We start from the raw sequence: 55,458 nt of genomic DNA on the forward strand, positions 1-55,458 counted from the left end.
CTGTGGACCTTATCCCGGGGTCCCGATTGGATGCCGATCACCCCGAAAACGGGGTCCTTATTCCATGCCGAAACACACAATACGCGCCATAGCGCTTGAGGATCCGCTCTGGGATCAACGGCACGCGAGCAAGCTGCACGAAGGAATGCTCGGGCGTTGTGGGGGCCTTGTCGAACTGGGGGGATGGATCTGGATTGTTCAATGGTCTCTCTCTTCGTGTTTGAGTGCGCGGTTTGCACGAGAGAGATTCAGTCGTGCCCCCAGCGAAATTGACTGGTAGTGCGGGCCTCGAAGAGAGCTCAGGTCACATTTTAGAATGTGAGCGGCGATAGCCGCGATCGAAAACGCGAGGCGAGGGAGAGGAGGGACGGGCACCGAACGACACTTCGGATTCGGCGGAGCGTCGCTTGGGTCCGGAGAGTGCGGTGTGGGGCCCAGCACTCTCTTGCTCGTTCCTTGCCCGTTCACAGATTAGAGGGAAGGCAGGGAAGGCAGGGAAGGCAGGGAAGGCAGGGAAGGCAGGGAAGGCAGGGCAGGCAGGATGGGCGATGGGCGATATAGCCGGCCGGCCGCGAATCGCGCATTCCGCGACAATTGAGACGAATGCGTTTCCCAGAACACCTAGCAAAAATGGCCGCTCGGCAGACTGACGCTTGAGCGGAGTGCGCCGAAATCGCCAATCTGAGCGCCGCCAGTATCTTTATGATGCATGCGCCCTGGCGCGTTCACGGGCTTCTTGGCGACGCTGACGACGTTCGCGCCGCCGCTTGGCCCGTTCAGCTAGTTGCGGCAAGGGCGGCACCGGCGCGCCGACTATTTCGACCGGAGCCGTCGCCGTCCCCGAGTCTTCGCTTCGGCGCGCCTCCATGGACTCGAGCACGGCTCGCCCTTTGACGGTAATCCTCCAGCCGCCATTTTGGCGCTCAACGAGACCGTCCGAAAAAATGTCCAGCCCGGGCACGCGCGCGGCCAGCCGCTTGGTGCGCTCGGCCCACTCCGGGCCGCTGGTGGCGAGGATGGCCATGTCGCGCTTGAGGTCCGCCATCACTGCGAATCCATCCGGGTAACTCACCAGGATCTTCAAGACTGTGACTTGGAAATTCACCCCGCACCTCGCCGGATCAACGCCACATGGTCGGTGGTTGGGCGAGGGCTTTCCGACCGATCTGCCGCAGCTCGTCCGGTGTCGCTTCGCCGGTCTTTGCGGCTTCGAGGATCTTGCAGGCGACGTGGGTGCGAGCGCCGGTCTCGTCGCGGGGTAGCTTTTCGCAGACCTCGTCGAGTACCGCTCGCAATAGAGCGGTTGTCGGTTGTTCAAACATGGGTACGCCCCTGGAAAGCCTTATCATATCGTAAGTCTTTCCATTTGGGGATTCACGAATTTTAACTAACGAGCTGCCGCGCTGCACACGACGGGCGCCTGCGCCGCTCCTGAAATCTGCTCGATACTCCCCTCTCAAATCGGCAGTCCGAGTTGTGGCTCCGCCTGCGCTTCGCCGTGGAACGAAGACAAGGAGATTCCAAGGAGCCGGATCGGCTTTGGAGCGGGCATCTCGTTCTGCAGCAAGGCGATCGATAACCGTTCGAGCTCGCTGCGGTTCGAGATTGGGAAGGGTGTGGACCTGCTCCGCGTGATGATTTCGAAGTCGTTGAACTTGATCTTCAGCGTAACGGTCCTCCCCCGCGCGCCCTTGTCCTCGCAATGCCGCCAGACCTTGTCGATCAGCGGCTGCAACTCGGCCGCCATCGCGTCGAAATCTGTAAGATCACTGGAGAACGTGCTCTCTGCGCCAACCGACTTCCGGATCCGGTTGGCGCGGACCTCGCGGTCGTCGACGCCCCTCGATATCCAGTAATAATACGCGCCGGCCTTGCCGAAACTAGCCTGCAAGAACGCGAGTGACTGGTTGCGCAGGTCGAGGCCAGTGTACAGGCCGAGAGCATTCATCTTCGCGCTGGTCGCCGGACCGATGCCGTGGAATTTCCCGACCGGCAGCCCCTCGACGAACGCCGGACCCATCTCCGGCGTGATCACGTATTGGCCGTTCGGCTTGCGGTGATCAGAGGCGAGTTTTGCCAGAAACTTGTTGTAGGAGATGCCGGCCGAGGCGTTGAGGCCGGTCACCTCCTTGATCTTTGCACGGATTGCCAGAGCGACATCGCGTGCCAGCGGAATTTCTTGCAGGTTCTCCGTGACGTCGAGGTAGGCCTCGTCGAGCGAGAGCGGTTCGATGATTGGCGTGTGCTCGGCGAAGATGTCCCGGATCTGCTGCGAGACCGCTTTGTAGACCTCGAAGCGCGGCTTCACGAAAATAAGATCCGGGCACTGCCGCTTCGCCGTCACGGACGGCATGGCCGACCGGACGCCGAACTTGCGGGCTTCGTAGCTCGCGGCTGCCACGACGCCGCGCTCGCGCGACCCGCCGACCGCGACCGGCTGGCCTCGGAGGTCCGGATTGTCACGTTGCTCCACCGATGCGTAGAAAGCGTCCATGTCGACGTGGATGATCTTGCGCTGGCGGGAAGGGGACCCGGCCCGGTCGTCGGGATCGCTGGTCACGTCGCCGCCCCAGCCGGATCCTCCTTGACGCCGCGGGCGACGATCCGGAGCGATCCGTCCCGTAACGGACGCTGCAGCTTCAACGCCTCGTCCGGGGAAGCGGTCATCCAGATCTCGACCTGTTCCGGCGTCGTCAGGATCACCGGCATCGCCTTGGGGTGGATGGCGCCGACCTCGGCGTTCGGCTCCGTCGTCAGGAAGGCGTAGAGATCATTGTTGGTCTCGCCCTCCTTGACCTTCCGGACCGAAGTCCAGTTCGTCCAGATGCCGGCGAAGCAGGCGAGGGGGCGGCTTTCGTCGAGCGCGAACCAGATGTCACCACCCTCGTCCTTGTTGAACTCGCTGAATGAGTTGAACGGCACGACGCAGCGGTTCTCGACGCCAAGCCACCGCGTCCAGTGTTTGCTCTTCACATTGCGGATGTTGGTTGTGCCGCCGTCCGGCTCAATTCGAAGCAGCTCCTTAAAGTTGACCGGCTTACCCTTGGCCTCCAATTTCTTGGCGCGCTTCTTCGTCGCCTCCATAAGCGCTTGCTGCGACGATGGCATTCCCCAGCGCGCGGTCGCAAGCTCGCGGCCCTCGGCACCGGCCCGTACGATCGGCGCCTTGTAATCCGGAAACACGCCGGGCATCGGCGCGAGATTGCCGACGTAGCGGTTGACCACCCGGAACAGTTCGCTGATGGCGGCCTGGTTCGTGGTGATTGAGTAGAGATTGCACATTGGTCAGGGTTCGGTTCGAGGATGGCGCGGTTGCGCCGCCAGCTGTAGCAGAGTCGCCGCTGGTTGCCGGCCCGCCGTGGCGCATTTGCGGCAGCGCAGTCGACTGGCGAGGTCGTGGACGAACGTGGTCGGCGGGTGCTTCATCGCCGCCAGATCGACATCACTCGCCGTCTTGCATCGGGCGCAGCGGATCTCAAGCCATGCGAAACCCGCATTGACGGCCTGGTCGATCGTCGGTGACGGATCGATCGGCTCGCCGTCCGCCCACATCCGTTCGTTCCAGCTTTCGCAGAGCAATCTGTCCGCCTGCCGAATTAACGCTTCGCCCTTTGCCCTGGTCTCTGCAGACTGCGCGGCCAGGATGTTGGTCATCGCGCGCGCCTTGCCGAGTTCCTTGTTCAGAGCCTTGCGAGCGCCCCCGGACAGGGGCGTCGGGTGATGTTTCGGCGCCATGCTGGCATCCAGGTTGCAAAACAGACGGGCGTGCGGCGGCAATCAGTCGTACGCGGGCCAGCAGCCATCCTCTTCCAAACGACCGGTCCGTTGTTGGCACGTGTCGTCGAGTAAGCGCTGTCCGACCTCCTTCCAGATCGCTTCGGGACCGGCCAACCGCACCGCGTCCGCCTTCTGGATCTCCACGGTGCGGCTACAACGGCGGCATGACACCCGCAGAACATGTTGCGGAATGTCGCACAGCCGAAGCGCCCGGACGGACGGCCTCGCTGGGCGGCCCTCCGTTGCGGCCTCGTCCAGGACGGACTGCCAGTATTCGGGCGGCATGTCATCGGCGGGACTTGGTGTGCGTTCCCGGCCCGTCTCTGCCGACGGCACTAGCTGCCATCTTCTCCATCTCTTTGCGGGTCGGCATGCGCCAGCTTGCGGGTCGGTTGCTCATGGTCAATTAGAACATATAGAGAACAAACGAGTCGAGTCCCCAAAGCAGGAAAGCGGGGAAATGATCCGGGACTTGGGCGCGGGTGTCGGAACCGTGCCGCCCCGTTCGTCTTGAGTCCGTGTCCCCGTACCCTGGAGCGTTGCGTAGCCATGGCCCCTCGCGCGAACTGGAAAGGCTTCCTCCGTCTGTCCCTCGTGACCTGTCCGGTCGCGCTCTACCCGGCGACTTCGGAGAGCGAGAAGATCTCGTTCAATCAGCTGAACCGGCAGACGGGCCACCGCATCAAGTACCTCAAGGTCGACGCCGACACGGGCGAGGAGGTCGCCAACGAGGACATCGTGAAGGGCTATGAGCTCGAGAAGGGGCAGTACATCGAGGTCTCCAAGGAGGAGCTCGAGGAGATCGCGCTGGAATCGACGCGCACCATCGAGATCGACGAGTTCGTCGACAGGACCGATATCGGCCCGCGCTATCTGATCCGCCCCTATTACATCCGTCCGGACGGAAAGGTCGGGCACGACGCGTTCGCTGTGATCCGCGAGACCATCCGCGAGATGGACAAGGTCGCGATCGGCCGCGTGGTGTTGACCAACCGCGAGCACATCATCGCGCTCGAGCCGATGGAAAAGGGCCTCGTCGGCACGCTGCTGCGCTATCCGTACGAGGTACGCAGCGAGCAGGAGTATTTCGACGAGATCCAGGACGTGAAGGTCACCAAGGACATGCTGGACCTCGCCAGGCACATCGTGAACCAGAAGGCGGGGCGGTTCGATCCGGAGAAGTTCGAGGACCACTATGAGACCGCGCTGATCGAACTCATCAACCAGAAGCGCGCCGGGAAGCCGATCACGCCGAAGGAGAAGCCAGCAGCCACCAACGTGGTCAATCTCATGGAGGCGCTGCGTCGGAGCGTCGGACAGGAGGCCGCGCCGGCGAAAGCGGGCAAGGTCGCCAAGAAGCCGCGAAAGGCTGCTGCGGGCCAGAAGGAAATGCTGATGCCGATCACCGGCAAGACCACGAAGGAGGCGGGGGCGAAGAAGGCGGCCGCCAAGCCGCAGCGAAAGTCCGCCTAGGCCATCGCGCCCGGCAGGACAGGGTGTGCTTCAGATTGCATTCAGAGAAGTTCGGCAGGAGCAGCGCATGGCGACCGTATTCATCACCGGCGGCACGGACGGGCTCGGTCGCGCAGCGGCCCAGTCGCTGCTTGATGCTGGTCATCGCGAGGTGCTGCACGCCCGATCGGCTGAACGTACGGCGCGCATTGGAGAACTCGCGTCGCGTGCCGCGGGAATCGCCGTCGGCGATCTCCGCGGTGCCGCCGAGACCAGGAGCATCGCGGACCAGGTCAACGCGATCGGGCGCATGGACGCGATCATTCACAACGCAGGAGTCTACACGGAGGCCAGCCGCGGCTCGACACCGGAGGGTCACGCGGGCGTCCTCGCGGTCAACACGATTGCGCCTTACATGCTGACGGGGCTGATCCAGCGACCCGCGCGCCTGATTTACCTCAGCAGCGGCTTGCATCGCGGCGGCGAGGGTTCGCTGCGTGATCTCGACTGGATGAAGCGGACCTGGGATCCGGCAAAGGCCTATGCAGAAAGCAAGCTGCAACTGGTTGCGTTGGCCTTCGCCGTGGCGCGACGCTGGCCGGAAGTGTTGAGCAACGCGGTCGATCCCGGCTGGGTGCGTACGCGAATGGGTGGGCCGGGAGCACCGGTAGACCTCGACACCGGGCAGCGGACCCAGACTTGGCTCGCCGTAAGCGAGGATCGGGCTGCAATGGTCAGCGGTCGCTACTGGCGCCACATGCGGCAGGAGCAGCCGGCCAGCGAAGCCGCCGATCCGGGATTCCAGGACCAACTCATCGCGAAACTAGGCGAACTGACGGGCGTCGCACTCCCCGAACATTAGAACCGGCTCCAACGGTCGCGTGCCGGCTCCGGATTTTTACGGCCGCATTGAGGCGTGATCGTTTACGATCCGAGATTATAATTCCGCGCGATGGATATCGAGTACGACCCCAAGCGCGAGGCCGTGGCAGCGATGAAGCTCGCCGCCGAAAGCGATGGTGCCGAACGTCAGAAATGGATCAGCGCTGCCCTGGCGTGGCACGAACTCACGCGCCAGCGGGCGCCTGCGCCCGAGGGCAGCAAGGCGAAAGAGCTGGTTTAGTTGAACTCGGAGGCGCACTCGGGGCAGGTATCTCCGATCGAGTCCAGCACCTCCACCACCGCAGCCATAGCTTCGTCGTGCGACGCTCCCGAGGGCGGATGTTGGCGCGCGATTTCGACGGCGCGCTGGCGCGCGTGCGGATCGGCGCGGTCCTGTATCCAGCAGTGTTCGTCGCATTCGCGGATAGCGCCGGTCTCCTGCAGAACAGAGATCGCCCAGCCGCGCAGTGTGCTGATCACCGGCCGCCTTTCCTTCATCATCAGCATAGAGATCACTCCCGCCGGACGAATCCTTCCGCCCCATCGCTCGTTCCAGGCAGGTACCACAGGGCAGGGATTCGAAATCGCAGACCGTCAGGCTTTTCCACCTGTTCCATATCCGGCGTGCATTCATGAGGCGGGGCAGGCTCAGCCGCGTCGCATTAACTGCCGGGGACCAAGTCGATTAGGCGTGTGATGAGCGGCGGTGTTCGCTAAGGGACGCGCTATTTTTTTCGCTCCAGACTACAATCTTTGAGTTTTGTTCGGCTGGCTTCCTACTGTCGGTTTATCAGCATCTAACGCAACGATCAGGAGCGCATGGCGCCAATTTTCGCCGGCTGCGCAGCGAATGTGCATGTCCCCCTAAGTGGCGCTGTCCTCGCCGGTAAACTTTCTCACTGGTTTCCGGCCCACACCGTCATTCCCGGCTGGATGCGCCGCGTTCCAAGCACGCGCTGCCACTCCGCCATGAAGGCGCCCCCGACGCCGAGCGGCGTGCCCTCGGGTGATGCGAGCCTCACCGCTGGGAGCCTCTGCAAGGGGTGTCGAGGCCGATGGGACAGGTGAGCAGGACCAGACTAGCGAACCTGACCCGCACTGCCCTGCCACCCTCGGCGAAACTCGACTGCTCGAATCATCTAATAGCTTTGAGTTTAATTCGATGGTCGGCACTGTGCACATTTCCGGGACGCGTCGGCGGCCGCTGCGATCGGCTTCGGAAGATGCGGCGATGCGCTGGGCCGTCATCTGCGCAATCTGACTACGGTCCGTTGCAACCGCTGTTCGTCGCGTTCCTGCTCCGTATCTGGGTGGCGCACTGGCGCTAGGGCCGCCTCAAATCGGCGCCGATTGCTTCGGAACGAACACAACACAGCGGGGTTGGTCGCCGATAATCGGAGCGCTCCGATGCACTTGGCCCGTCAGTCAAATGGACGGAGAACGATCTCCGCCGGAACCTTCGTGATCGCAGTCTTGGTCCTGATGGTCACTGTGCATTTCGCTACGCGTTCGGTGACGTGACGTGTTCGGGCGGGCCTCGCCTGCCGCCAGCGGTATTCCGTCATGATCTTGCGAATAATCGAGATCGCGGCGGGAATCGTCCTGGTCGCGTTCGCGCTTCGCGACGTGTTCGACACCGTGGTTGTCCCGGGCGAGAGCAGGGGCGCGTTGCGCGTGGCGCGGCGGCTCCTCGCCATCATGCTTCCGATTTGGAAGTGGGCTCGCCGCGGCAAGAGCGGTGTCTCGACCAGCTTCGCGCCGGCGATCCTGATGGGCTCCTTCCTGATTTGGATGGGGCTCCTGCTGTTTGGTTTCGGCCTGATAGCGCATGCACTGGGCGAGTGGTTCTCGCCCCCGGCGGACTTCCAGCAGGCGCTCTTCATCGTCGGTAGCGCCCTGTGCACGGTGGGATTGAGCGGCGTCGAGGCCCACGGTCCTGCTCGGTGGGTTCTCGTCTGCGCAGGGCTTTCAGGCCTCTCAGTTCTCACCATGGCGGTGACGTATCTGCTCGAAGTGCAGGAGGGCATCTCCCGCCGCGACGCTGGAATCCTGAAGCTCACCACGGCTGCGGGCGAGCCGCCCTCGGCCCTCGGATTGCTGGAGCGGTATGCGGACCTCGACTCTCCTGAGGAAATCAGGCGTATCCTCTATGGCGGGCGCGATTGGTGCGCTTCCGTGCTGCAGAGCCACGCTTCTCATCCCTCGCTGATCTATTTCAGGTCCGCCGCGGTGGGCGCCGGCTGGCCCGCCACGCTCGGCGCCATGATGGATCTCGCGCTCATATTCGAATTGCTGATCGACGACCCGGCGAGCCGGGCCCCGGCGGTCCTGCTTCGAAGCGAAGGGTTGCGTCTGATGAAAGAACTGAATGGAGTGGTCGGCCTTCAGCCGGCATGCGACGAGACCACTGCTGCGGCGGTGCCGCGGGTATGCGCCCGCTTGACGGCGGCCGGGTACAAGGTGCGTTCGTCGATCGACGCTGCGGAGCGCGGATCGGCGGCGAAAGCACGCGGGTCGTGTGCGAGCCGCTGCGGAGCATCTGGGCACGCTCACCTCGCCCCTGCTTCCGTGAAACGACACGACACCCCAAGCCGGCAGGTCTGGTCTCCCCCCAGTGGCTCACTCCGAACTGGCGAGCAGTTCTGCCAAAGCCGACTGTAGTTCCCCTACCTTGAATGGTTTATGCAGCATGCGCGAGTATCCGCTGTCCTGTACCGGACTGAGTGCCGCGGTTTCCGAATAGCCACTCGCAAAGATGATCGGCAGATCGGGACGGCTCCGTCTGGCCTGCATCGCCACCTCGGCACCGGTCATGCCCGGCATGGCGAAGTCCAGAATCATGGCGTGCGGAGCAGTTCTTTCCAGGGTCTGCAGAGCCGAAACACCATCCTCCGCGATCAGCGAGGAGTAACCCAGGCTTGCCAAGGAATCCGTCAGGAAGGCCCGCACGTCCGGATCGTCATCGACGATGAGCACCGTACCGGGAGAAGTCGTCGCGCCTTCCAGGGGATGCTCCGCGGCTCGCCGCGGCTGGATTTCTGTCCTGCGCAAGTAGAGCCGGACGGCGGTTCCTGCCCCTGGGGCACTCTCTATCCTGACGGCACCTCCTGATTGATGCAGGGTGGCATACACTTGGCTGAGCCCAAGCCCGGTGCCTTTGCCGACTTGCTTCGTCGTGAAGAACGGCTCGAAGGCATGCTCGGCGACTTCTGCGCTCATGCCGGTGCCGGAATCCTTCACTAACAGCTCGACATAGTCGCCGTCCTGTAGTTCCGGATCACTGGTGAGCCGGCACGGGCGCGCCGCGATGACGAGTTCGCCGCCGCGGGGCATGGCATCACGCGCGTTCAGGGCGAGATTGAGCACGGCCATCTCGAGCTGCATCTGATCGCCCTCGACGAAGACGCTCTCGGTGTGAAGATCCAAGCGAAGCTGGATCGCCGGGCCGATACTCCTGCGGAGCATGTCCGCAAATGCTGTGAGCGCGGTCGAGATGTCGATCGAGGTGATCTCGAGCTTTTGAGTCCTGGAGAAAGCCAGAAGCTGTCCCGCCAAGCGGGCGCCGCGATCCGCAGCCTTCAGGCCCGCGTCCGCCCAGCGCCCCACGCGGCCTGCGTCGTCAGGCTTACGCCGGATCAGATCGAGGTTGCCCGTAATTCCTTGGAGAAGGTTGTTGAAGTCGTGAGCTATTCCGCCGGTCAGCCGACCGACGGCCTCCATCTTCTGCGCCTGGCGGAGGGCGGCCTGGGCGCGCTCCAGTTCGCGGCTCCGAGCCAGGATCCGCTGCTCCAGCGTCTGGTTGAGCTCGCGCAATCGAGCTTCGCTCTCCCGCAGCGCCGTCTCGGCGCGCACGCGCTCGGTGGTCTCCGAGACGATGCACAGCACGCCGCCGATCCCGCCATCCCCGTCCGGAACCGCGGAGTAGGAAACGTCGAAATAGACGGTTTCGCCGAAGCCATGCCGCTCGATGTAGAAGGGCCGATCCTTGGCCGAAAACGTTTTCCCGGTGTCCCGCACGCTACGCAGCAGCGGCTCCAGATCGTCCCAAAGCTCGCTCCAGCTCTCCTCGGCCGGCCGCCCAAGGGCGCGGGGATGCTTGTCGCCGATCGTGGGGGCGTAGGCGTCATTGTAGAGGGCGACGAACTCTGGACCCCAGAACAGGACGATCTGAGCTTGCGCCCGAAGCAGCAGGCCGAGCGAGGTCCTGAGATCGGACGACCAGTCCTGAGGTCTTCCCAGCGGCGATCCAGACCAATCGTGGTCTTCAAGCAGTTGTGCGACCTGACTGCCCGGCGGAAAGGTCGACGTCTCGGAGGAGATCCCCATGATGCCCCGGTAAGCGTGCGAGCCGTGGCTCGAAGGAACTACGTTCGAAATGCAATCCTACAAAATGCTTTGGAGGACATTTCGTTCCCGGGGCGCTGCCCCGGGGCTCCGCTGGGCCAAACCCGACGCCCTCTGGCTTCTGCTCGCTGAGTGGCGCCAAGGAGGGGCGGCCATTCGGATCGGATCCTAGGCCTCCGCACGCCCGTATCCAGCCGTGCTCCTCCTCCGATCTGGTGCAGCACCGACCGGATCGGCAGCCGTCGGTCTGACTTCAGCATTGAATTCCGCCGCCCAGCCGAATCCTTGCGCTCCGTCCGTTCCAATGACAGGGCCGAAGTTGTGACTAGCAGCTTGAGCCTAGAACGATGATTTTCATTTCCGATGAATACGGACAGGTAAGGAGGAAAGGGCCCTCAACCCCGTGCTGTCCCGGAACGCGATCTCGCCTGTGATCTCCAGCCGACCGACACGAGCGGCCAGGGCCGAAAGAACCGCTTCCGCCTCGAGACGCGCGATCATCTGTCCGACGCATCCGTGGATGCCCGACCCGAATCCGATATGTCCCGAAACTCGACGCGTAATGTCCAGCTGATCGGCCCGCTCCCATCTCTCCGCGTCCCGATTTGCCGAGGCGACGAGGAGTAGAACCTTTTCATGCTTGGCGATGAGTACTCCGGCGATCTCCGTTTGGTGCGGGGTGGTGCGGAAGACGAATGGAGCAGGTGAATCGTATCGAAGCGTCTCGTCGAAGGCAGCGCGGGCGAGCGACGGGTTCTGGGCCAGAATAGCCCATTGGTCCGGTGCATTGGCCAGACTGTGCAGTGACATGCCGATCGCGCTGATGGTGGTATCCAATCCCGCGGAGAGCAGAGACCGCACCAAGAGACCAGCTTCGTCTTCGCTGATTTCTCCAGAATCGGCCGCTTCGTAGATCTGCGCGCCGAAGCTCCCAGGCCGCAGGGACTCGCGCCGGCACTTTGCCGTGACCCAGGGCAGTACGGCGGCAGCCTTGGACATCAGATCACGGAAATAGTCGTTCTCGGGACCGAAGCCCGCGAACACCATCGCCCCATAGGTCAGAAAGTGCTCTCGCCCCTCCTCGTTGATGCCTAGCGCATCAGGAAACACGCTGGTCGGAAAGACTTCCGCGATATCGCGCACGCCGTCGAACGAGCCGGCCTCGATAAGCGGATCGATCAAGGCGGTCGCCTTGGTCTTGAAGTCGTCTGAAAGCTTGCGCATCACGCCCGGCGAGAGCACGCGGGCCAAAACGGTGCGGGTGCGGGTGTGGAGCGGTGGGTCGGCTTCCAAGATAATGCTCGGTGCCCGCCAAGGCGTTTGCTTGAAGTAGTTGGCGAGGCCGGCGCCACCGGCGCTGCTGAAATTCCTGGGATCATCGAGGATCGATTTGACCTCTGCGAAGCGCGGGACGGCCCAAACGTCGTATTTTGTGAGTCGGACGGCCGGACCGGTGGCCCGCAGCCTTTCGTAGATCTCATATGGATTGCGCCTCGTTTCCGAGGAGAACGGATCAAAATCACTCGATGGGGCTGTGCGAGCGGTGCTCGGCATGATGCTGTCTCCCTTGTCCTTTGTTCTATTGATCTGACTGAACCTGCCCGTACCCTGCGGCCAGCCGGAAAGGCCGGCGAGCCGCAGGGCTGCGAGTGCTTACGTCGATTTGACTGTCGGCAGGCGAGCCTCGATCCAACTCGCGATGTCCGCGACGACAGCATCTCGTCCGAGATCGTTGAGCGGGTCGTGGAAAGCGCCGTCGTAAAGCTTGAGCGTCTTGTCTTTCGAGCCGGCGGCTGCCTGGAACGACCGACTGCCGCTGGGCTTCGCCGCCCTGTCTTCGGTACCGTGCAGGATCAGAAGCGGGAGCTTGATGCGCGGAAACTCCCGTTTCAGCCGTTCGTCTGCGCGAATCAGTTCGGCCACTGTCTTTGCGGTCTCGCTCTCGCCCGCAATCAACGGGTCCCGGTTCATGCTCTCGACGACCTGCCGGTCCTGGGAGAAGTCTTCGTTCTTGAGCTTCAGCACGCGAAGGCGCGGAATCAGCCGGCCGATGAGCTTGAGGACCGAAAGCGCGAATGCCGGTGCCGGGAGTTCAAATGCGAAGCTTTCAGAGATCAGGCCTGCGAGTTCGGCCTGATGGTCGACGGCGTAGAGGGAAGCAATCACCCCGCCGGCGCTGTGCCCGAGCAGAAAAACGGGAAGCCCTCGTTCGCGGAATTTGACGGAGCGGACGAATGTGGCGAGGTCGGTGACGTAGTCGTCGAAGCGTTCGACGTGGAAGCGCTCGCCCTCCGACCTGCCGCGTCCGCGATGGTCGAGCGCGTAGACCGCGTAGCCTTCCGCCGTGAATTGGTCCGCCACCCAGGCGTACTGGCCGCTATGCGAGTTGAAGCCAGGGGCGATGACCACGACGGCTCTCGGTTTGCCGTCCGGCCGCCACGCTCGGCTGAAGATCTTGAGGCCTCCGACGCCTTCGAAGGTGGCCTCGGCCGTCTGAAGTGTAGAAACTATCGTCTTTGCGGTTTGCATGGTTCTTGTCCTGTCTATTGGCTGAGGTCGTCGCGCCCTACTTGTCCAGAAACGAGGTGATGATCGCGATGGCTTGGGCGGGCTGCTCTTCCATGATCCAGTGGCCCGAGTCCTTGATCACGCCGGAGCGTACGTCGGTGGCGGCGTAGCCGATCTCGGTTGCCAATTGGACGCCGTAGGAATGGTCGCCGCCGATGGCCAGCACCGGCATCGTCAGCTTGCCTTTCTCCAGGAGCTTGCGGTTGTCGATGGCGTCTTCCGCGAAGGCCACGAACTGGCCGCTGAAGGCGTCGTGGATCGCGAGCGGGCGGGCGTAGATGGCCGCGTAGTGATCGCGTGTCGCCTCGTCGATCGCGGCAGGGTTGGCGGACAGTTCGTTGTAGAACCGGTCGAGCAGGATGCGCTCGCGGCCGGCGACCAGGCGCTCGACGTCGGGCCCACGGAAATTGAAGTGCCACACCTTCGGGTTCTTCAACTGGTCGTCCCAATGTCCCAGACCGGGTAGGGGCGCGTCCATCACGACCCACTTGGTCGTGCGCGACGGGTACTGCGCGGCGAAGGCGTAGCCGACCATGTTGCCGATGTCGTGGGTGACGAGCGCGACGTCCTTGATGCCGAGACGGTCGAGGATCCCAGCGAGATCGCGACCCTGATCGACCTTGCGGTAGCCGCCTTCGGGATGGGAGGACAGGCCCATGCCGCGGAGGTCGGGCACGATCACCGTGTGGTCCTTCATGAGAACTTCGGCGAGCGGCACCCACATGTCGCCGGTGTCGCCGAAGCCGTGCAGCAACACCACGGCCGGCCCTGACCCGCCGACGCGCACGTACTGTGTGCCATCGCTGACAGGGACCTGCTTGCTGCTAAAGGCGGCAGGCCACGGCTTGATCTCGGATCGGGCGGGGGTTGCGATGAGCAGGCTTGTTGCCGCGAGAAGGATAGCCGCTGGGCGCGTCCAACTGATGGAATGCGAAGGCATGCAAGTTCTCCTGGAATGTCGGGCCGATTAGGCGGCGCGGCGCTGAACGGGGATCAGATTTTCGATCTCGGCTTAGGCGCGCGCCATGACGGAGGGCCGAGCATCGGGGGCCAGCGCCACGCCCTGCGCGTTGACGAAGGTCACATCGTCGATGCCGAGGAAGGCGAACAGGGTGCGCAGATACGGCTCCTGATGGTCGTAGCCGGCGTAGCGCTCGTCGAGCATCGAACTGCCGCGACCGGTGATCACGATGATCCGCTTGCCCCCGGCGAGGCCCTTCGGTCCCTGCGGGGAGTAGGCGAACGTCTCGCCCGCAACAGCGATGCGATCGATCCAGGCTTTGAGCTGACTGGAGATCGTCCAGTTGTACATCGGCGAACCGATCACGATGATATCGGCGGCCTTGAACTGCTCGAGAATGGGATCCGCGGCCTTGCCGCGGGCGGCGAACTCTGCGCCCGTCAGATCACCGATCGGATTGTTGCCGAGATCGAGGTGCTCGACCCGGGCTCCCGGGTTGGCGGCCACCAGGCGCTCGACGGCGAGGGCGGAAAGCGGGCGGGTGATGGAGTTGACGCCGAGAATGCTGGAATCGATGTGCAGGATGTTCATGACCGTTGCTCCTTGTTGGCAACGTTCAATTACTCCCAAGGCTCGCGGCTGATTATCCGCCGGAGCGGCACATCATTGTTGCCGATTTGCACGCAATGGCCGCGGGCCGGGGGTGATTTCAGGGGCTGCGTCCCCTAGGATGGCGGATCAAGACAGTTTTGGGGCCGCTTATGCCGCACATGCCGGATTTCGAAGCCTGGGCGATTTTTGCCAAAGTCGCCGAGCGCGGCTCGTTCAGTGAAGCCGCGCAAGAGCTCGGGCTGGCCAAGACCACCGTTTCCAAGGCGGTGACGCGGCTCGAGGAGCGGATGCAGACGACCTTGCTCCACCGCACGACGCGCTCGTTGTCGCTGACCGAGAGCGGACGGGTCTCGCTCGAGCGGGCCGCGCGGATTCTCGCCGATGGAGCGGCGGTCGAGGCCGAGATTCTGGAGGAGGCCGCGATTCCGCGCGGTCTGATACGATTGGCCTCCACATCCGCTTTCGGCGTGCAGCAACTGGCGCCGCTGTTGCCGGAGTTCGTGAAGACGTACCCGAAGGTGGAGATCGATCTCGAGATCACCGATCGGCGCATCGACCTGGTCGGAGAAGGAGTCGATCTGGTGTTGCGGGTCGGACCGGAGCCGGACTCCTCGCTCCGAATCAGCAAGCTCTTCGCTTTCCGAGTACCTGTGGTCGCATCCCCGGCCTATCTGGAGAAACATGGGCGGCCGGAGCACCCGACGGACCTGGCGCGTTTTCCGGCGCTGGTCTTCACCCACATCGTCGGCGCCGAAGTGTGGAATTTCCATCATGCGAAGGAAGGCGAGGTCACCGTTCACGTCGATGGCCCATTCCACGTCAACAACGGCATCGCTGCCATTCCCGCGTTGGTGGCGGGCCTGGGGATTACCGCGCTTCCAGAGGCGTATGTGCTAAAGGAATTGAAGGACGGGCGACTTGAGGAGGTTCTGAAGGACTGGCCCGTGACGCCGGCGGCCGTTCACGTCGTCACCCCGCCCGGCCGCGCGCGGCCGGCACGGGTCAGAGCGCTGATCGAGTTTTTGCGCCGGCACTTCGCGGCGCAGCCTTGGGCACAAGGTATCGAGACCTGAGCGGCTCAGCTTATCCTGAGCCGGACGTCAACTCCGGTTGTGATCGCATTCGAGTAGGGACAGGCCTGATGCGCGCCCTGGACGATGCGCTCGGCCGCGGAACGATCGAGACCGGGCAAGTCCACGGCAAGCGCCACCTGCAGACGCAGTAGGGGATCGTCTTCGTCTTCGCGTGCAGCAAGCCCGACTGTAGCCGTCACGTTGGCGTCCTCCGCGATCTCCGATCCTTCATTCGCGGCGGCCTGTTTGATGGCGGAGAGGAAGCAAGCCGCGTAGGCGGCGGCGAACAACTGCTCTGGGTTCGTGCCTTCGCCCCCGTCGCCTCCGAGTGCCGGCGGCACTGCGAGCCGAACCCGCAGCTCGCCGCCTGAGCTTGCCGCGAGGCCAGAGCGGCCTCCAATCGCCGTCGCCTCCGTCTCATACAGAACTTTCATGTCGATTCTCTCTGTTGATACGCTTCCATCAGGAAACGATGATCGAGATGATTCCGATCGCGGTGATCGCGATCAGAACCGCGACGGGGATCAAGAGGATCTGAATGATCGCCTCATGCCCGCCGACATGGCCGGTCCAGGTCTCGAGCCCATCTCTCAGAAAGCGCTTGAGGTCGATATCGCCGCTTCGACTTTCGGTGCGGAAGAACATCACCGGTACAGCCAGATAGACAGTGAAGTAAACTCCGCTTATCGCCACCATCAAACCGGCCTCGGTATCGCGCGCGAACAACAACAAGAATGCCGCCATGATCAGGGCGTAGACTCCGAGGATCATAATGCCGACGGCGCCGGGCACGTCGGGCGCGGCGGCCTCGCCCATGATAGCGGCGCGAACCGGCACTTCGCGGGGATGGACGATCGGTATGACTTCAGTCTCAAACCCCTTGTGCAGAGCGAACATGGGCTTTCTCCTGTAGTGACCGCAGCACCGGCGGCTATTCGGTGAGACGGATGATCCTCATCCGTGGTGTCCTCCGCAGTGACGGACCGATGTCCGTTGCGGATGTTGGCTTATGCTTATGTTAGGTTCGCAGGGGCTCGCTGATAATCGGGCACCGGAGCACCTCACTGATGCTGGAATTGCGTCAATCTCTGAAGCGAAGCATGAGGGTTGGCCGCCGGCACGCGAACGAGGGAGTTGCGCCGCACGCTCGGCCCTATCATTAACCCAACACCAGAAGCCATGCGGAATGTGCTCTCAACAATGGCGCGAAGCGCTCGACCAGCGGCGTCGAAGGAACAGAGCTTTTGAGGCCCGCTGCAGTCGCTCCTGATCGCATTCCTGCTCGGTGTCTGGGTCGCGCGTCGGCGCTAGGGTTCCCAACGCTCGGGCGTGCAGATCTAACGGAACGAACGCGATCTTACGGGGTTGTCGGCCGATGTTCGGAATGCGCCGATGCATTTAGTCCGACGATCAAGTGGACGGAGAAATATCTCCGCCGGCACCTTTCTGGTTGCTATTTTGGTCATGTGGGCCGCAGCGCATCTTGTCACGCACGGGAAGGCGTGACGTGTACGAGCGGAACTCGCTTGGCCCCGTTGGGTTTCCGCCATGATCTTTCAGACGATCGAGATTGGCGCAGGCATCGTCCTTGTCGTCCTTGCTCTTCGCGACGTATTCGACACCGTGGTAGTACTGGGCGAGAGCAGGGGCGCATTACGAGTGGCGCGGCGGCTGCTCGCAATTGCGCTTCCGATTGGGAAGTGGGCTCGCTTTGGCAAGACCGGGGTCTCGACTAGCTTCGCGCCAGCGATCCTCATGGGCTCGTTTCGGATTTGGATGGGACTTCTGCTGTTGGGTTTCGGCCTGATAGCGCATGCGCTGGGCGACTGGTTCTCTCCGGCGGCCGATTTCCAAGAGGCGTTGTTCATCGTGGGAAGCGCGCTGTGCACGGTGGGACTGAGCGGCATCGAGGCCCACGGTCCGGCTCGCTGGGTCCTCGTCTGCGCTGGTCTTTCAGGGCTTTCGGTTCTCACCATGGCTGTGACTTACCTGCTCGAGGTGCAAGAGGGCATCTCCCGCCGCGATGCCGGGATTCTGAAGCTCACCACGGCTGCGGGCGAGCCGCCATCAGCGCTCGGACTTCTGGAGCGCTATGCGGACTTGGATTCTCCTGAGGAAATTAGACGCATCCTCTATGGCGGGCGCAACTGGTGCGCGTCCGTGCTGCAGAGCCACGCTTCGCATCCTTCGCTGATCTACTTCAGGTCCGCCTCGGTGGGCGCTGGCTGGCCCGCTACGCTCGGCGCTATGATGGATCTCGCGCTCATATTCGAATTGCTGATCGACGACCCGGGCCCCGGCGGTCCTGCTCCGAAGCGAAGGGTTGCGTCTGATCAACGAACTGAATGAACTTGCAGGGCTCCAGCCGTCGGGCGACGACACGACGGCTGCCGCAGTGCCGCGGGTCTGCGCCCGGTTGACGGCGGCTGGCTACAAGGTGCGTTCGTCCATTGACTCCGCAGAGTTCGCGGACCGGCGTCGAAAACACGGAACTCGCGTCCGGGCCGCAGCGGAGCATCTCGGCACCCTACAGCTCCGTTGACGCCGTGACCGCCTATCGGCACGGGCTGGCAGCTTTGTCCGATCAGCGCGCATCCAAGGATGCGACGGTGCCGGCCGCCGAGTATGCGGCGGGCCTGCGCTCCGCGCGCGCTGCCCGCCCGCCCGGGTCCGCGCTGCGGTCGTCCGAGGGCCGTGCTTGGCAAAGGCGATCGGATTACTTTTTCTGCTCGGTGGTAGTTCTGCTAGTTGGGGTGCCGTCGCGTGCGTTCCGTCGCTCGTGGCGTCCTCTGCGCCGCTCTTGACGCCGTTCTGGGCGACCGGTCCGTCGTGCGAGTTTCGCAACACGATAAGCGGGCTCATCTCGCCCACGCGCCTTTGCGAGCTTCACTTGGGCGGCTGTTCATAATCTCCGGCTTGCCACGAGTGTACACTGATTTCAGCACCGGTAGCCGCGCCTCCGGCGAGACCGTGCTAGTGTCCGGTCGTCCGCTTCAAGCCGGAGTCCTGCTTGTCAGCCAACTACCTCGGCTCTCGGGCGCATCAGGGCCAAATCGAAAGCCAGCGGGAGCCAAGATCACAGTCCCTGCCGCCCGAGTGGGCATCTCCCAAAACGTCAGTCTCGCACCCGAGCGACGCGGTGGAACTCCGCAAAAGGTAGGTCGTTTCCCCTGTCCATTTAGAACTGGGGAGACGGACGGGTGAACCGCCGGCAACTTCTTCGCGCGTCCGCTGCTGTTTCGGCTACCGCTATACTGCCGCGTGTAGCGCTCGCTCAGCCGGGCTCCTCATCGCCCTTCACCCCGTCTTCCGTGCGCGATCTTGCGCGCGCGCTTGCTGCCAAGCCATTCGAGCCACCTGACGAAAAGCTGCCTGATCTGCTGCAGAACCTCAACTATGACCAATACCGATCCATTCGTTTCATCCCGGAGAAGGCGCTGTGGCGTCGCGAGAAGCTGCCTTTCGAGGTGCAGTTCTTCCACAGAGGCTTCTTCTACAAGAATAGGGTCGAGATATCGGAGGTGGTCGATGGAAATGCCACGCCGATCCCGTACCGGCGGGATGACTTCTCATTCGGCGACGGGCTCGGGCAATGGCCGGATGTCGATATCGGCTTTGCCGGATTTCGTATCCACGCTCTAATTAACAAGCCGGATTACTACGACGAAGTTTGTGTCTTCCTGGGTGCGAGCTATTTCCGAGCCGTCGCCAAGGGAGAGACGTATGGTCTTTCCGCGCGTGGACTCGCGATCGACACCGGTGAAAGCAAAGGTGAGGAATTTCCGGTCTTTAAGGCGTTCTGGCTGGAGAGGCCGGCGGCCAATGCCACTTCCGTCGTGGTGCATGCGCTGCTGGACAGCAAGAGCGCGGCGGCAAGCTACCGATTCACGATCCGGCCCGGCGATACCACGGTTTTCGACGTCGAGATGGCCCTCTATCCGCGGGTCGACGTGCAGCATGGCGGCCTGGCGCCGATGACCAGCATGTTCTTCTTCGGGCCAAACGATCGCAAGGATTTCGACGATTTTCGCCCCGCGGTTCACGATTCGGATGGACTTGCGATCTTTAATGGGCGTGGCGAACAGCTCTGGCGCCCACTCAACAATCCGCACGATCTGCAGGTGAGCACGTTTGCCGACCTCAATCCACGCGGTTTTGGCCTGATGCAGCGAGACAGAAATTTCTTTGATTACCAGGATCTCGAATCCAAGTTCGAAACTCGCCCAAGCCTCTGGTTCGAGCCGATCGGAGATTGGGGCGAAGGGGCGGTCATATTGTTCGAGATCCCAACTAAGGAGGAGATCCACGACAACATCGCCGCGTTCTGGCGGCCCAAGCAGCCGCTTGCAGCCAAAAGCGAGCATATCTTCACCTATCGGCTGCACTGGGGCCCAGATGCGCCGAAGCCGCAGTCGCTCGTGCGGTTCACTCGAACGGGGATCGGCAGCCGCGGCGAGGACAGCAAGCTGTTCGTCCTGGAGCTCATGGGCGACAAGCTCAAAGGCGTTGACCCCAACACCATCAAGGGCGTGGTGACCGCTGAAAAAGCTGAGATCAGCAACATCGTGACGCAACCAAACCCAGTTACGGGCGGATGGCGCCTGAGCTTTCAATGCGCGGTCAAGGGACAGACGGCCATCGAGCTGCGGGCTTTCCTGGCCGAGCGCGAGGCGCCGATCTCCGAGGTGTGGATCTATCGATGGACGCCCTAAACCAGTCGCCGGCGCCGACCGGGAGCGCGGAGAGCGGTCGATTTCTGCCGCCAGACAGGCCGCTCGCGATGGTGCCGTGCAGGCTGGACCGCGCGGCAGAAGCCCGAAGAGGGGCGGCCCGTTCCAGAAGCTCTCTCGTTCTTCGGCGTCTCATCATTTTCATCGGTACAGCCATTCTGACGCTTGCGGGCGGCTACGAGATGTACGACGTGGTGAAGGTTGGCGGCGTGACCGTTCTCGAGGCGATGCTGCTTGGTCTCTTCCTCGTGCTCCTCGCCTGGGTCGCGTTCTCGTTCATGTCAGCGCTTGCCGGATTTTTCGTTTTGCTGACCCGGAAGTCGCCGGGTCTGCCCATCGATAGGACGCGCGAGTTGCCTGCGATTACCTCGCGCACCGCCATGCTGCTGCCGACCTATAACGAGGATCCTCACCATCTGATGGCGAGACTGCGGGCCATGTATGAATCAGTTGAGGCGCGCGGATACGGAGAGAAGTTCGACTGGTTCTTGCTGAGCGATACGTCCGACCCGGATACATGGATCTATGAAGAGACGGCCTTCGTTCGCCTGCGCGGCGCCTGCGGCGCAGGTCGGTTGTACTATCGACATCGTTCTGAGAATACAGGGCGAAAATCCGGCAACATCGCCGACTGGGTCAGAAGGTTTGGTGGCGGCTACGCCCACATGATCGTCCTGGACGCGGACAGTCTGATGGAAGGCGACACCGTCGTACGGCTTGTTCACGCAATGGAAACCCATCCCGCTGCCGGCCTCATCCAGACGCAGCCGGTCATTGTCAACGCGCGCACCCTGTTCAGCCGGTTGCAGCAGTTCTCCGGCCGTGTGTACGGCCCCATCATCGCAGCAGGTAATGCCTGGTGGCATGGCGGCGACAGCAACTATTGGGGACACAACGCCATCATCCGGGTGGCCGCGTTCGCAGAGGAGGCTGGCCTGCCGGAGCTGCGCGGTCGTAAGCCTTTCGGTGGCCATATCCTGAGCCACGATTTTGTCGAAGCCGCGCTGATGCGCCGCGCGGGCTGGGCAATCTATATGGCCCCGGACCTTCGCGGCAGTTTCGAGGAAGTGCCTCCGTCGGTGCTGGACTTTGCCGGGCGAGACCGGCGCTGGTGCCAGGGCAACCTTCAGCACCTCGCCGTGTTGCCGGCGCGTGGCCTTTATTGGGTGTCACGGCTGCATTTGCTGACAGGGATCGGCTCTTACCTTACCGCTCCACTGTGGCTTCTCTTTCTAATTCTCGGCTTGCTCATTTCACTGCAGGCGCACTTCATCCGGCCCGAATACTTTCCCAAGGGCTTCAGCTTGTTTCCCTCGTGGCCGCAACAGGATCCCGTTCTTGCTGCGTGGGTCTTCGCCGCGACGATGGGGCTCCTGATCCTGCCGAAGCTGCTGGCCTATCTCGTGCTGATCAATGATCGCGAGGAGCGCACCGGTTCAGCCGGAGGCTCCTGGGTGCTGGCGGGGGTCCTCTGCGAAACGGTTCTCGCGGCCCTGATCGCTCCCTGCATGATGATCTTCCAGTCCAAGGCCGTGGTGGAAATACTGCTTGGTCGGGATGCGGGATGGGAGGTGCAGCGCCGAAGCGACGGTCGGCCTGTTCGGGAGGAGATATATCGCAAGCTTGCTGGGCCAACGCTCTGCGGCCTGGCTCTGGCCGTCAGCGCGTATGCTGTCTCTTTCCCGTTGCTGCTCTGGATGTCGCCCGTTATCGTAGGGCTACTGCTTTCGATCCCGCTCGGATTGATAACCTCCTCGCGGTTGAAGTGGACGGGAGTTTTTGCCACGCCAGAAGACTTCAGGCCGCCTCCTGTGGTGCTCCATGCCAACGAACTCGCCGCATATCAGCCGATAGAGGTGGCGGGAGCTCTCGACCAGCTTACCCAAGACCCTGAACTGCTACGCGACCATTTAGAGTCGCTGTCGCCTACGAATCGCCGCAGGTTCGGCCCTGTCGACGTGCCTCTTGCGACTGCATGTGCCAAAGTCGAGGAATGCGAGACCTTTGAAGACGTCGCCGTCTGGCTCGACAAGGCGGAATTGCGCGCGGTTCTTGGCAATCCGACGCTGCTCCAGAAAGTCATTGAAATGCCTCGTCGTGGCAAACACTAGAACACCGAGCAACGTCCCGACCTACGACTGGCGTTCGAGCGGCGCGACTTCTCTGCCGGCGGGTGGTAGTGAGCTCGACCATTTGCGCCTCGTACAAGCGAGATGGCCGCGCCCTTCCGGAGCGCGGCCTGATATCGGCTCAATCTTTGATTTCGTCTCACCAGTGATGATGCCAGCGGTGACGCGCGACCGGATAGGCTCCCCCGTAATAAGCATACGCGGGCCTCACGACGCGACGGTACCGATAGCCATAGGAAACCGGCGCCGTGTAGTAGGTCCTCGTCGCGTAGCCCACACCCCAGCGATAGGGAGCATCGTATCCATAGTCGTAAGCGTATGGCCCGCCATAGTACCCGGCGCCGTAGTACCCTGGACCGTCGTGGTAGCCATAGCCCGGCTCCCAGGCATACGCCGAGGAGGCGAGCCCGCCGATTACGGCGCCATCACTGACGTCGCCGAAATCTCTGGCGTCCCCGCGACCAAACGAACCAACCGCAGGCGACTACAAGAGCCAACAGGATCACGGCATCAAACCGATGAAAGAGCCTGCGGAAGGTCGGGTCACTGTGCCACCTTTCCCCTAGCAAATATCCAATGTAGGCGAGCGCAAAACACCAGGGCCATGAGCCGAGGAACGTATAAACCTGAAATTTCACCATTGGCATCCGCGCAAGCCCGGCCGGGAATGCGATGAAGGTTCGTATCACCGGCAATAGGCGGCTGACAAAGACTGCCATGCTGCCGTGGCGCGCGAAGAACAGTTCGGCCTTGGCGAGTTCGGCGGGGCGAAGTAGGACGTAAGCTCCCCAGCGTTCGATCGCCTTCCTGCCACCCTTGGCGGCCATAAGGTATGCCACAGTCGAACCGAGATTGCACCCGATCGCACCCATCGTCGCGGCGCCGAGCAGGCTGAACCGACCTGCGAAAGCGAGATAGCCGGCAAACGGCATGATTATTTCAGAAGGAAGAGGAACGCAGGCAGACTCGACTGCCATCAAAATGACGAGTCCAAAGTAGCCCAGATGCGATATTGAACCGATAATCCAGTTCGTAACTGCCGCAAGAACTTGATCGAACATGTCGCTTAGCCACCACGCAACGCCTCAAGATCCGGCTTCTTCGAAAGCGTGAGCGTTCCAGCTATTGCAATCGAGCCGCAAAGGAGCGCCGTAGCCAGAGCGACCGTCACATATAACCACGGCACGGTGAGCGTCTCCGGTGGCGGATCAAACACGCCGGACATTAGCGTGACGAGGACGTACGCTATTCCAAAGCCGACCGCGATGCCCATCACCGCGCCTCCGACCACGATGATGAGCCCCTCGCTCCAGAGAAACGCGCCGAGTTGTCTTGGCGTGGCGCCGAGCGCTGAGAGAATGGTGAAGCTGCGCCGACGCGCCGAGAGCCCCAGCGCCAGGACAAGGCCGGTGACGCCCGCGATCATCAACACTGCAAAGCCAAGCTCCAAGGCGGTCAAACCACGCAGGTCGACCGCGGTCAGACTGGAGCTGATGAGCGCCTGTGTCTCACCGAGCGTCGTGACCTTGGTGCCGCCGCGTTTCGCTGCCAGCTTGCGCGCGTCAGCCGCGACGGCTTCTGCGTCCCCCGACGTTCGCAACAGAACTACCTCGCTGGCATCGGAGCTAGCCAGTTTTGCGATGTAGTCCGCGTTGGCTACAAGGAAGGAGTCCTTTGGAGCTGTTGGAAACTCGCGGACGATGCCGACGAACTTGAACGGAACAACGTGATATTGATGGTCGCTTGCGTTCTGAAGCCGCAGGTTCAGGCGGTCGCCGGGCTGCAGCTGGAAGTCGTCCACCGTCTCCTGCGAGACCAGAACACCATCCGGGGTCTCGGCTAACAACGCGAGAGACTTGCCGGCATCATGATTGGCAAAATAGGCGTTCGAAATCGTGGTCAGCTTGCCGATCATTGTGGGATTGATCCCGAACATATCCTGCAGATCCGCTCCGACGTAGGCAAAGCGATGCATCATCGGCTCCGCTGCAGCCACGCCTGGAATTGCTCTCAGCTCCGCCAGAAGCTCGCTGGCAGGATGCGCCGTGGTCCCGGTCAACGTGACATCGGCGCCGTTCGTGAGTTCAGCGTCCACGCGTGATTGTGCATTGTAGGTGCTGTTGAAGATGGCCGTTGCCGTCGCAAAGGCGAACGCAAGCGCGACCAGCGCAACGCCCCTCGCCATCCGGCGTTGCTGACGCGACAGCGAGGCCACGATGATCGGCCCGAGAGTCGCCGATAGCGGCGCAAGCAGCACCGCGACCGCACCCTGGCCCCGTCCCAGCGCCCATCGGCTCAGGCGGAGCCATAACAGGCCGCCACCGACCCAGAAGCACAGAGGCGCCAGAAAAGCTTCGTAGTGCACCGAGGTCTGGGCGATGCCCTCGGGAGCCAGAACAATTTCATAACCGGTCCTTGCGACCATCCAGAATACGACGCCGCCGGCTCCGAGAAAGACGACGTCCAGACAAAGTCGCTGCCATAGCGAAGGCACCGGTCGATCCATCTCCGCGCGCGCAGCCGCGATCGACGTGCCCGTCGCGTCCATCCAGGCGGGAACGAGCGAGGCGGCAATGCCGAAGCCAAGCCCGACGGCACCGACAAGGACGAGCCAGGGCATCACCAGCCCGAGATTTTGCAACCGCCACCAGGTCAGGGCCACGACTGCCGCGAGAAGCAGGCCGATCACGGTGCCGAGTCCTGCAACCGCAGTGGCCTCGATCGCGGCAAGACGCAACAGTTGCAGAAGCGACGCGCCGCGAAGCCGCAGCAGCGCCTGCTCCCGCCGGCGACGCTCCGAACCGGACGAGGCGACCGCGAGCGTAACCAGGAGCGCCAAAATGACTCCGGGAATGCCGAGGAAGAGGAACAGGACGCGCGCATAAAGCGAGTCGGCGCGCACCGCGTCGAGGCGCGCGGCAAGATTGTCCGCAAGCGCGGCGCTGCCTGCGACGCGTGCCTCGAAATTGTTGGCCGCGCGCTGCGCCTGCACGAAGGCCGCACTCGGATCCGGCGGCAAGACGGCATGATCGAGCCGGACATGGATCTGTGTGCGGACCGTGTCCGGCCGCGCGGATGCTTGTTGTGCGAACACGGTCCGCCACTCCGACATTGGCATCAGAAGCACGTTGTCCGGCGGACCCTGGGGCGCAATGTTCTTGGACACCCCGATTGCCTGGAACATGGAGTCGGCATTCGGCAGCGCCACCACACCGGCAATCCTGACGTCGACCGGGCTGCCGCTCACGAGACGGATCGTCACCGTGTCGCCGGGGGCGACGTGAAGATTGGCGGCCGTTTGCGCGGCAATCAGCACGCCGTCCCATGATCCCAGGTTGAGCTCAATCTGACCGGGAAAGAGCTGACGATAATTCGTCTCCAGGCCGAGCACCTTGCCCGGTCCGGTCGTCTGCGTCGTCCCGCCCGTGATAGCGGAAAATCCCTCCGTGTCCGCATAACCTGCGGACTGCAAGTTTTCATAGCGAGCGGCATTGCCGATCGCGTCGATCACCGTTGCCGCATCGGCTCCGGGGACGAGAAGAACCTGCCAGTCCGCGGGCAGGCTCGCCACCGCGCGTCGGGCCATGCTTTCGGAGGATGCGATGACAAATGCGCCCAGAGATCCCAACAGCGCCACAGGCAATGCGAGCCCGACAACAGCAGCAACGAGGCGGCCAAAATGTGCGGCGAAAAAGCCCTTGAGCCAAAGCCGTATCATGTGCTCTCCGCCATCGCCGTTAGCTGGAGGCGTCCGTGATCCATGAGCCATGTGGTCTTCATGCGCCTGGCCACCGAGGGATCGTGGGTGGCAACGAGAAGGGCGGCGTCGCTCCCCTCGAGGGAGTTGAGCAATGCATCGACGGTTTGCCGGGCGATCGACTGATCCAGTTGGCCGGTCGGCTCGTCGGCCAGAATCAGCCGGGGCTTTAGCGCGATCGCCCTCGCGAGGGCGACGCGTTGCGCCTGCCCGCCCGACAGCTCGTCCGGAACCTTGTCGGCTATGTCTGCCAGCCCAAGCGACTCCAGCGCCGCTAGTGCCCGGGTCTGCGGCGAGGAGACCTTTCCGGCTATTCGCAGCGGGACCTCGATGTTTTCGACGACGCTCAACGTCGGGATCAGGCTCGGCGCCTGGAATACGATCCCGACATATCCCGGCCGAAGCGCATCATGCGGGCCGAGCGCAGGCCACCTCAGCAGACCGCCGGTCGGCGTATCGAGCCCGGCGATCAGATGAAGCAATGTCGATTTGCCGCTCCCAGAGCGGCCGAGCAGGGCTATTCGGTCGCCGGCCCGGATCTCGAACCATGCCGGCTGAAGGGCGTAGATGTCGCTGCCGCCCTGGCTGAAGCGGCGCGTCACCTCCTTGCCCTCGACAAGGATGTCAGGCATCGCCGATTCTCCCGTCGCGAAGATGAATAATCCGGTCGGCGCGCGCGGCAAGCGCCTGACTATGGGTTGCCACGAGGACGGCAACTCCGGCCCGGCATTGCTCGTTCAGTATGTCGAGGATGGACCGTTCCGTGACGGCATCGACCTCTCCCGTCGGCTCATCCGCGAGAAGGATCCGAGGAGCCGCAGCCAGGGCGACGGCAAGACCCGCCCGCGCCAATTCGCCTCCCGACAGCTGACCTGGCCGCGCCACAGCGCGCTCCTCAAGCCCGACACCCGCCAACAGGTTCTTTGCCCGCTCGTCGTTGATTTTGCCAGCGATCAGCATCGCGAGCTTGATGTTGTCCGCAACTGAAAGCGAGGGAAACAGGTTCCTGGATTGCATCAGGATGCCGATGTTCGCGCCGCGGCGGCGTGCGCGCTCGGCTTCCGACCGGCGGGTCAGGCGCTCGCCGAGCAATTCGACATATCCTCCATCGGGCTCATCCAGACCCGACAGGCAGGCAAGCAATGTCGACTTGCCGCTACCGGACGGGCCCTCCAGCGCGACCAGTTCGCCCTCGTCGAGCCGCAGGCTGACGCCACGAAGCGCAAGCGTTTCGGATTCGCGCGTGTGAAAGAACCTGTAGAGATCGAAAGCCTCAACGACGGCCATGTCACTGCCACCTGAAGCTCTTCGCCATCAGATCCCATTGGTCGGCATTGTCCGCTCCCAAGGGCGCCGACATGGTCAACGTGACCAGCTTGCCATTCTGCCAGAAGAAATAGCGGTCGTTCTCCTCGCGGATGTCTTTCTCGGTCACCGGGTTTGGCTCGGAATTCGAGCTGTAGCTGACGACCACGGCCGGTCCGGAAGGGAGCTTGACGGATTTGACGCCTGTCACGCGAACCGCCCTGCCAGTCTTTTCAAGGTCGGCGACTTCCTGTTGTTTGGCGTTGACCACGCTTATGGCATCGGAACGTTGCGACACAGCCAGTGCAATCGTGTTGTACTTGTCCCTGAAGGTGACGCCGTCGGATGTCTCGCGGCGAGCCCATCCTTCCGGGACCTTGATGTTGAAGCCGAGCGGCGAGCGGTAGTCGATGAAGACCTGATTGTCGGGAATGTCGCCGGGCGGGTTCTTTTCCGCGGCAACCGGCTTTTCGGCGCTGCTTGCTTGCGCAAAGGCAGACGCGGGCGCGAATCCAACGAGGCTCGCCAGAGCGGCGGCGATAGCAACGGCGCTCATTCTGTTCATAGTTGACCTCCTGTTGCCCCCCCTTGCGAATTGCGATTTTGAAGATGCCCAAAGCTCGTTGGTTATCTTCCTGTATCTTCCCCCTTCGCCTCTTGGTTTGAGCAAGATCATTTCTCCGATGAGAATTAGCTGCGACTTAGGAGCACGCCCGTTCCGGAGCCCGCTGGGCTTCTCTACTCGCCCGCGTCTTTACTGGGTAATGCATCCGGAACGCCAGCAATCGGCAGCCGTACCGTGACACGGAGCCCGGACCGGCCGGCGCCCGCGATGTTCTCCAGCGCGATTCCACCGCCCAGGCTGTCGACAATGCGCTTCACGATGGACAAGCCAAGACCGGTTCCTTCTCCCTCCGGGCGAGAGCCCCGGAAAAACGGGTCGAAGATTTGATCCATGTCGCCGGAAGCAATGCCGGGACCGGTATCCTCAACCTGCAGGATCGCCACGTCGTCCTGTGGATAGATCCCGATATCGATCGTTCCGCCCCGGGGCGTGAAACGAAGCGCGTTATCGAGCAAATTGCGGATGATCGCCGCGAGCATCACCGGCTCGCTGCGCACCGTGAGAGGTTCGACAAGCGCGAAGCCGAGATCGATGCCGCGGTCAAGCGCCTCCTGCAGCAGATCGGCCACGACCTCTTTCGCCACACTGTCTAGCGCTGCAAGCGGCATTTCGGCAGGGTCGGAGGGGGTAGCCTCATGCCGCGCCAGCGCGAGCAATTGCTCAAGGAGATGCTTGGTGCGATGCATACCCTGCTTGAGCGCGGCGACGCGCTCCCGCGCGACCTCGGGGAGCGCAACCGAATCAAGATTTTCCGCCTGCAGGCTGAGCGCGGTGATCGGCGTCCGCAGCTCATGCGCTGCATCGGCAACGAAGCGCCGGTGCTGATCCATCAAGAGCCGCATACGCGCCAACAATCCGTTGATCGAGGTGATGAACGGATGCAGCTCGCTGGGCGTACGCTTTAGCGGCAGCGGAGTCATGTCATCGGCTCGCCTTGAATCGAGATCTCCGGCCAGCTGGACTATCGGGCGGAGCGAGTGCGCAATGACAAGCGCCGTGACCAGCATCAGGCAGGGAATCAGCGCGGCGATCGGAAGCAACGTACGAAACGCCACATCGCGCGCGGTTTCGTCTCGAACAGTGGTCGGCTGCGCCACGGCGAACCGACTGCCGTCGGATCGCGTTCGCAGTAGCACCCGGACTGGTTGTTTCTTCCAGGTCGCGACCTGCAGACCATCGGGCAGGTTGAAGAGCTGGCGATCCTCTGCCAAGCCTCGCGGCGTCTTTCCCAACTCGACGAGCCAGACCTCTGTGTCTTCCTCGACGCCGTGAAGAGGCTGGCCGCCGCTGAAACCGGCATTTTGGGCCAGGCTCGCAAGTTGGATCAGGATCGAGTCCTGCAGTTCGATGGCCTCGCCGAACGCCCAGCTATAGGCGAACATTCCGCCGATTGCACCGCTCACCAGTATGATTGCGGTCAGGCCGACGAACAGGCGCGCGCGCAGGGACCTGATCATGATGAGCGGTCCACCATCCAGCCGACTCCGCGCACGTTGCGGATCGCTGCGGCTCCGAGCTTCTTGCGAAGGGTGTGGATGAGGTATTCAATGGCATTGCTCTCGACCTCTTCATTCCAACCGTAAATCTGCCGTTCGAGCTCGCTGCGCGACAGGACTCTGCCCGGCCGCGCAAGCAGCGCCTGCAGGAGAGCAAATTCGCGTGCGGTGAGCCGTGCGCTCTCGCCGAGAAACGAGGCCTCCCGCGTTGCCGGGTCAAGGTTGAGCTTGCCGTTGGTCAAGAGCGGCGGGGAGCCGCTGCCCTCGCGGCGGAGCACGGCGCGCATACGCGCCAGCAGTTCGCGAATTTCGAACGGTTTTACCAGGTAGTCGTCCGCGCCGAGATCGAGGCCGTCGATACGGTCATCGACCGCGTCCCGTGCGGTTACGATGATCACGGGGAATCTCCGGCCCAGTGTGCGCAGGCGCCGAAGCACCTCGCGGCCGTCCGCCTTCGGCAGCCCAAGATCGAGCAGGCCCAACTCGTAAGATTCATTTTCCGCCGCGTGGACCGCCGTCTCGCCATCGGTGACCCAATCGACCGCATAGGCAGCGTCCTTGAGCGCCTGCTCGATGGCTGTGCCGATCATTCTGTCGTCCTCGATCAGCAGAACTCGCATCGTTCCTTTCCTCACTCGGGAGTCCAGAATCGGAGCTGCCTAATTCTTGTGCTCAAGACTTAGCGCAGACTTAGGCCGGCGTCGCGCGCCGCCGCGAGCTGACAAAAAAGTTAGCTTCGGTCGCACAGAAAAATCCTGATCCTAAGGCGCGCCTAAGTTGGTCGTGGCCAAGCTTCCAACGCCGCTTGAGTGCAACTCGATTCGGGAAAGCCACATGTCCATAACCGGGGAACTGCGCTTATCGCCGATGCTGAACAAGGTTCCGGAGGTCACGCTCATCTTCTGGACCATCAAGATCCTCTCGACCACCGTCGGTGAGACCGGCGCAGACTATCTCGCCGTACATGTTGGTCTCGGCGCAACCCTGACCATGGCCTTCATGGCAAGTCTCCTGATCGCTGCGCTTGTGTTGCAGCTGCGCGCACGCCGCTATATTCCCTGGATCTATTGGCTCACCGTGGTTCTGGTCAGCATTGTCGGAACCCAAATTACAGACTTCATGAGCGACCAGCTCGAGATCAGCCTTTACGTTAGCACGGCGGTCTTCGCCTGTGCGCTCGCCGGAACCTTCGCGATCTGGTACCGCATCGAGCACACGCTCTCGATCCGCACCATCGTGACCACCCGCCGCGAGCTGTTTTACTGGGCAGCCATTCTCTTCACCTTTGCGCTCGGCACCGCGGCGGGCGACCTCGCTACCGAGGCGCTCGGGCTCGGTTTCCAGCTCGGCGTTCTCGCGTTCGGCGTGCTGATCGCGCTCATCGCCGTATTCTACTCGCTCGGTGTCAACCCGGTACTGACCTTCTGGCTTGCTTACATTCTGACGCGCCCACTCGGCGCGTCGCTCGGTGACTTGCTGTCGCAGTCGCGTCATTACGGCGGATTCGGTCTCGGCACGATCCAGACCAGCCTGGTATTCCTGACCGTGATCATCGCGCTGGTCGCCTGGGTGACCTTCGAAGATGACTACAGCGACAGCACGGATCCGGCGAAGAGATCTTGAGCTTCCACTTAAAAGCCCGCGTGGATGATGCGCGGGCGAGCCATGAGGAGATTGTTCATGAAAAGAGTTCTTCTGGCAGCAGCTGTCGGCCTGCTCACGTGGGCCCTCGGCGAGCCGATTTCTCCAGGCGGCGGCGCCTCGTTCCTGCCGACCGCCGAAGCCGGAGTATCCTCGAAGCTCGGTGACCTGTCGCCGTTCCGCACCATCGTCGTGGATATTTCCGCGCTGATCGACAAGGGCGACCTCGCCGGCGCCAAGAACCGGATCAAGGATCTTGAGGCGCAATGGGACGATGCGGAAGCTGCGCTGAAGCCCCGCGCCGCCGCCGACTGGCACACGCTCGACAAGGCGATCGACCGTGCGCTCGAGGCGTTGCGGGCAGCGTCGCCCGATACGACCAAATGCAAGCAGACGATCGCTGACCTGCTGTCCGTCATGGATTCGGTCGGAAACAACTGAGGACGGCTGCGATGCTCTTTCGGCTGCGGCGCACAAATGTTCCGGTGGCGTTGCGGCAAGCGAGCCGCGATGCGATATCCAGAACGCAACTTGCTGCTGTTGCCGAGCGGCAGAATTGCAGAAAATACATATTTGATAGAGTGACCTTCTCGCGCGTCCGGCGTTGAGGCTCAGCGAAAGAGTGCCGCTTACAAGGCAAAACCAAAACCGTGGACGTTTGCTGGAGGTACAATGCCGAACGAAGACAATTTCGTGAGCAAGATCCCTGAGGTGACGCTCGGCTTCTGGATAATCAAGATCCTCGCCACGACGCTCGGCGAAACCGGCGGCGATACTGTGACAATGAGCTGGCTGCACGCCGACCAAAATGCCCATAACGGGGGCTATTTGATTGGCACTGGCATATTCCTTGCCGTGTTCGTTGCGGCGGTGATCGCTCAAGTCTCGACGAGAAGGTTCAACGCCTGGATTTACTGGATCGCCATCGTGGCCTCCACGACGGTGGGCACCGCCATGGCTGATTTTTTCGATCGCTCGTTGGGCATCGGCTACACGGGAGGCTCGTTGATTTTGTTGGCCTGCGTCTTGTGCTCGCTCGGGGCCTGGTACCTCACTCTCGGTTCGATAAACGTTCAGACGGTTGCAACGCCGAAAGTGGAAATCTTCTATTGGGTCACGATTACGTTTTCGCAGACTCTGGGCACCGCGCTCGGAGACTGGACCGCGGACAGCACCGGATTGGGATATGACGGGGGCGCGCTCGTGTTCTGCGCGGGACTGGTCGTGCTGGCGGCCCTGTACTATTGGACGACAATCTCGCGCGTGTTCCTGTTCTGGGCGGCTTTCATCTTGACGCGACCTCTCGGTGCCACGGTCGGCGACTTTCTGGACAAGCCGACGAGCCACGGCGGCTTGGCGCTCAGTCGTCCTCTCGCATCTGGGGTGATCCTCGCCGTCATCGTCATGCTCATTCTGGTCTTGCCACAGAGGCCCGGACGGCATCCCGGATCCGGCGTCGCAGCGCAGGTGCGCTGATTCTGAGATGGAGTAGGCTCATTTTGCTGAGGACGCTCGCGTTCCACACCCCGAGCAGAACGTTTGGCAGAGGAAGTCGTTCAATGCGAGTTCTGTCGGGTTGGCTGGGCGCTACAGTGCTGGTCCTGCTGGCGCGGCCGGCGGTCGCGGGTCCTCCCTTCGTGTCCGACGATCCGGAACCGACCGAATATCATCACTTCGAGATATACACATTCAACAACGGGACGAATACACGCGACGGCATAGATGGCGGGGCGGGCATAGATTTTAACTACGGTGCAGCGCCTGACCTTCAGCTCACAGCGACCTTGCCCGCGGGCTTCAGTCAATCTGCGGCCGGCGGCACGAATTTTGGGTTGAGCAACATAGAGCTTGCCGCAAAATACCGGTTCCTGCATCAAGACAACTTCGGTCTCGACGTCGCCGTGTTTCCTCGCGTTTTTCTCCCCAGCGGTTCGAATACGATTGGCGACAACCATGCCTCGTTGCTTCTGCCGGTTTGGGTGCAAAAGGATTGGAACGGCGGATGGTCCGCCTTCGGGGGCGGTGGATGCGTGTTCGGCGCTCTTCGCAGAGCAAATTTCTGTTTGGCGGGTGGTGTTCTCACATATCAACTAATGCCCAAGCTTCAGATCGGTGCGGAGCTCTTTCATCAGACCGCCAACTCTGCGGGCACGCCCGCGACAACCAGCCTCGGGGTAGGATGGCGCTATGATCTCAGCAGCAATTTCCATCTGCTCGGCTATGTGAGGCGAGGAGTTGAGAAGGCGGAGCAAACGGATCGCTTCTCCTGGTACGCATCCGTTCTGTTCACGTTCTGAGGCTGCGTCGCGCGCACTGCGACCGCCGACAAATTTCTTGCAGTGCACATCAATGCAAGTCTCTGTCCTGGACTGATCTTTCATGCCGGCTCTGGTGCCCGCCAGCTCTGTCCGGTAATGTAGATGTTGAGGCCGGATACCCGCAGCCGGAGCCGCGCCAGGGCCGGTAAAGGAGGTTATTCATGCGCCTCCTCAATATTGGCTTCGCCGTTACGGTTGCTGGGGCCGTATGGCTCCGCTGGGAATCGCTTGGATCGGCAGACGTCAAGACGTCCGTTTATCGGACCAAGGCTGACACTGTCGTCTGCGAAACACCATTCCAAGTCCGAAAGGCAATTGTTGCGATGGCTCAGGACGATGGAGTCCGCATTCGCCGTCTCGCTTGTACGCGACCTGGAGCCGGCAAGAGAGTGCGCGTCGTTTCCATGCCTGCAACTGTATACGGGCCCTGGGAAATTCAGTTGATTTCGGAGCACACCGTGAGCGCCCCGATGTGGGGCTATGCCAATCAGTTTGAAGGTGACCTGGATCAATAGTTACGGGCAGTCTCCGATCTATGGCTCGTTCGCTCAATTTGGCTACGTTGATCTCTGGTCTTGATGTAGCAGGCCAGCTAAACCGCCACCCGGGGCGTAAGGTGGACGATCCAGCAGGACATTGCGATCAAGACATTTCGTCTATGACGAGGCGCGCCTCACTGTGTCTGCTCGAGTGGCGAGATTCTGTCGCGTTCAAGCGGAGCACGGGGAGATCACGCTATCTCGTACTCAACTCGTCAAAGTGCTCAAACCGGGCGACATCGTCGTCATGGATAATCTTGGTAGCCACAAGTCGCCGACCGTCCGGCAGATGATCCGGAAAGCTGGCGCAAGGCTGTGGTATCTGCCGCCCTACTCACCCGACCTCAACCCGATCGAGCAAGTCTTCGCCAAGATCAAGCACTGGATGCGCATCGCACAAAAACGCACGATCAACGACGCTTGCGACCACATCGGCCAGATCGTCAGAAGCATTCTGCCCGGCGAATGCAGCAACTACTTCGTTAATGCCGGATACGCTTCCATCAAAAAATGAAACGCTCTAGCCAGTAGCCTGGTCGCACATTAGCTGGGGCGCCGACCATGGGGTATCTGAAACACGTGAGATTCACGACGTTTTCGGGGATGTCGGTGCGTTTGGGCCGTGTTTCGGGCGCGCAGGATTAGGGCGATGCTGCGGCTCAACCCGTTTTCTCATCCAAGGGCACGTCAAGCTGGATCATGACTCCTCTTGGCGAGTTGGACGTCACTGCAATGCGTCCCTCGAGTTGGGCGATCAGGCTTTTGATCACCTTGAAGCCGAGACTCGCCCGTGGCTGGTCGATATCGAACTCTGTCGGCAGACCGACACCCTGATCCGATATTTCCACCCGCAAGTCGGTGCCGTGCCGTGCGCCCGAAACGCGGATATCGCCGGATCCGTCCGGGTAAGCATGCTTGGCGGAGTTCGTCACGATCTCGTTGATCAGAAGACCCAGCGGAATGGCCTTGTCGGCTGAAATCATCAGAGGATCGAAAGCACAGCTTACGTTGTGCGCCACGGTTTCTTGCAGCTTCCGGCAAAGCTCGCCCGCGAAGTCCGCGATGTCGACAAACCCGATCCGCGTGCTGCGCCATAAATGGTCGTGGACCTGGGCGATCGTGGTGATGCGGGAAGCTGCGTCCTTCAGGGCATTCCGGACGTCTTCCGACTCCGCGTTGCGACCCTGCACGCGGAGGAGGCCCACGACCGACGCCAGGCTGTTCTTGACGCGGTGGCTCATTTCGCGCGTCAGCATGGCCTGGTGGTCGAGCGCTTCCTTGAGCTCGGCGTCGGCATGTTGCCGCTCTATGGCGATGCCGAGCAACCCCGCGAAGCCGGCCAGGAAATCGGCGTCCGCGCGATCGAACTGTCCGGGATCCGGGCTGTCGGCCTCGAGCACACCGAAAGGCAGATGACCTTCGCCGCCCCTTGCGATCAGGACGTTGATCGCCCGCTTGATCCCGTGGTCCGACAATAGCTTCGGCGTTCGAAACCGTGTCTCCTCCTGCAGGTGGTTTGAAAGGACCATTTGGCCGGTATGGAAGGCGTAGCCGGCCGGGGATTCCATATCGATCCCCAGCGACACCTCGCCGATCGTACCCGGCCCCCAGCCGACGCCGGCCCGCACCAGCAGCCGCTTGTCCTCTGGCATGTACTCCAGCACCTTGGCAAATCGTGTTTCGAGGCCCTCGGCGCAGAGTTCGGTCGCGCGCTGCAGGATTTGTCCGATGTCGCGGGTTTGCATGGCGGAGCGGCCGAACTCGCCCAGCAGCGACTGCTGTCGCAGTCGGTACGGCAGCTCCTGCCTGGTGACCTCGGTGGCAGGGCTGGGAGCCGATACCGACTCCTTCCCCGGGGGGATGGGCATTGGCCAAGTCCTGTCAAATGAGATCGCGGCGCAGGCCGCTTGGAAACGTAGCACGCCGCGGCCGACAGAACAGCGATTTCAAGCCAAGGTTCTTGGACGATGAAGAAGTCCCGTTCGCCGTTAGGACGGTTCGCGTGTCGATGCCGCTGCGGCAACAATATCGCGCGCCGTGCATTGGACGATGGCAATGAATCGAAAAGATGAACCATGCCCAGGAATAAGCAGTTCTTGGACGAGCAGATCGCCCGTGCGCAACGCTTCGCGCAGGCAGTGAACAGCAATGCCGACCGGGAGCGCTTCGGGAAGATGGCGAGGGACTATCAAAACGAATTGCAGGCTGTCGAAGCGGCGGAGGGTCAGCCGGCTGCGACCGCATCGGGGGGCGCGGCTGCGGCCGGTGATGGCCGCGGCGGCCCAGCAGCTGGGCGAGCCTAATGTGGCCGCGCCCGCAACCAGTTCGACCGTTGAGCAGGAGCCATGACGGACTGACGACGTCCATTGCGGCCGATGCCGGGGCCAGGTCTCAGTGCAAGCCGGCCGCTCCGTCGCATCATGCGGAAGTTCGCCGGCAGATCGCATTCTTTCGAATCCCGCAGCAGCGGGTAGGGACGGTCTGCCGCGGCCTTGAAAAGACGCGTACAGCACCCATTTACCATCCGAGCGCCATCCAACTGGATGGTGAAATGGATGGTATCCATGACCGATAATGTACGCGAACTTCGACCCAGGGCCTCCGATAGCGAGAAGATCACGATCAACCTGGGTTATGTCGACCTCGGCCAAGTCGATCTCATGGTGCAGGAAGGGTTTTACTCGAACCGCACCGATTTCATCCGGACAGCGATCCGCAACCAGCTCGAGCGGCACGCGGAGGTCGTCAAGAATTCGACGGCCCGGAAGAGCCTGGATCTCGGGCTGCGAAACTATACCCGCCAAGATCTCGAGGCGGCGCGGTGCGCCGGCGAGATGCTGCACATCAACGTTCTGGGCCTGGCGACCATCGACCAAGACGTCACGCCCGAGCTGGCCCGCGCCACGATTGCCTCGGTCTCGGTGCTCGGAGCCCTTCATGCCACTCCCGCGGTGAAGGCCGCTCTCGCCGATAGAATGAGGTGAACCGATGCTGGATCAGAACATAGTTCGTGAGGCCACTCGCCTCACGCGAGCCGGCCAGCTGTTAGAGGCCACGGCGCTGCTGCAGCGAATGCTGCGCGGCGATCGCGGGCCCGCAGCGACACGGGGCGGTGCTGTGCGTGTCGAGCCGACGAGGCTCGAGCGGCCGACACTCGATCTGAAGGCCAATGTCGTTGAGGAGAGGGAGAGCAGCCCGTCCACGCAGGCGAGGTCTGTCCAGCGGCGCAAAGCTCCCGCGCCATTCGCCGGCATGAAAGGTCTTTCCGGGTTCAGCCTGCCAGGTCCGGTCGGACGCGCTCCACCGTCCAAGGGGGATATCGCACCGGACGGCACAAGGTTCGTCACTGCCAGTTTCAGCAACGCGGCGGGAAGCCGGACCTACAAGCTGTTCATCCCGAGCCGCTCTGATGGAGCGCCGCGTCCTCTTATCGTCATGCTTCACGGCTGCACCCAGTCGCCTGACGATTTCGCTGCCGGCACCCGGATGAATTTTTTGGCGGACGAGCGGAATTGCTTCGCCGCCTATCCGGAGCAGCCACCCGGAGCTAACCGGGCGAAATGCTGGAACTGGTTTCGTACCGGCGACCAGCAGCGGGATGGCGGCGAGCCTTCGCTGATCGCGGGCATCACCCGCCAAATCATGCGGGACTACCCGATCAATCCCAAGCGCGTCTACGTCGCAGGCCTGTCGGCCGGCGGGGCCGCCGCCGCCATCATGGGTGCGACGTACCCCGACCTGTATGCCGCCGTCGGCGTCCATTCTGGGCTCGCCTGCGGAGCTGCCAGTGACCTTCCTTCTGCGCTGACCGCGATGCGGCAGGGCAACGCCGGAGCGATCGGGACGGCCGGCTTGCCGGTGCCGACCATCGTCTTCCATGGCGATCGCGATAACACGGTGCATCCGAGCAATGCTGAATGGATTGTCGGTCGGCCGGGCGAAGCTGCGAGCCCGAGCACGAAGATTCTTCGGGGGCGAGTGCCCGAGGGGCACGCCTATACCCGCACCATCCTCACCGATGGAGGAGGCTTGGCGATGTCCGAGCACTGGAGCGTCCACGGCGCCGGCCATGCCTGGTCTGGAGGCAGTCCCGCCGGGTCCTACACCGATCCGCGCGGGCCGGACGCGACCAGGGAGATGCTCCGTTTCTTCCTCGAGCATTCGCTTGCTGATTAGGCGGGCTTCATCATGAGACGGGCGGCCTGCTGCCGGACGTCCGGTTTGACTGAACTCCGACGGAGCGGGCGGCCGGTCGGAGGCCTGAGCTCTCATCGCGAACCTCCTTCGAGGTGGCTGCCGCCGCCGCCCTCAGGCCTCGCCCGGTCCGGAAAAGACGGAAGCCGGCGGCGTGGTGCGCGGGACCGGCAGCGGTCGTTCGGTTGCTGCGGATCGCGCGGTACCGCCCTTGGCGTCGTACCGCTTGGCAAGATCCAGCAGACGACGTCGGGTGAACGGATCGGCCCTCTCGGCAATGGCCCGGACCCGCTGCGCGAGACCCTGATAGAATTCCTGCTCCATGACGCACCCCCACAACATCACTGCCCAGAGTTGAGTAGCCTGCGGTCGCGGAGTCAAGGAGCCTGCCCAACGTTTTCACGGCCCTGACGACGTCCGACGGAACATACGCATTAGCGATCGGTGGTCCAGGGCGAGCGCGCGCTCGCGGCGGGGGTGGGCGAAGCACGTCTCAGATCTTCGGCTTCTGCGAACTATGTATTCCGTCAACGTCCGCGCTCGGACGGAACGGGAATTCTTCAGGCGACTTGATCAGAAGCGTAGCAATCTCGGAGAACGATCATGAAAACGATCCTGGCCATCACCTGCCTGTCCGTACTCGCCTTGGCGTCACCGGCGGAAGCCAAAGGATGCATCAAGGGCGCTATCGTCGGCGGCGTAGCCGGCCACATGGCGGGCCATGGCAAGCTCGGCGCTGCGGCGGGGTGCGCGGTCGGACATCACGAAGCGAACAAGCAGAACCCGAACAACGCGAACGCCCAGGCGCCGTCGGGGCAGAAGTAACGAGCGCCCCCGGGCCGCGTCGTGAAGATCAGATCTCATTCCGAGAGCCACATCGTCGAGCTCGACGATGGCTCGCGCTGGCAGATCTTCCCCGGCGATCTCGATCTGACGCTGAACTGGAAGCCGGAGACGGAAATCGTCGTGATGCCGGCTGACGACGATCTCAGTTCTCACGTGCTGGTCGGCGGAGGCGCAAAGGTGCGCGTGATCGCGGACGACGAAAGCTGGACGGTACGTGAGGTCAAGTCGGCCTTGAAGGAAGGGTAGGACCGGGCTCCGCCGGTTCGGCGGAACGCGGCCCGGAGGACATGCGATGAAAGCAACGGTGGTGGCTCTTGCCTTGGCACTCGCTGCCTCGACGTCGACTGTCTCGGCGCAACCGGTGAGATGGAGCAGGTACACTATTCCGCAGACCGGCACCTCGGTGGATTTCCCTTCCTCGATCTTCACCGAAGAAGCCGGCAAGCCGGACGGGTACGGGCAACGCTTCCGAACCGCCGACGGACGCGCCGACCTCACGATCCAGGCCGCGCCGAACGTCGCGAACGATTCACCCGCTGCCTTTCTCGCGAAGAGGCACCCGCCTTCCCGGATCCAGTACAAGCGAGTGACACCGCGCTTCTTCGCGGTTTCCAGCTACAAGGGCGACAAGGTTTTTTACGACCGCTGCAACTTCTCGGGGCAGCTGCTCCATTGCGTGCTGATCAACTATCCCGCCGAGGAAGAGCACGCCTGGGACGGCGTCGTCACCCGCATCAGCCTGTCCCTCAGCGGCAAGTAGGCTGCCATAGCGTTCGCGGAGAGGGCTGCACTGTCGGCTAGGAACTCGGACGTTCCAGGCCGGTTGTCCGCCGCATATCCCCATTCTGCGGAGAACCGCCTTGGAAAGCACGATCGTCTGACAATTCGACACTCGTCGTGACGCCAAGCTCGCGGTGGAGCATATCTTTCAAGAGCAGGGCGTGCCGCGAAGCGACGGCTTCATAGAGCCCGCCGGCGGCGAGAACTCGGCTTGAACGCTGGCGGCCGGCGCGGACGCCAAGGGTGCGCCGGAGCCAGAACCGCAACAGCAGCTCGAGGGCGCACTTGAGGTCTCGGTGGATTTCCACGGTGAAGATCCGAAGAAGATCGAAGACGCGCTGCTGACCACTGGCGCCAAGTCTGTTCGTACTAAATGAGAGTTAGAGCCCGAATACCCGATTGCGCGAGCTATCCGCGTAGGCTGAGCCGATCTCAGGTTCGACCGCGAATGCGTGGGAACCATTCCAGGCCAGCGCGAATTCAGTTTGAAAGATAATCACAGAGGGTGACGCATGGCACGAACCGTGAGGGAATTGAAGCAGGAGTCCGAACGCAGCCGTGCCGAGCTGGCCGCGAGCGTCGATCAGTTGAGGGCTCGGCTGACGGATACCGCCGGGGACATCCGCAACATTGCGTCGCCGCAACACATCAAATCGGAAGTGTCCGATTTCATCGGCCAAAAGACTCAAGGCTGGGTCGACACGCTGAAGCAACAAGCGATCGACAATCCGATTCAGACGATGGCCGCCTGTACGGCGGTCGCAGTTCCAGTGCTGCGGATGGCCCGCGGTATGCCCCTGCCGCTGTTGATGATCGGGGCCGGCCTTGCGCTGACCTCGAAGACGGTGCGCGAGCGCGCCACCGAAGCTGTTGCTCCGGCCATGGACAGCGCGCGCAGCATGATCAACGAGGCGGGCGAGCAGGCGCAGTCGCTCCGCAGCGGCGTTGGAGACGCCATGTCTTCGGCGCGAAGCCAGATCAATGACGCTGCCAATAATACCGGAGGTACGGCGGCAGGGATGGCGGAAGACGTGCGCAACCGGGCGGCTCGGGCCACCGACATGATCGCCGATACTCTCAGAGGCGGCATGGATAGCGCGAAGGATGCCCTCGACCGGGCGCGCTCCACGGCAACGGACGCAGCAACCGCCGCGCCGGAAAAAGCAAAGCAGGTCATCGGCGACAACGCCGCGCTGATTGGCGGCCTTGGAGTTGCGATCGGCGCACTCATCGCCGCTGCCCTTCCCGCAACTAAAGCTGAAGCGAATGTCATGGGACAGGCCAGCGACAAAATGAAGCAGGCCGCAGGTGACGCGGCGCAAGATGGTTTCGAGGCGGCCAGGGACGCGGCCGTGTCCGCGGCCGACGCGGCCACGAAGACCGTCGGGGACGCTGATCTCGGAGCGCACGCGAGCCGGATGACCAGGAATATGGCCGACACCCTCAAGGAGGTTGCTGAGGACGTCGTGAGTGCAGCCTTCGATCCTTCGAGAACCCCGAACTCCTGAGAGATAGTCAAATGAGCGATTTGGACCTGAACCAAAAAACCAACTTCACCCAAAACCAGAATACCCGCTCATCGCAAAGCCTGAAGGACCAGGTGGCCGATGCCGGCGCGGACATGAAGCAGCGCGCGGGGGACGCATTGCGCGCCTCGACGGATATGGCGCGCGACAAATTCAAGGAAGCCGCGGATGCCGCCAACGACGCAGTATCCGGAGCCACCGACCAGGTGCAGCAGAAAGCCCGCCAGCAGCAACATGCCGGCGCCGACTTCATCGCGCGTTTTGCCGGCAACATTCGCGAAGCCGGACGCGCCTTCGAGAACGACGCCCCGTTCGTGGCCCGCGGCGTCAGCACTGCCGCCGAATATGTCGAGGACACCGCCGATAAAATCCGTAACGGAAGCTTCAGCGATCTCGTCGATAGCGCCACGGATTTCGCAAAGCGGCAACCGGCGGCATTCCTGGGGATCTCCGTGCTGGCGGGCTTTGCCGCGGTCCGTTTCCTCAAGGCCTCTGGCGAGCGGTCGTCGCGCGCCGAAGGGGGCAACCGAGCGAGCGGGACGGCCTCCGCATCGGGCAGCGATACCTGGCGCCAGGACACCTCGAGTCCGGGCGGAAGCTCCAACACGACGTTCTCCTCCGGGCGCGGCGGTATGTCATGAGCTTCCAGAACGATATCAACACCGGCCGGCGCGATCTGAGAGCCGTTTCCTCGCTCGTGGGCGACGTACTGTCGCAATCCGCCAAGCTGTTCCAGAACGAGGTCGATCTGGCGAAGGCCGAATTAAGCGAAAAGGCCCAGAAGGTCGGCGGGGCGGTCGGATTTATGGCCGCAGCTGCTATCCTGGTCATTCCGGCACTCGTCCTGGCGCTGCTTGCGCTGTCTGCAGCGCTGGTGTCCGCAGGTTGGTCGCAGCCGGTCTCTTATCTGGTGTCCGCCCTCGTTGGTCTCGTGCTTGCCGCGGCCCTGTTCGCGATTGGCATTAACCGGTTGGACGCGCGCAATCTCGCGCCTCACGAAACGATGCGGCAGCTGGAAAAGGACAAGAACACCGTGAAGGAAATGGTGCGATGAGCAGCAACCGAAGTTTTTTTGACAGTTTGAAGGCGGCGGTCCAGGAAAATCCCTTGGCCGCGGCGCTTATCGGCGGCGGCGCGCTCTGGCTAATGGTCGGGGATGAGAAGCTGAAGGGCGTAGCGAGTTCGGCCACGGCAGCGGCTTCCGCAGCTACGGATGCGGGCGCACGCAATGTGCAGCAAGCCGTGTCGAGATTGCAGCCCACAGCGGCGCCCCCCACCGCACCTGAGATGGACCACTACGACTCGCGCGGAGCTGGTGAAAGCTTGCGCGAAGCCGGTGCCGCGGCGTCGCAATCCATGTCCGGGGCGGCCGACAAGGTCAAAGACCGGTTCGATGAAGGTGTCGCTTATGCGCGTGAGACCTTCAGCAAGGCCGGCAGCTCGCTTCCCGGCAAGGAGACATTCGCGCAAGCGCAATCCTCACTTGCTGATGTTCTTGAGCGGCAACCGCTCGTCGTCGGAGCCGTCGGCTTGGCGATCGGCGCCGCAATCGCAGGGGCATTCCGGACGTCGGACCTCGAGAACAAGTGGGTCGGAGACCTCAGCGATGATATAAAAGCCGACCTGAACACGCGCGCCGGCGCGGTATCGCAGAGCGTGCGCGAAGCTGCGGATACGCTCGTAGCTGAAATCGGGGACAGCGGCGAAGAAGCCGTTGATCGGGTGAAGCAGGCCGCAACGGATGCCGCGGATGCAGCCCGGGAGAAGCTGAAAACGAGCTAGGACGCGAACTCTCGTCGTATCGCGGTTGAGACCTCGGCTCGCACGAACGTCGCCTCCGCGATCCTCGAAGCGGCCAGCGAGGGCGATACCTCGGTCGACGGGCGGAAGCAGATCGGCAGGAGTGCGCTTCGCGAGGCGCCGATCTTGCGGAATTGAATCTGGTCCTCAAGCGCCCGAGGCGGCGAACGGGCTCACGCCGAGCAGCGCAGGACGGGCAGGAAATCAGAATGAGAAGCTGCGCCGCCAAGCCGGGACCAGAGTAGCTCGCGTCAGGCTTCGCCAGGACCCGAGAAGAGTGACGCGGGGGGGAGCGGCGCGCGGCACTGGCGGACGGCCGTAGCTCGAGCCTGGTTTACTTTGCGCATCGTATCGGTTGGCCAATTCGAGCAGCCGCAGTCTGGTGAACGGGTCCGCCTTTTCCGCCAAATCGCGCGCCTGCTGCGCGAAGCCTCTGTAGAACTCTTCCATCACGCCACCCTGCAACACCACCGAAACTAGGAATTCAGTACGCCGGCGACGTGCCGTCAAGCGGATTGCGGAGCCCAGCCCGATGTCCATGTCCCGCGTAATTTTGCGTCACGCTCTCCTGGCGGCAGGTCGGACGACGCTAAGCTCGCGGGGGCCGGCCGAACAGTCCGCCGAAACGTTTCGGGAAAATCCGGAAACCTTCCTGAGCACCTCGAGTTGCCAGCGGTCGGGTTCGGATCGGCGGTGCCAGAATGGTAGATGAGGTTAAGGTGAGAGCGGCCGCCGCGACGGCCTGGTCGATCTTCCGCGCAAGGCGTCCCGGAATCGATCCGTCGGATAACCGACGCTGCTTGCTCGAGCGCCACCTTCAAGCGAGGGGACTGCAGCAGGGCATCGATGCCGAAGAACTCGCAAGCTTCGGGCTGGTCTACCTGCAGCGCCTTCCGGCGGACGAATGTTGACCCGCATCAAGTTGCTCGTTGGGCGGGTGGCCCGCGGAAGCACGAGGCCGAGCTGGACCTTGCTGGCAATTTCGTCCCTCATTTCAGCCACCGTCGTGCTCGGCTTGCGATGCGTGTTGGGAGCCTAGGGCCGATGCGCATCGCTCAGCTCGCCCCCTTGGCCGAAAGCGTCCCGCCAAAGCTTTATGGCGGTACCGAGCGGGTAATTGCTTGGCTGGTGGACGAACTAGTGGAACTCGGACACGACGTCACCCTCTTCGCGAGCGGAGACTCCCGAACCAATGGCAAGCTTCAGGCCGTTTGGCCTCGCGCGCTGCGCCTCGGGCGAAGGGGCGCGGATCCGAGCGCCGCCTGCGCTCTCCTGATCGAAGCGATCGCGAAGCACGCGGGCGACTTTGATCTGATCCACTCCCACGGCGAATGGCTGCCTCTTCCCCTGCTGCGCCGGACTGGCGTGCCGTTTCTCACGACCATGCACGGCCGGCTCGACCTGCCGGGGCTATCTGACGTCGTCAGGGAGTATGCGGAAGCGGCTTTCGTGTCGATTTCCGATCATCAGCGGCTCCCGCTTCAGGAGGCGAACTGGATCGGAACGATCCTGCATGGGCTGCCGGCCAGCCTGTTTCGGCCGTCTTACGAACTGGGATCATATCTTGCGTTCCTCGGTCGCTTGACCGTGGACAAAGGCCCAGAGGACGCGATCCGTATCGCGCGTGCCGCCGGGATGCCCTTGCGCATTGCGGCCAAGATACCGCGTGCCGAGACTGCGTACTTCAAGAAGCGGCTTGAGCCTCACGTGGACGGCGACACCGTCCAGCTCGTCGGCGAGGTCGACGAAGCTAGGAAGCAGCCTTTCCTCGCCGGCGCCGCCGCCTTGTTGTTTCCGATCAAGTGGCCGGAGCCGTTCGGTCTGGTCATGGTCGAAGCGATGGCCTGCGGAACGCCCGTGATCGCCTATCGAGCCGGGTCCGTGCCCGAGGTGGTCGAAGACGGCGTGACCGGATTCATCGTCGAAAACGAGGCGCAGGCGATCGGCGCAGTAAGCGAATTGGGCCGGCTGGATAGAAGGAGGATCCGTGCGCGTTTCGAGGAGCGTTTCGCCGCAAGCCGGATGGCGAGGGAATACGAAAGTCAATACCGGAAGCTGGTCGGGCGGGCGCGACGCGCCGGCCCGCGCTGAAGCGACGTCAGTGGTCTGATCGCATGATTGAAAATTGGCGCTGCCGTCGGCCGAAACGTGCCTCTGGCGCTTATCGGGAAGTCCAATGTGAGCGACGCCGGCGGGCAATTGCCCTCTGGCGGTTCGAAGATTCTCAAAGCGGCGACTAGAGTCGAATCCCAATGAACACAAAGGCAATTGGTTACCAAGCTCGCGTTCTCTCTTTGGCCATTACCGCTGGGACGGATCGAACGGTGTAATCCGCAGGCCAGCCTCATTGAGGGCTTCGACAATCTGCTTTCCGAGAAGCTTAGCTTCTTCAGTTCCAATTTGTTCGTCAGGATGGTCCTTGAAGAAATCACAGATTGCCGTGGCGATAATTGTATTCACCTGGTGCGGATCATCCATTTTGCTGCACCCGAGGGCCTCGTCTCGGCTTACTATCGTAAGCCAAAAAATGAGAGGATAGCCCCAATAACAACTATCAATCCGATCAAGTAAATTAAGCCGTTCATCTCACTTCTTCCTCTTGATAGAGCGGTTCGGACATCACTATGCGGGGACCGTCGGCTTTTCGGTTGAGTTGGAATGCTCAAGGGCCGCGACCCTTTCGAGATCAACCTCCTTCTGAATGGCCGCTAACGAGTTGCCGATCTTCTCAACGATCCTGACTAGATCAGTATCGGAGATCCCGAGGCGCCTTCGGACGGACTTCACCTGCCTCCCGTCCGCAAGGTTGAGCGTCGTGCGGATAGGGCGTACCGATTTTTTTCCCAGCATAGCTGCCTCCTCACTGTAAAGAGCGGACGGACGTTATTTGTTCCAGAGGAGACAGGTGAACGCGTCGTCCGAACATCGGCAGTGATGATTTCCCCCATGTTGCGCGAGGACAAGGACAGGCCTGTTATCAAGATTGGAATCACGTGCAAAAAGGGAAACTTCGGAATCAAGGCGCAGGCCGCGCCAGTGTATGAAAGCGGCAGGTCACCCCATCCGAGTACAAGCGTGGCCGCGTGACGCCTCGGTGGACTTCCATTCCAGGATCAGGCAAGTCCGTTGAGCCACTTCCACTGTGAGGAGTTCCCGTGCTGCGGCGAAGGAGGGTATACCGGCAAGCGGCTCTTTCGATGCCGGTGCTTTTGCTTCTTGCAGCCAATGCCATGGCACAGGAAGACAAGAAGACGGACGACGACAAGCCCGCTGATCCCGACACGGGAGAGAGCACGGTTGAGGAGAAGACGCTCGGTCTTCTACCCAATCCGCTTCAGAGGTACGGCGTGAAATTTGCCGCGACCTACATCGGCGAGGTGCTCGGCAACGCGTCCGGAGGATTGAAGGAGGGCGCGATCTACGAAGGCCGCCTCAATCTCGCCGTCGACGTCGATCTGCAGAAGCTCGTCGGCATCGACAAGCTCACCTTTCATGCCAACATGTTCCAGATCCATGGCGACGGGCTGTCGCGCAGCAATCTGCAGAACTTCTTCGTCGTCAGCGGTATCGAGGCTTTGCCGTCGACGCGGCTGTACGAAGCCTATTTCGAGAAGCAGTGGGGCGCGAAAAAGGTCTCGCTTAAATTCGGGCAGCTCGCCGCCGACAGCGAATTCTTCAATACCAAGTACACGGATGTGTTCACCAACGCCTCCATGGGCTGGCCTGCCATCACGTCTCTCGACCTGCCCAGCGGCGGACCATCACCGCCCTTGGCCGCTATGGGAGCCCGCCTGCTCGTCAACGTGACCGACCAGCTTTCGGTGCTAGGGGGAATTTTCGATGGCGACCAGGCCGGACCCGGTCCGGGCGATCCGCAGGAGCGCAACCGCTATGGCGTCAATTTCCGCGTCAACGATCCGCCGCTTCTGCTCGGGCAGGTCCAGTACGCCTGGAACAACAAGAAGGGCGACCCGAACCTGACCGGCCAGATCAAGTTCGGCGGCTGGCGGCACTTCGGCTCGTTCGCGGACCAGCGGCTGGCGTCGAACGGCGTCTCGCTTGCCGCTCCCGCCAGCAGCGGCGAGCCTCTTTTACTGTCGGGCGATATCGGCGGCTGGGCGGTCCTCGAGCAGCAGATCTATCGCGTGCCACACAGCGACGATCGCGGCATCGGCGTGTTCGCCAGGATCTCGGGCGGCCCTGCCGATCGCAATCTGGTCGATCTATACGCCGACGCGGGTCTCGAGTTCATCGGCTTGCGCGACGACCGCCCGGACGACAAGTTCGGCCTTGCCGCGGGTTACGCCCATGTCTCTAAACGGGCGCAGGCGCTCGACTGGGACTATCGGGCGCTGGTCGATCCGAATTGGCCCGTGCGAAGCTTCGAAGGATTGCTGACCGCGGTTTATCAATATCAAATCAAGGACGGCTGGACGGTGCAGCCGAATTTCCAATACATCGTCCATCCCGGTGGCGGTGCCACCCTTCCGACGGGCCCGCTCGCCGGAAAGACCCTCAGGAACGCCTCCGTATTCGGTCTCAGAACGACTCTGAAATTCTAAGATAATGCGAACCTGCGCTCAGTTGTGGGCCCACCACTGCTGAAGAGTTCGCAATTGCAGCAAACCCGTTAAGCCCGAAGACACCAAGCGCCTTTACGCGTCGTTCGCCTCTATGTCCTAAGCTCTGGAAGGGGTAGGGCAACTTCCATGGGCTCGTTCGCGCGACTACGTGCCGCTTTCGCATTGGGCGATATCACAGATCCGCTCGGGCGCGCGCTGGTCGTCGAGCAATTCCGGATTCTGCGAAAGCAGGTCCCAGTTCTCTACGCTGTGCTGCTGGTCGACAGTATCAGTGTAGCGCTGGTCCTCCCGGTAACCGTGTCGGCCTGGCTCAGGTTCGGCCTGCCAACCGCTCTCTTGGCACTGTGCCTGCTCCGCTTGGTTCAGTGGCTCCGCTTGAAAGCGGTCGATGTCTCGCCAGAGCAGGCGCACCGTGAGCTCAGGCGGACTCGCGTTGTCGCGGTGGTCCTCAACGCGGGTTTTGTTCTCTGGATTCTAGGACTGTTCGCGACCGTCGATCCCGACTTACGCGCGCCGATCGCCTTGCTTGTGTTCATGGGTTGCATCGGCACTGCCTATTGCCTCGGAAGCTTTCCGCCGGCGTCCCTGCTAACGATGTTGATTGCCGGCACCCCGATCGGGACTGTGCTGCTCCTGTCAGGCGACGGCATCATGATCTCGCTCGGGATCAATCTGCTGTTGCTGCTCGTGCTGCTCGGGCGGATGATCAACACCAACTTTCGCTCGTTCGTCCAATTGATTCAGGCCCATAGCAGCCTGACCCAGGAAGGCGAGCGCGCCAGGGCCGCTGAGCAGACCGCGACCGCCGTCGCCGACCGCTTCGACCGGGCCCTCAACAACATGTCTCAGGGCCTCTGCTTCTTCGACGAGGACCAGCGGCTGATTGTCTGCAATCGGACCTATCTGGAGATCTACGATCTCGATCCGGACGCGATCCGGCCCGGCATGAAGCTGAACGACATTGTCGATCTCCGGTATTCAGCCGGCAGTGCGCCGAAGATGTCGAAGCAGGACTATCTGATTTGGCGCAATAGCGCACGGGTGATCGACCAAAGTTCGGATACGACCGTCGAATTGACGAACGGACGGATGGTGCGCATTCGGCACCGCCCCATGGAGGGCAGAGGCTGGGTTGCCACGCACGAAGACATCACGGAACGTTACCGAACCGAGATGGCTCTTGCCGAAGCCAAGGCGGCAGCCGAGCGGGCCGAAGCCGCTGCCCGCGCCGCTCACACGCATCTCACCGAGGCGCTCGATGTCGTTCCTGAAGGCCTCGCCGTGTTTGACAAGGATGATCGACTGGTCCTTTGGAATAGACAGTACGGGGAATTCTATGCGGCCAGCCAGGAAGCGCTGGCGGCGGGAACACCGTTCGAAAGCATCCTGCGGGCTGGGCTTTCACGGGGACAGTATCCCGAGGCGATCGGCCGCGAGGACGAATGGCTCGCCGAACGCCTGGCTCGCCATGCCTTGCCGAGATACTCCCACGAGCAGCATCTGCCCGACGATCGCTGGATCCGAGTTGAGGAGCGGCGCACCGCCGATGGAGGCAGCATCGGGGTCCGGATCGATATCACCGACCTGAAGCGTCGGGAGGCCTCGTTCCGTCTCCTTTTCGAGGAGAATCCGCTGCCGATGTGGGTGGTCGATTCTTCAACGCGGCAATTGCTCGCGGTGAACGCAGCGATGTGCCGACACTACGGCTACCGCCGCGAGGATCTTCTCCGCATGTGCGAGCAGCAGCTCGAGTGCGGACCATCTGATGGCTCCATCGATTTCGAATTGCATAGAACCGCTTGCGGTGATCTCATCCAGGTCGTCATCGAGTCTCGTCCGCTCCACTACGAGGGGCGTTCAGCCCACGTTTGCGTGGCGTTCGACGTTACCGAGCGCAATCGCGCCCAGGAGAGGATCAGCTATCTGGCCTCCCACGATGTTCTGACCGAGCTGCCGAATCGGACGGCCCTGGATCAGCATCTCTCTGCGGCGGTCGAACGGCACGAGATCACCGGCTCCGGCTTTGCCGTGCTCTGCATCGACCTGGACCACTTCAAGGAGATCAACGACCTGTTCGGGCATGCGATCGGAGACGCCGTGCTGCGCGAAACCTCCCGCCGTCTCCAAGAAGCGTCGCAAGGCTGCTACGTGGCACGGGTGGGCGGCGACGAGTTCATCGGCATCACGGACCAGGTGCCTCTGTCGGCAAGCGCGGAACTGCTGGCGACCAAGATGCGGGCCGCGTTCGAGGATCCGATCGAAGTCGACGGTCATGCTCTTAAGCTCGATCTCTGCGTGGGCGCGGCGCTGTTTCCCAGAGATGCGGACAAGATCACCTCTCTGCTCGCGAACGCCGACGCGGCGCTGTATCGGGCCAAGCACGAGGGTCGGGGCGCGATCCGCCTGTTCACGAGCGCGATGGACCAGCAGCTCCGGGAGCGCCGCGCGCTTGAACATGATCTGCGGTTCGCCGTCGAGCGTGGGGAACTCTATCTCGATTATCAGCCGCAGCAGCACCGCGATGGCCGCATCATTGGCTACGAGGCGCTGGTCCGGTGGCGTCATCCGGATCGCGGTGTCGTTTCTCCTGGAGAATTCATCCCTGTCGCGGAGCGAAGCGGCTCGATTGCTCAGATCGACGACTGGGTGCTGATAGAAGCCTGCCGGGAGGCCGCATCGTGGGACCGGCCCTTCCGGATCGCCGTCAATGTCTCGGCCGCCCAATTCCGCAGGGAAAATCTCGACGCGCAGGTCCGTATGGCGCTGCGCGAAACTGGCCTTGAGCCTTCGCGACTGGAGCTCGAAATCACGGAAAGCGTCCTGATCGAGGACGTCTCGCGCGCCAAAAAGGCGATGCAATCGCTCAAGAGCCTCGGTATCCTGATTGCGCTGGATGACTTCGGGACGGGATACTCTTCCTTGTCTTATGTCGAGGCCTTCCCTCTTGACCGGATCAAGATCGACCGGTCCTTCGTTGCCTCGCTCGGACAGAGCGAGCGATCATTGGCGATCGTTCGCGCGATCATCGGGCTCGCGCACGGTCTTGGCGTACCGGTGCTAGCGGAGGGGATCGAAACAAACGTCCAGATGGCGCTTCTCGCGAAGGAGGGCTGCGATGAGATGCAAGGCTACCTGATTGGGCGCCCGCAGCGCCTTGCGGCTGAGAAAGCTCAATCTCGGCACAGCTCCACATCGCTCATGCTGTCGGCCTCGTAGCATATTGCGACACCGCGCCAGGGGCTTGGAGGGCCGGCGCGGATCCCTCCGGTCGAATGTGTTGTGCCCGGTCGGCCTGGCCTTCGCGTCCTCGCGAGCCTTTCCGATGACAAACCGAGGATGCGGCCTCCGTCGTTAAAGCCCCTCCGCTGCGAGCAGGCGCTCTGGGTGCGGCACCTGGAATTTCCGGTTCTACCTGCGTCTGCGTGAGCGGAACGATCCTCCATGCTCGATCTGCAAAACTTGTGCGCTCGGCTTGTGTGGCTGGGCAGGGCCAACAAAAAAGACCGCCCGAAGGCGGTCTCTCTGGAGGTGTACACGAGGTCTACATAAATGAACTCTCGTAATACTTGTTGACCCTGCTCGCGCTCTGATCTGACCAACTGCTCTCGTCACTGTACTTGGGGGCGCCCTTCAGCTTGGCTTCCGTAAGGTTCGTGACGTAGCCGCCCAGACCTTGATCGTACCTCAGGGACTGCCAGGGCAGTGGGTAATAGTCGTTGCCCATGCCCAAAAACCCGTCAAAGCTCAGCACCGCGTATTTCACCTGACCACTGACCTTGTCTATCATAACACGTTCAACACTGCCGATCTCTCGGCGGTCGGCGCCGTAAACTGTCGTGCCCTCAACCTTATCACTGCCGATTGTTAATCGGCGCCGGTCACGTCGCTTGAAGTACTGGCAGTATCCACCTGACGAAATGAAGAAAGCTTCATTAAGGTGGGGTCACGATCGGCGCCGATCGTGACCCCACCTCGACGCAGATTCGGTCAATAGCGACAAGCAATTGCCGCTGTTAGTTCAACGGGCCCAGTTCGGCGCCGATTGACAGCAGCATCCATCCCTCGATGCCGACCTTCCGCTTCAAGAGGGGCGATGCGGAGGCAGTCCTCAACTACATGAAATCAATTCAGGAAGTACCTAAGCCGAAACGATCTCTGCAGCGATGAGTTCTGGGCTGCAATCGCCGTTCGCGGCATCTGGACTGAATTCAGAGGCGATCGCGGCACCAGATCCAGGGCGTCGCGGGACCGATTGCCGTTGCTCTGGGGGACACTCATTTCAGAGTGCGTGGCTACATCCTTAATCTGACTAGATTTGATTTGTCGCAAAGCGGATTCAGGCCAGAGGACCACTCTCTAAAATGGTTCACTCAGTGGAGCGCTGCCATGATCATAGAGCGCTTGTCCCAAGAGCATCGCAACATCGAGAAATTGCTCGCCATCCTCGAGCGGGAGCTAGAGGTATTCGACCGCGGAGGTCGTCCTGATTACGAGGTCATCCACGCAGTGATCAGTTATTTCGAAGTCTACCCTGAAGTTTATCATCATCCCCAGGAGGACCTGGTCTTTGCCAAGCTGAGGGTACGAGATCCAGCTGCTGCCGCAAAAGTCGGCGATCTAGCTCGTGAACATCAGAAAGGGGGCCCAGCTTTTACGCCGCGTCGCTCAGGCCGTCGACAGCGTGCTCGCAGATCGTGAAATTCTTCGCGAGGATGTAGATATTATCGTTCGCGATTTTGTTGCGCACGAGCGCCGTCACATGATGATGGAAGATCGCGATTTCTTTCCTGCGGCACTTAAGGTTCCCAAGCTTCAAGATTGGACCGAGATCGCTTCGGCCGCAACGAGTCACAAAGACCCGCTGTTCAGCGATGTTGCCGAAGGTCGATTTAACGCACTGCGCGCGCATATTCTGCGGCTTGAGCAGGAAGCCGAAGCCGATCGAAAGTAGACGCGTTTTCCTGGTTATGGGGTCACAATGGCGAGTACTCGCGCCGGCCGAATACAGAGGGGTGATTGAATTCCAGAACCAGGCGACAGGCGAAAAAGTTCGCCCGGCGCGGCACTGTGATCGGCCCGTTCCATCCAGAGGTGACCATCAGGGTTAGTGACGGCGCCTCCAAGTCTCATGCCTAGTTAGTCACAGAAGTTCGGATCAGGCCGATGAACCCCTACCCGACGGGTTGAGGAAAGATCTTCACCGAGAGGCAAAGAGGAGACTGATCATGAACAGGTCAAACAACGAAACGGACGAATTGACTGACGAACTCGGAAGCGTGTCTGGCGGAAACCAGATCTCGATCGTGACAAAGCTGCCGAATTACCAAGGCCCAAAATCCACGTGCCAGAGTCAATTGCTCAAGGCGATACGCTCGACAACACGCTGACGTTCGATCAGCTGCCCTAATCTGTGACGTCGCGGGCGGGGCAATTCCGGCCCGTGCGCCCTTTGTCAACTTGTTTTTGCTGTTACGCCAAGGCGTAAGGATGGCCGTTGCGAGTTGTTCCGCCGACCAGTACCTTCGTATGTAACTACGTATGTAACTACGGGGCGCTTCGATGATTTCTCATAAGGTCCCCCTACGCCGCACTGCACGAGTATGGCTCAACCGAACGGACATGCCAGCTTTTCGCGTAGATCCAAGGCGGCTCAGAGCTTGGCATCAGTAAGCGCGCATGCCACTCTTGAGAAAAGCGGTGGGAGGTAAAGCATTGTACCGTTGTCTCGGAGTTTTCTGCTGGGCCGTGCCCCTCGTGTTGTCCGTCTCGACACCAGCGTTCTCTGCAGAACCCGACCGCTGCGCGGAGTTGGATCGCCAACTTCAAGCTATGAACCGGCAGATTTCCGCGACTGAGGTGTCGCTGATGTTGTTTTCGGCAGCGGATACGAATTGCACCGGGCTGGCGACGGCGCTGCTGGATTCGGGCGCCTCTGTCGATGCCCGTGACCGGCTGGGCGCAAGGCCCTTAAGTCATGCTGCGCGGTTCGGTCACATGGAGATGATCGATCTGTTGCTTTCGCGCGGTGCTCCGATCGATGCACGTAATCTCTCCGGCGCGACAGCTCTGTATTTTGCGGCCGAGCGCGGCCATGCCGCGGTGGTCCGTCGTCTCATCGAACATGGCGCCAGTGTCAGGCTTACAGGCCGCAGCGGGATATCTCCGGTCACGGCGGCTGCCTATGCCGGCAATGACGCGATCGTTGAGGCACTGATCGCAGAGGGAGCCGACGAGCGCCTGCCGGATGACACCGGGAAACCACCAATCGTCTATGCTGCCGCCGCCGGCCATGTTGACATTGTGAAGCGGTTGCTATCTCGCAACATCGACGTCAATGCCCGCTATGCCAATGAGCTTACTGTCCTGATGTGGGCCGCCGGTGCGGACGAGAAGGTCCCGGATGCAAAGGTAGCAAATGTCCTGACTTATTTGTTGGACACCGGCGCTCATATCGATGACCGGGATGCGCGTGGCCGCACGGCCCTGATGATCGCGGCGGAGGGAGGCCGCGGAGCGATCGCTGCTCTGTTGCTCGCGCGAGGGGCAGATCCGTCGCTGCGGGACAATGGCGGCAAACGTGCCGCCGACCTTACAACATTAACGTCGCTGCGCGAACGCCTTACGCCGACACATTGAGGCCTGCGCGCGCGTCTAGAGGCCAGCGAGATACTCGGCGAGCGCTGCGAGCCCATCCTTTGGCGTGGCGATCATCAGGTCGGACATTCCGGGATTGTTGCCTCGCTCCCGAGTGCGGAAGTCCCCAATCGTCTTGGCGAGATATTCGCGGCTCTGCCCCGAGAGCCGCGGCACGGTACCGGTGCCCTGAAACGCTTCCAGATGGCAGCCGGTGCAGCCTACTGAATGCTCGGCCTCGATCGCTTTCTGCGCGATGGTTTTCGGGGCCCTCGGCTGGCCAAGATCGGGCCACGGTTTCTGCGAAAAGAATTCGGCAATCGCCATCATCTCATCCTTCTCGAGCGAGGACGCGATCGGCTGCATGGTCTCGTTCTTGCGGTCGCCTCGCTTGAAATCGCGAAGCTGGATGTAGATGTAGCCTTGAAGCTGTCCCCAGATGATGGGAATGCTCTTGTCGACAGGTTTGCCGTCGGCCCCATGACAGCCGGCGCAGACTTCGACCTTCTCGGCAATCGCAGAAGGGAGGGCAGGCTGCGCGCTGGCTCCGTTCCTGATTTGGGCGGCGGCGATCGTTGATGCGACGCAAGTGCCCAGTCCCAGCATGATCGCGCCCGGGATCGTCCTGTTCAGCAACCACTTCATTCACTGATCCATCGAGGCTCAACATGGAAGCGGGGCCCCGATCGGCCCCGCTTCGCAAAATTCATGACAATATCGCCTGCGTACTCAATCGAGAGAGAAGGCGATGATGTTATTACCGCGTTTGAAGTTAACCTGGGTGTTGCCCCCGGCGCCGACCACGATGTACTGACTGCCGCCCACCATGTAGCTGGACGGCGGCGCATTGACCCCGGCACCGGCGCGGAAGCTCCACAATTCCTTGC

Annotated in this window: 56 protein-coding genes and 1 pseudogene (1 of these 57 only partly in view); 30 read left to right on the forward strand and 27 right to left on the reverse strand. The window is 62.1% G+C overall.

The features are described from left to right. Positions 1–700: 700 nt before the first annotated feature. From AC0L2O_RS12390 to AC0L2O_RS12410, 5 genes are all read right to left on the reverse strand, one after another. Complete coding sequence (locus tag AC0L2O_RS12390) at positions 701–1,105, reverse strand: hypothetical protein (protein ID WP_473369909.1); 405 nt, start codon at positions 1,103–1,105, stop codon at positions 701–703. 16 nt (positions 1,106–1,121) lie between these two features. Continuing rightward, a complete protein-coding gene (locus tag AC0L2O_RS12395; RefSeq protein WP_473369910.1) occupies positions 1,122–1,322 on the reverse strand; it encodes a hypothetical protein in 201 nt (66 codons plus the stop codon). Positions 1,323–1,456: 134 nt separating this feature from the next. Continuing rightward, positions 1,457–2,560, reverse strand: coding sequence for a DNA polymerase IV (gene dinB / locus AC0L2O_RS12400; protein WP_473369911.1), 1,104 nt, complete (start codon positions 2,558–2,560; stop codon positions 1,457–1,459). Continuing rightward, positions 2,557–3,282 carry an SOS response-associated peptidase gene (locus AC0L2O_RS12405; RefSeq protein WP_473369912.1) on the reverse strand — a complete coding sequence of 242 codons (726 nt, stop codon included), beginning with the start codon at positions 3,280–3,282 and terminating at the stop codon, positions 2,557–2,559. The genes dinB and AC0L2O_RS12405 overlap by 4 nt, the downstream gene beginning before the upstream one ends. Before the next feature lie 3 nt (positions 3,283–3,285). Beyond that, positions 3,286–3,735: a hypothetical protein gene (locus tag AC0L2O_RS12410; RefSeq protein ID WP_473369913.1), complete on the reverse strand. Its 450-nt coding sequence runs from the start codon at positions 3,733–3,735 to the stop codon at positions 3,286–3,288. 591 nt (positions 3,736–4,326) lie between these two features. On the opposite strand from AC0L2O_RS12410, the gene ku reads away from it, so the two are divergent. From ku to AC0L2O_RS12425, 3 genes are all read left to right on the forward strand, one after another. Continuing rightward, positions 4,327–5,250: a non-homologous end joining protein Ku gene (gene ku / locus AC0L2O_RS12415; RefSeq protein WP_473369914.1), complete on the forward strand. Its 924-nt coding sequence runs from the start codon at positions 4,327–4,329 to the stop codon at positions 5,248–5,250. Between the two features lie 67 nt (positions 5,251–5,317). Further along, positions 5,318–6,091 (forward strand): SDR family NAD(P)-dependent oxidoreductase, encoded by a 774-nt coding sequence (locus AC0L2O_RS12420; RefSeq protein ID WP_473369915.1) that lies wholly within the window; start codon positions 5,318–5,320, stop codon positions 6,089–6,091. A 90-nt stretch (positions 6,092–6,181) separates the two neighbouring features. Further along, positions 6,182–6,352 (forward strand): hypothetical protein, encoded by a 171-nt coding sequence (locus AC0L2O_RS12425; RefSeq protein WP_473369916.1) that lies wholly within the window; start codon positions 6,182–6,184, stop codon positions 6,350–6,352. Here the strand turns inward: AC0L2O_RS12425 and AC0L2O_RS12430 are convergent. Continuing rightward, positions 6,349–6,618: a hypothetical protein gene (locus AC0L2O_RS12430; protein ID WP_473369917.1), complete on the reverse strand. Its 270-nt coding sequence runs from the start codon at positions 6,616–6,618 to the stop codon at positions 6,349–6,351. The two genes, AC0L2O_RS12425 and AC0L2O_RS12430, sit on opposite strands and share 4 nt — an antisense overlap. 389 nt (positions 6,619–7,007) lie before the next feature. Next, positions 7,008–7,133 (reverse strand): hypothetical protein, encoded by a 126-nt coding sequence (locus tag AC0L2O_RS12435; protein ID WP_473369918.1) that lies wholly within the window; start codon positions 7,131–7,133, stop codon positions 7,008–7,010. Positions 7,134–7,680: 547 nt separating this feature from the next. On the opposite strand from AC0L2O_RS12435, the gene AC0L2O_RS12440 reads away from it, so the two are divergent. Beyond that, positions 7,681–8,772: a hypothetical protein gene (locus AC0L2O_RS12440; RefSeq protein ID WP_473369919.1), complete on the forward strand. Its 1,092-nt coding sequence runs from the start codon at positions 7,681–7,683 to the stop codon at positions 8,770–8,772. On the opposite strand, the gene AC0L2O_RS12445 is transcribed toward AC0L2O_RS12440, so the two are convergent. The 5 genes from AC0L2O_RS12445 to AC0L2O_RS12465 form a co-directional block, all read right to left on the reverse strand. Beyond that, positions 8,731–10,437, reverse strand: coding sequence for a response regulator (locus AC0L2O_RS12445; RefSeq protein WP_473369920.1), 1,707 nt, complete (start codon positions 10,435–10,437; stop codon positions 8,731–8,733). The genes AC0L2O_RS12440 and AC0L2O_RS12445 overlap by 42 nt on opposite strands. A 372-nt stretch (positions 10,438–10,809) precedes the next feature. Beyond that, the gene (locus AC0L2O_RS12450) at positions 10,810–12,009 is read right to left on the reverse strand and encodes a cytochrome P450 (RefSeq protein WP_473369921.1); all 1,200 of its coding nucleotides are present in this window, start codon (positions 12,007–12,009) and stop codon (positions 10,810–10,812) included. 99 nt (positions 12,010–12,108) lie between these two features. Continuing rightward, on the reverse strand, positions 12,109–12,984 hold the full coding sequence (locus AC0L2O_RS12455) for a lysophospholipase (protein WP_473369922.1): 876 nt from the start codon (positions 12,982–12,984) through the stop codon (positions 12,109–12,111). Positions 12,985–13,021: 37 nt separating this feature from the next. Beyond that, positions 13,022–13,963, reverse strand: a complete 942-nt coding sequence (locus AC0L2O_RS12460) for an alpha/beta fold hydrolase (protein WP_473369923.1) — start codon at positions 13,961–13,963, stop codon at positions 13,022–13,024. 72 nt (positions 13,964–14,035) lie between these two features. Beyond that, entirely contained in the window at positions 14,036–14,575 is a 540-nt protein-coding gene (locus AC0L2O_RS12465) for an FMN-dependent NADH-azoreductase (protein WP_473369924.1), read from the reverse strand. A gap of 170 nt (positions 14,576–14,745) precedes the next feature. On the opposite strand from AC0L2O_RS12465, the gene AC0L2O_RS12470 reads away from it, so the two are divergent. Further along, positions 14,746–15,669, forward strand: a complete 924-nt coding sequence (locus AC0L2O_RS12470) for a LysR family transcriptional regulator (protein WP_473369925.1) — start codon at positions 14,746–14,748, stop codon at positions 15,667–15,669. A 5-nt stretch (positions 15,670–15,674) separates the two neighbouring features. On the opposite strand, the gene AC0L2O_RS12475 is transcribed toward AC0L2O_RS12470, so the two are convergent. Beyond that, entirely contained in the window at positions 15,675–16,103 is a 429-nt protein-coding gene (locus AC0L2O_RS12475; protein ID WP_473369926.1) for an Ohr family peroxiredoxin, read from the reverse strand. A gap of 28 nt (positions 16,104–16,131) precedes the next feature. After that, on the reverse strand, positions 16,132–16,566 hold the full coding sequence (locus tag AC0L2O_RS12480; protein ID WP_473369927.1) for a hypothetical protein: 435 nt from the start codon (positions 16,564–16,566) through the stop codon (positions 16,132–16,134). 651 nt (positions 16,567–17,217) lie between these two features. Here AC0L2O_RS12480 and AC0L2O_RS12485 point away from each other — a divergent pair. The 3 genes from AC0L2O_RS12485 (at position 17,218) to mdoH (ending at position 22,510) form a co-directional block, all read left to right on the forward strand. Next, positions 17,218–18,018: a hypothetical protein gene (locus AC0L2O_RS12485; RefSeq protein ID WP_473369928.1), complete on the forward strand. Its 801-nt coding sequence runs from the start codon at positions 17,218–17,220 to the stop codon at positions 18,016–18,018. 851 nt (positions 18,019–18,869) lie between these two features. After that, the gene (locus AC0L2O_RS12490) at positions 18,870–20,381 is read left to right on the forward strand and encodes a glucan biosynthesis protein G (RefSeq protein ID WP_473369929.1); all 1,512 of its coding nucleotides are present in this window, start codon (positions 18,870–18,872) and stop codon (positions 20,379–20,381) included. After that, the gene (mdoH, locus tag AC0L2O_RS12495) at positions 20,369–22,510 is read left to right on the forward strand and encodes a glucans biosynthesis glucosyltransferase MdoH (RefSeq protein WP_473369930.1); all 2,142 of its coding nucleotides are present in this window, start codon (positions 20,369–20,371) and stop codon (positions 22,508–22,510) included. The genes AC0L2O_RS12490 and mdoH overlap by 13 nt, the downstream gene beginning before the upstream one ends. Before the next feature lie 443 nt (positions 22,511–22,953). On the opposite strand, the gene AC0L2O_RS12500 is transcribed toward mdoH, so the two are convergent. From AC0L2O_RS12500 to AC0L2O_RS12530, 7 genes are all read right to left on the reverse strand, one after another. Then, positions 22,954–23,589: a DedA family protein gene (locus AC0L2O_RS12500; protein WP_456767418.1), complete on the reverse strand. Its 636-nt coding sequence runs from the start codon at positions 23,587–23,589 to the stop codon at positions 22,954–22,956. 5 nt (positions 23,590–23,594) lie between these two features. Next, the gene (locus tag AC0L2O_RS12505) at positions 23,595–26,246 is read right to left on the reverse strand and encodes an ABC transporter permease (RefSeq protein WP_473369931.1); all 2,652 of its coding nucleotides are present in this window, start codon (positions 26,244–26,246) and stop codon (positions 23,595–23,597) included. After that, on the reverse strand, positions 26,243–26,917 hold the full coding sequence (locus AC0L2O_RS12510) for an ABC transporter ATP-binding protein (RefSeq protein ID WP_456767420.1): 675 nt from the start codon (positions 26,915–26,917) through the stop codon (positions 26,243–26,245). Before AC0L2O_RS12510 ends, AC0L2O_RS12505 begins: the two co-directional genes overlap by 4 nt. Next, positions 26,910–27,572, reverse strand: a complete 663-nt coding sequence (locus AC0L2O_RS12515) for an ABC transporter ATP-binding protein (RefSeq protein ID WP_456767421.1) — start codon at positions 27,570–27,572, stop codon at positions 26,910–26,912. The genes AC0L2O_RS12510 and AC0L2O_RS12515 overlap by 8 nt, the downstream gene beginning before the upstream one ends. Before the next feature lies 1 nt (position 27,573). Then, positions 27,574–28,266 (reverse strand): hypothetical protein, encoded by a 693-nt coding sequence (locus AC0L2O_RS12520; RefSeq protein WP_456767422.1) that lies wholly within the window; start codon positions 28,264–28,266, stop codon positions 27,574–27,576. A gap of 62 nt (positions 28,267–28,328) precedes the next feature. After that, a complete protein-coding gene (locus AC0L2O_RS12525) occupies positions 28,329–29,672 on the reverse strand; it encodes an ATP-binding protein (protein WP_456767423.1) in 1,344 nt (447 codons plus the stop codon). Next, the gene (locus tag AC0L2O_RS12530) at positions 29,669–30,331 is read right to left on the reverse strand and encodes a response regulator transcription factor (RefSeq protein ID WP_456767424.1); all 663 of its coding nucleotides are present in this window, start codon (positions 30,329–30,331) and stop codon (positions 29,669–29,671) included. Before AC0L2O_RS12530 ends, AC0L2O_RS12525 begins: the two co-directional genes overlap by 4 nt. Before the next feature lie 214 nt (positions 30,332–30,545). Here AC0L2O_RS12530 and AC0L2O_RS12535 point away from each other — a divergent pair, with 214 nt between their 5' ends. The 6 genes and pseudogenes from AC0L2O_RS12535 to AC0L2O_RS12560 all read left to right on the forward strand — a co-directional run. Further along, entirely contained in the window at positions 30,546–31,334 is a 789-nt protein-coding gene (locus tag AC0L2O_RS12535) for a COG4705 family protein (RefSeq protein WP_473370069.1), read from the forward strand. A gap of 57 nt (positions 31,335–31,391) precedes the next feature. Beyond that, positions 31,392–31,793: a hypothetical protein gene (locus tag AC0L2O_RS12540; RefSeq protein WP_473369932.1), complete on the forward strand. Its 402-nt coding sequence runs from the start codon at positions 31,392–31,394 to the stop codon at positions 31,791–31,793. A gap of 231 nt (positions 31,794–32,024) precedes the next feature. Then, entirely contained in the window at positions 32,025–32,828 is an 804-nt protein-coding gene (locus tag AC0L2O_RS12545; RefSeq protein WP_456767426.1) for a COG4705 family protein, read from the forward strand. Between the two features lie 83 nt (positions 32,829–32,911). Then, complete coding sequence (locus AC0L2O_RS12550; protein WP_456767427.1) at positions 32,912–33,649, forward strand: transporter; 738 nt, start codon at positions 32,912–32,914, stop codon at positions 33,647–33,649. 182 nt (positions 33,650–33,831) lie between these two features. Continuing rightward, positions 33,832–34,185 (forward strand): hypothetical protein, encoded by a 354-nt coding sequence (locus tag AC0L2O_RS12555; protein WP_456767428.1) that lies wholly within the window; start codon positions 33,832–33,834, stop codon positions 34,183–34,185. 226 nt (positions 34,186–34,411) lie between these two features. Beyond that, positions 34,412–34,723, forward strand: a pseudogene (locus tag AC0L2O_RS12560) (transposase); the annotation flags it as partial. Between the two features lie 145 nt (positions 34,724–34,868). Here AC0L2O_RS12560 and AC0L2O_RS12565 read toward each other — a convergent pair. Continuing rightward, entirely contained in the window at positions 34,869–36,077 is a 1,209-nt protein-coding gene (locus tag AC0L2O_RS12565) for a sensor histidine kinase (RefSeq protein WP_456767429.1), read from the reverse strand. Positions 36,078–36,305: 228 nt separating this feature from the next. Between AC0L2O_RS12565 and AC0L2O_RS12570 the strand changes: the two genes are divergently transcribed. The 3 genes from AC0L2O_RS12570 (at position 36,306) to AC0L2O_RS12580 (ending at position 38,385) form a co-directional block, all read left to right on the forward strand. Beyond that, positions 36,306–36,512: a hypothetical protein gene (locus AC0L2O_RS12570; RefSeq protein ID WP_456767430.1), complete on the forward strand. Its 207-nt coding sequence runs from the start codon at positions 36,306–36,308 to the stop codon at positions 36,510–36,512. Between the two features lie 261 nt (positions 36,513–36,773). Further along, positions 36,774–37,193, forward strand: coding sequence for a CopG family transcriptional regulator (locus AC0L2O_RS12575; RefSeq protein ID WP_473369933.1), 420 nt, complete (start codon positions 36,774–36,776; stop codon positions 37,191–37,193). A gap of 4 nt (positions 37,194–37,197) precedes the next feature. Next, positions 37,198–38,385: an extracellular catalytic domain type 1 short-chain-length polyhydroxyalkanoate depolymerase gene (locus AC0L2O_RS12580; protein ID WP_473369934.1), complete on the forward strand. Its 1,188-nt coding sequence runs from the start codon at positions 37,198–37,200 to the stop codon at positions 38,383–38,385. A gap of 132 nt (positions 38,386–38,517) precedes the next feature. Here the strand turns inward: AC0L2O_RS12580 and AC0L2O_RS12585 are convergent, their stop codons facing one another. Beyond that, positions 38,518–38,727, reverse strand: coding sequence for a hypothetical protein (locus tag AC0L2O_RS12585; RefSeq protein ID WP_456767433.1), 210 nt, complete (start codon positions 38,725–38,727; stop codon positions 38,518–38,520). Positions 38,728–39,006: 279 nt separating this feature from the next. Here AC0L2O_RS12585 and AC0L2O_RS12590 point away from each other — a divergent pair, with 279 nt between their 5' ends. The 8 genes from AC0L2O_RS12590 to AC0L2O_RS12625 all read left to right on the forward strand — a co-directional run bounded on the left by AC0L2O_RS12590 (position 39,007) and on the right by AC0L2O_RS12625 (position 45,446). Next, positions 39,007–39,228: a hypothetical protein gene (locus tag AC0L2O_RS12590; RefSeq protein ID WP_456767434.1), complete on the forward strand. Its 222-nt coding sequence runs from the start codon at positions 39,007–39,009 to the stop codon at positions 39,226–39,228. Between the two features lie 21 nt (positions 39,229–39,249). Continuing rightward, the gene (locus AC0L2O_RS12595) at positions 39,250–39,495 is read left to right on the forward strand and encodes a hypothetical protein (protein ID WP_473369935.1); all 246 of its coding nucleotides are present in this window, start codon (positions 39,250–39,252) and stop codon (positions 39,493–39,495) included. Between the two features lie 46 nt (positions 39,496–39,541). Then, positions 39,542–40,009 (forward strand): hypothetical protein, encoded by a 468-nt coding sequence (locus tag AC0L2O_RS12600; RefSeq protein WP_473369936.1) that lies wholly within the window; start codon positions 39,542–39,544, stop codon positions 40,007–40,009. Between the two features lie 532 nt (positions 40,010–40,541). After that, positions 40,542–41,537, forward strand: coding sequence for a DUF3618 domain-containing protein (locus AC0L2O_RS12605; RefSeq protein WP_473369937.1), 996 nt, complete (start codon positions 40,542–40,544; stop codon positions 41,535–41,537). Between the two features lie 92 nt (positions 41,538–41,629). Next, positions 41,630–42,196, forward strand: coding sequence for a hypothetical protein (locus tag AC0L2O_RS12610; protein ID WP_473369938.1), 567 nt, complete (start codon positions 41,630–41,632; stop codon positions 42,194–42,196). Continuing rightward, positions 42,193–42,609 (forward strand): phage holin family protein, encoded by a 417-nt coding sequence (locus AC0L2O_RS12615; RefSeq protein WP_456767438.1) that lies wholly within the window; start codon positions 42,193–42,195, stop codon positions 42,607–42,609. The genes AC0L2O_RS12610 and AC0L2O_RS12615 overlap by 4 nt, the downstream gene beginning before the upstream one ends. Continuing rightward, complete coding sequence (locus AC0L2O_RS12620) at positions 42,606–43,337, forward strand: hypothetical protein (protein WP_473369939.1); 732 nt, start codon at positions 42,606–42,608, stop codon at positions 43,335–43,337. The genes AC0L2O_RS12615 and AC0L2O_RS12620 overlap by 4 nt, the downstream gene beginning before the upstream one ends. Positions 43,338–44,399: 1,062 nt before the next feature. Then, positions 44,400–45,446 carry a glycosyltransferase family 4 protein gene (locus AC0L2O_RS12625; protein WP_473369940.1) on the forward strand — a complete coding sequence of 349 codons (1,047 nt, stop codon included), beginning with the start codon at positions 44,400–44,402 and terminating at the stop codon, positions 45,444–45,446. Between the two features lie 210 nt (positions 45,447–45,656). Here AC0L2O_RS12625 and AC0L2O_RS12630 read toward each other — a convergent pair whose 3' ends face one another. Next, positions 45,657–45,833, reverse strand: a complete 177-nt coding sequence (locus AC0L2O_RS12630) for a hypothetical protein (protein WP_456767441.1) — start codon at positions 45,831–45,833, stop codon at positions 45,657–45,659. A 752-nt stretch (positions 45,834–46,585) separates the two neighbouring features. Here AC0L2O_RS12630 and AC0L2O_RS12635 point away from each other — a divergent pair. Next, a complete protein-coding gene (locus AC0L2O_RS12635) occupies positions 46,586–47,917 on the forward strand; it encodes a carbohydrate porin (RefSeq protein ID WP_473369941.1) in 1,332 nt (443 codons plus the stop codon). Positions 47,918–48,064: 147 nt separating this feature from the next. Then, on the forward strand, positions 48,065–51,154 hold the full coding sequence (locus AC0L2O_RS12640) for an EAL domain-containing protein (protein WP_473369942.1): 3,090 nt from the start codon (positions 48,065–48,067) through the stop codon (positions 51,152–51,154). A 325-nt stretch (positions 51,155–51,479) separates the two neighbouring features. On the opposite strand, the gene AC0L2O_RS12645 is transcribed toward AC0L2O_RS12640, so the two are convergent. Then, a complete protein-coding gene (locus AC0L2O_RS12645; protein ID WP_473370070.1) occupies positions 51,480–51,800 on the reverse strand; it encodes a PRC-barrel domain-containing protein in 321 nt (106 codons plus the stop codon). 524 nt (positions 51,801–52,324) lie between these two features. Between AC0L2O_RS12645 and AC0L2O_RS12650 the strand changes: the two genes are divergently transcribed. The 3 genes from AC0L2O_RS12650 (at position 52,325) to AC0L2O_RS12660 (ending at position 54,574) form a co-directional block, all read left to right on the forward strand. Beyond that, a complete protein-coding gene (locus AC0L2O_RS12650; RefSeq protein WP_473369943.1) occupies positions 52,325–52,636 on the forward strand; it encodes a hemerythrin domain-containing protein in 312 nt (103 codons plus the stop codon). After that, positions 52,563–52,889 carry a hypothetical protein gene (locus tag AC0L2O_RS12655; RefSeq protein WP_473369944.1) on the forward strand — a complete coding sequence of 109 codons (327 nt, stop codon included), beginning with the start codon at positions 52,563–52,565 and terminating at the stop codon, positions 52,887–52,889. The genes AC0L2O_RS12650 and AC0L2O_RS12655 overlap by 74 nt, the downstream gene beginning before the upstream one ends. Positions 52,890–53,767: 878 nt before the next feature. Further along, complete coding sequence (locus AC0L2O_RS12660; protein ID WP_456767446.1) at positions 53,768–54,574, forward strand: ankyrin repeat domain-containing protein; 807 nt, start codon at positions 53,768–53,770, stop codon at positions 54,572–54,574. Positions 54,575–54,589: 15 nt separating this feature from the next. On the opposite strand, the gene AC0L2O_RS12665 is transcribed toward AC0L2O_RS12660, so the two are convergent. Next, positions 54,590–55,216 carry a c-type cytochrome gene (locus AC0L2O_RS12665; protein WP_473369945.1) on the reverse strand — a complete coding sequence of 209 codons (627 nt, stop codon included), beginning with the start codon at positions 55,214–55,216 and terminating at the stop codon, positions 54,590–54,592. 84 nt (positions 55,217–55,300) lie between these two features. Further along, positions 55,301–55,458, reverse strand: the end of a protein-coding gene (locus tag AC0L2O_RS12670) for an outer membrane protein assembly factor BamB family protein (RefSeq protein WP_473369946.1). Its footprint extends 1,375 nt past the window's final position; the window shows 158 of its 1,533 coding nt (coding positions 1,376–1,533); its start codon lies off the right edge, out of view; it ends in the stop codon at positions 55,301–55,303.

Source organism: Bradyrhizobium sp. Kon10 (assembly GCF_055807395.1).

What these genes read in the sequence shown, in the direction of transcription:
- AC0L2O_RS12505 (WP_473369931.1), bottom strand. Translation starts at nt 26,246, where the DNA reads ATGATACGGCTTTGGCTCAAGGGCTTTTTCGCCGCACATTTTGGCCGC.
- AC0L2O_RS12445 (WP_473369920.1), bottom strand. Translation starts at nt 10,437, where the DNA reads ATGGGGATCTCCTCCGAGACGTCGACCTTTCCGCCGGGCAGTCAGGTC.
- AC0L2O_RS12615 (WP_456767438.1), top strand. Translation starts at nt 42,193, where the DNA reads ATGAGCTTCCAGAACGATATCAACACCGGCCGGCGCGATCTGAGAGCC.
- AC0L2O_RS12555 (WP_456767428.1), top strand. Translation starts at nt 33,832, where the DNA reads ATGCGCCTCCTCAATATTGGCTTCGCCGTTACGGTTGCTGGGGCCGTA.
- AC0L2O_RS12665 (WP_473369945.1), bottom strand. Translation starts at nt 55,216, where the DNA reads ATGAAGTGGTTGCTGAACAGGACGATCCCGGGCGCGATCATGCTGGGA.
- AC0L2O_RS12625 (WP_473369940.1), top strand. Translation starts at nt 44,400, where the DNA reads ATGCGCATCGCTCAGCTCGCCCCCTTGGCCGAAAGCGTCCCGCCAAAG.
- AC0L2O_RS12540 (WP_473369932.1), top strand. Translation starts at nt 31,392, where the DNA reads ATGAAAAGAGTTCTTCTGGCAGCAGCTGTCGGCCTGCTCACGTGGGCC.
- AC0L2O_RS12530 (WP_456767424.1), bottom strand. Translation starts at nt 30,331, where the DNA reads ATGCGAGTTCTGCTGATCGAGGACGACAGAATGATCGGCACAGCCATC.
- AC0L2O_RS12525 (WP_456767423.1), bottom strand. Translation starts at nt 29,672, where the DNA reads ATGATCAGGTCCCTGCGCGCGCGCCTGTTCGTCGGCCTGACCGCAATC.
- AC0L2O_RS12520 (WP_456767422.1), bottom strand. Translation starts at nt 28,266, where the DNA reads ATGATCTTGCTCAAACCAAGAGGCGAAGGGGGAAGATACAGGAAGATA.
- AC0L2O_RS12660 (WP_456767446.1), top strand. Translation starts at nt 53,768, where the DNA reads ATGAACCGGCAGATTTCCGCGACTGAGGTGTCGCTGATGTTGTTTTCG.
- AC0L2O_RS12475 (WP_473369926.1), bottom strand. Translation starts at nt 16,103, where the DNA reads ATGAAAGTTCTGTATGAGACGGAGGCGACGGCGATTGGAGGCCGCTCT.
- AC0L2O_RS12640 (WP_473369942.1), top strand. Translation starts at nt 48,065, where the DNA reads ATGGGCTCGTTCGCGCGACTACGTGCCGCTTTCGCATTGGGCGATATC.
- AC0L2O_RS12485 (WP_473369928.1), top strand. Translation starts at nt 17,218, where the DNA reads ATGATCTTTCAGACGATCGAGATTGGCGCAGGCATCGTCCTTGTCGTC.
- AC0L2O_RS12410 (WP_473369913.1), bottom strand. Translation starts at nt 3,735, where the DNA reads ATGGCGCCGAAACATCACCCGACGCCCCTGTCCGGGGGCGCTCGCAAG.
- AC0L2O_RS12650 (WP_473369943.1), top strand. Translation starts at nt 52,325, where the DNA reads ATGATCATAGAGCGCTTGTCCCAAGAGCATCGCAACATCGAGAAATTG.
- AC0L2O_RS12550 (WP_456767427.1), top strand. Translation starts at nt 32,912, where the DNA reads ATGCGAGTTCTGTCGGGTTGGCTGGGCGCTACAGTGCTGGTCCTGCTG.
- AC0L2O_RS12590 (WP_456767434.1), top strand. Translation starts at nt 39,007, where the DNA reads ATGAAAACGATCCTGGCCATCACCTGCCTGTCCGTACTCGCCTTGGCG.
- AC0L2O_RS12460 (WP_473369923.1), bottom strand. Translation starts at nt 13,963, where the DNA reads ATGCCTTCGCATTCCATCAGTTGGACGCGCCCAGCGGCTATCCTTCTC.
- AC0L2O_RS12395 (WP_473369910.1), bottom strand. Translation starts at nt 1,322, where the DNA reads ATGTTTGAACAACCGACAACCGCTCTATTGCGAGCGGTACTCGACGAG.
- AC0L2O_RS12420 (WP_473369915.1), top strand. Translation starts at nt 5,318, where the DNA reads ATGGCGACCGTATTCATCACCGGCGGCACGGACGGGCTCGGTCGCGCA.
- AC0L2O_RS12545 (WP_456767426.1), top strand. Translation starts at nt 32,025, where the DNA reads ATGCCGAACGAAGACAATTTCGTGAGCAAGATCCCTGAGGTGACGCTC.
- AC0L2O_RS12430 (WP_473369917.1), bottom strand. Translation starts at nt 6,618, where the DNA reads ATGCTGATGATGAAGGAAAGGCGGCCGGTGATCAGCACACTGCGCGGC.
- AC0L2O_RS12635 (WP_473369941.1), top strand. Translation starts at nt 46,586, where the DNA reads ATGGCACAGGAAGACAAGAAGACGGACGACGACAAGCCCGCTGATCCC.
- AC0L2O_RS12575 (WP_473369933.1), top strand. Translation starts at nt 36,774, where the DNA reads ATGACCGATAATGTACGCGAACTTCGACCCAGGGCCTCCGATAGCGAG.
- AC0L2O_RS12470 (WP_473369925.1), top strand. Translation starts at nt 14,746, where the DNA reads ATGCCGCACATGCCGGATTTCGAAGCCTGGGCGATTTTTGCCAAAGTC.
- AC0L2O_RS12455 (WP_473369922.1), bottom strand. Translation starts at nt 12,984, where the DNA reads ATGCAAACCGCAAAGACGATAGTTTCTACACTTCAGACGGCCGAGGCC.
- AC0L2O_RS12500 (WP_456767418.1), bottom strand. Translation starts at nt 23,589, where the DNA reads ATGTTCGATCAAGTTCTTGCGGCAGTTACGAACTGGATTATCGGTTCA.
- AC0L2O_RS12630 (WP_456767441.1), bottom strand. Translation starts at nt 45,833, where the DNA reads ATGGATGATCCGCACCAGGTGAATACAATTATCGCCACGGCAATCTGT.
- AC0L2O_RS12620 (WP_473369939.1), top strand. Translation starts at nt 42,606, where the DNA reads ATGAGCAGCAACCGAAGTTTTTTTGACAGTTTGAAGGCGGCGGTCCAG.
- AC0L2O_RS12580 (WP_473369934.1), top strand. Translation starts at nt 37,198, where the DNA reads ATGCTGGATCAGAACATAGTTCGTGAGGCCACTCGCCTCACGCGAGCC.
- AC0L2O_RS12600 (WP_473369936.1), top strand. Translation starts at nt 39,542, where the DNA reads ATGAAAGCAACGGTGGTGGCTCTTGCCTTGGCACTCGCTGCCTCGACG.
- AC0L2O_RS12515 (WP_456767421.1), bottom strand. Translation starts at nt 27,572, where the DNA reads ATGGCCGTCGTTGAGGCTTTCGATCTCTACAGGTTCTTTCACACGCGC.
- AC0L2O_RS12450 (WP_473369921.1), bottom strand. Translation starts at nt 12,009, where the DNA reads ATGCCGAGCACCGCTCGCACAGCCCCATCGAGTGATTTTGATCCGTTC.
- AC0L2O_RS12510 (WP_456767420.1), bottom strand. Translation starts at nt 26,917, where the DNA reads ATGCCTGACATCCTTGTCGAGGGCAAGGAGGTGACGCGCCGCTTCAGC.
- AC0L2O_RS12405 (WP_473369912.1), bottom strand. Translation starts at nt 3,282, where the DNA reads ATGTGCAATCTCTACTCAATCACCACGAACCAGGCCGCCATCAGCGAA.
- ku (WP_473369914.1), top strand. Translation starts at nt 4,327, where the DNA reads ATGGCCCCTCGCGCGAACTGGAAAGGCTTCCTCCGTCTGTCCCTCGTG.
- mdoH (WP_473369930.1), top strand. Translation starts at nt 20,369, where the DNA reads ATGGACGCCCTAAACCAGTCGCCGGCGCCGACCGGGAGCGCGGAGAGC.
- AC0L2O_RS12605 (WP_473369937.1), top strand. Translation starts at nt 40,542, where the DNA reads ATGGCACGAACCGTGAGGGAATTGAAGCAGGAGTCCGAACGCAGCCGT.
- AC0L2O_RS12565 (WP_456767429.1), bottom strand. Translation starts at nt 36,077, where the DNA reads ATGCCCATCCCCCCGGGGAAGGAGTCGGTATCGGCTCCCAGCCCTGCC.
- AC0L2O_RS12585 (WP_456767433.1), bottom strand. Translation starts at nt 38,727, where the DNA reads ATGGAGCAGGAATTCTATCAGGGTCTCGCGCAGCGGGTCCGGGCCATT.
- AC0L2O_RS12535 (WP_473370069.1), top strand. Translation starts at nt 30,546, where the DNA reads ATGTCCATAACCGGGGAACTGCGCTTATCGCCGATGCTGAACAAGGTT.
- AC0L2O_RS12465 (WP_473369924.1), bottom strand. Translation starts at nt 14,575, where the DNA reads ATGAACATCCTGCACATCGATTCCAGCATTCTCGGCGTCAACTCCATC.
- AC0L2O_RS12480 (WP_473369927.1), bottom strand. Translation starts at nt 16,566, where the DNA reads ATGTTCGCTCTGCACAAGGGGTTTGAGACTGAAGTCATACCGATCGTC.
- AC0L2O_RS12425 (WP_473369916.1), top strand. Translation starts at nt 6,182, where the DNA reads ATGGATATCGAGTACGACCCCAAGCGCGAGGCCGTGGCAGCGATGAAG.